This is a genomic window from Pseudomonas sp. XP2, from assembly GCF_053557975.1.
Window position 1 is genome coordinate 1 of sequence record NZ_JBNRIK010000020.1, and the last position, 57671, is coordinate 57671.

Sequence of the window (57671 nt, forward strand, 5' to 3'; positions counted from 1 at the left end):
GGATGGCACGGTCGGCACCCAGGGCCAGCGCAGTACGCAGTTGCTCCTGGGCGGTGGTCGGGCCGACGGAAACGACAACGATCTCGGTCGCAACGCCTTTTTCCTTCAGGCGTACGGCCTCTTCCACGGCGATTTCGCAGAAGGGGTTCATGGACATCTTGACGTTAGTAAGGTCGACGCCGGAGTTGTCCGCCTTGACGCGAACCTTGACGTTGTAGTCGACCACTCGTTTGACGCTTACCAGTATCCTCATAAGCTCTCCAGTCATTGATATTGCGAACGCGGGGCAGCGGGTGTCTGACAATGACGGTAACGTAGGGAATGTGCGGGTGGATCGTCCGTTTCAACTAGTTGATCGGCGATTGTGCGCCAGTGCTCAGGTTTCAGGCATACGCAGAAAGGCGCGAAGGGGCGGCCAGGTGTTGATAGGTCCGCCAGAGCAGCACGATCGGTATGACGATGGTAAGGCTGACCAGCAGCAGGGCGTAGCGCAGCGACTCGTCCACCAGCACTGGCATCAGTACATCGCTCAGTAGCCCGGTTGCCAACGGGCCGATACCGACTCCGCACAAGGTCGAGATAATGGTCTGCAGGGCGACGGCAGTCGCCCTGCGGTGGGCGGGCACCAACTGGGTCAACAACGAGAAGCAGGGGCCGACCCACCATACCGAGAAAAAGCTGCCCAGCGCACACCAGAGCATCGCGCTGGGTACCGGAACTGCACCCGCATGCAGCAGGATGTCACGTGGCCAAAGCAGGTAGATGATCAATGCGCAATTGCCGAGCACATGGCCGATGAGCGGAATGCCGATTTGCCAATGCTGGCTCCTGATCACCAGGCGGTCGGTCAGCCATCCACTGAACAACGCCCCTAGCCCGGCAAAGGTGCCGCCTACCAAGCCGGCCAGAAGGCCCGCGTAGTGCAAGGGCAGGTCATGCGATCGCACCAGGAAGCTGGCATTCCACATGGCAAAGGCATAGGCGCTGAAGGTGGTAATGCCGCAAGCCAGCACCAGGCAACGGTAGGCAGGCTGTGCCATGAGTGCCCGCGCACTGCCCAGCAGGCTTTGTATGGGCGGTGCGCCCTGGCTGGCGTGGCTATGGGGGAGGTCGAAGCGACCCCGTACCGGGTCGCGCATCACAAAGGCAAACACCGCGCTGATCAGCAGGGAAGGCAGGGCGACAGCAAAAAAAGCGCTGCGCCAGCCAAATTGGTCGACCACCCAGGCGCCGGCACTAAGGGCAACGATGGTCGAAAACGTCGGCGCGGCGGTGTAGCAACTGATGGCAAAAGAACGCCGGTGCGGTGGGTAGATATCGGCAATGATCGACATCGAGGTCGAGGTGCTTGGTGACTCGAAGACTGCTACCGCCATGCGTGCGATCACCAGCATCGCAAAGCTGGTGGACAGGCCGCAGGCCACCGTTGCCAGCGCCCACAACGAGCAGGTAATGGCCAGCAGGCGTGTGCGTGACAGGCGATCGGCCAGGCGCCCGGCTGGCAGGCCCAGCAGCACATAGACGGCAGCGAAGGCCAGGCCCGAAACCAGGCCCATGGCGGTGTCGCTGGCACCGAACTCTTGTTTGAGCGGTTCGATCATCACGGCAATGATCTGCCGCCCGACAAAGTTGTCGGCGTACATCATCGCGAGCACAAACAGCAGACCATGGCTGCGCCAGCCGATGGGTTGAGGGTGCGTACTGCTCATGGATGACTCCCGGTCAAACCGCAGAGATGGGCAATGGCCCAAGCTGTGCCTGGGCCCCGTGAAGCGGTCAGGCGCTGGCTTGGCGTTGCTTGGCCAGGGTCATCGCGGTGTCTTCGATCATGTCTTCCTGGCCGCCGACCATGCCGCGCCGGCCCATTTCGACAAGAATTTCCCGCGCCGGGACGCCGTACTTTTTTTCAGCGCGCTTGGCAAACAGCAGGAACGAGCCGTAGACACCCGCATAGCCCATGGTCAGGGCATCGCGATCGCTGCGGATCGGGAAGTCCATGATCGGCACCACCAGGTCCTCGGCAACGTCCTGGATACCAAACACACTCACGCCAGTTTCAATGCCCATGCGGTCGCAGACGGCCACCAGCACTTCCATGGGGGTATTGCCAGCACCCGCGCCCAAGCCTGCGCACGCGGCATCGATACGGGTGGCGCCAGCGGCAATGGCCGCGATCGAGTTGGATACGCCCATCGACAGGTTGTGATGGCCATGGAAGCCGATTTCAGTCTCGGGCTTGAGCGCTGCACGCAGCGCCGCGACCCGCGCGCTGACGTCGTGGGGCAGCAGGTAGCCGGCCGAGTCGGTGATGTAGATGCAATTGGCCCCGTAGCTCTCCATCAGCTTGCCCTGGGTGGCCAGGCCTTGCGGGCTGTTCATATGGGCCATCATCAGGAACCCGACGCTGTCCATGCCCAGCTTGCGGGCCGCGCCAAGGTGCTGTTCGGACACGTCTGCTTCCGTGCAGTGAGTGGCGACGCGAATCGTGTTGACGCCCAGTTCGTAGGCCATCTGCAGGTGATCGACCGTGCCGATGCCCGGTAGCAGCAGTGCGGAGACCTTGGCGTTTTTCATCAGCGGGATGACCGCCGACAAATACGCCTCGTCGCTGTGCGCCGGAAAACCATAGTTCAACGAACTGCCACCCAGGCCATCGCCATGGGTCACCTCGATCAACGGCACACCGGCGGCGTCGAGGCCACAGGCAATGTCTTTCATTTGCTGCAGGGTGATCTGGTGGCGTTTGGGGTGCATGCCGTCACGCAGGCACATGTCGTGGACGGTGATGGATTTGCCGTGAAGGTCCATGGTGCGCTCCTTAGGCGATGGCAGGTTGTGGGCTGCTGGCACGCAGGGTCAGCTCGCCTTTGAGCATCGCTTCGGCAAACATCTCGGCGGTGCGCGCGGCGGCGGCGGTCATGATGTCGAGGTTGCCGGCATATTTGGGCAGATAGTCGCCCAGGCCTTCGACTTCCATGAAAATCGACACCCGGTTACCGTCGAACACCGGGCCGTTGACCAGCTTGTAGCCGGGCACATAGCGCTGGACTTGCTTGATCATGTCGGCAATCGCGGCGGTGATGGCTGCCTGGTCAGGCTCGGTTTCGGTCAGGCAGTGCACGGTGTCACGCATGATCAGCGGCGGCTCGGCGGGGTTGACGATAATGATTGCCTTGCCCTTTTTTGCGCCGCCAACCTGTTCCACGGCCGCAGCGGTGGTACGGGTGAATTCATCGATGTTCTTGCGTGTGCCTGGGCCGACCGATTTCGAGGCCGCCGTGGCAATGATCTCGGCATAGGCCACCGGCTGCACGCTGGACACCGCGGCCACCAGCGGGATGGTCGCCTGGCCGCCACAGGTCACCATGTTGACGTTCATCGCGCCCAGGCCTAGGTTGTGCTTGAGATTGACCGGTGGCACGCAGTAGGGGCCGATGGCTGCTGGCGTCAGGTCGATCATCAGCACACCCAAGGCATTGAGCTTGCGGCTGTTTTCGGCATGCACATACGCGGAGGTAGCATCGAAGGCGATCTGGATGCCGTCTTCCATTACATGCGGTAGCAGGCCGTCGACGCCCTCGCTGGTGGTCTTCAGGCCCAGCGCGGCGGCGCGGGCCAGGCCTTCGGAGGTGGCGTCGATACCCACCATCCAGACGGGCTCCAGTACTTCACTGCGCTTGAGCTTGTACAGCAGGTCGGTACCGATGTTGCCGGGCCCGATGAGGGCGCATTTTATCTTTTTACTCATGGCATTGTTCTCGATCAGAAGAAGGAACGGCCGCAGGCTCAGGGCACGAAGTTCAGGTGCATCTCGCCCATGCCGCTCAGCGACAGGCTGACGAAGTCACCCGGTGCGACCGGTACCAGTGGCGCAAGGGCACCGGACAGAATGATTTCGCCCTTGCGAAACGGGATGCCCAGTCGGCCCAGGGTGTTGGCCAGCCAGGCCACGGCGGCGCAGGGGTGGCCTTGCACCGCCGAGCCCAGGCCGCTGCCCACCGGCAGGCCGTTTTTGAACAGGTGCAACTGGACCTCGGCCAGGTCCAGTTCACGCGGATCGACGCGCTGCTGGCCCAGGGCGAAAACACCGCATGAAGCGTTGTCGGCAACGGTGTCCTGAATGCGGATCTGCCAGTTCTCGATACGCGAGTCGACAATTTCGAAGCACGGCATAACCCACTCGCTGGCCGCCAGCACATCGTTGGCGGTGATATCGGTACCTTGCAGGTCTTCGCCCAGTACAAAGGCAATCTCGCCTTCAGCCCGTGGCTGCACAAGATGGTGGGCAGCAAAGCTGATGTCGCTGCCATCGGCAACCTGCATACGGTCGGTTAGAAAACCAAAATCGGGCTGATGCACATCGAGCATTTCTTGCACGGCGCGGCTGGTCACCCCGATTTTCTTGCCGATCACTTGCTCGCCCACCGCTTCGCGACGCGCCAGAAATCGCCGGGAGATCTGGTAGGCGTCGGCAAGGCTGATGGCCGGGTAACGTTGGGTCAGCGGGGGCAGGCTCTGGCGTGCGTTCAGGGCATGGAACAGCTCGTCGCCCAGTGTTTCAATCAGTTGCGCATCCATAGGGAGGTCGCTCTGTGGCAAGTGGATAACAGGCCGGGCCAGCTGCAGGCACGCCCGGCAAAAAGGCCTCAACCCGGCCAGACACTGGAATCGGCGCCGCCATCGACATCGATGATCTTGCCGGTGACCCAGGCCGAGGCGGGGCTTGCCAGGTAAAGGGCCGCGGCGGCGATGTCCTCTGGTTGCCCCAGGCATTTGAGCGGGGTGTTGCTTTCCATCGTTTTGCGCATGGCATCGGGCATGACCCCGGCCAGGGCGTCGGTCAGGATTGGCCCTGGCGCCACCGCATTGACCCGGATCTGCGGCGCAAACTCTTGTGCCAGCAGGCGCGTCAGGTGAGTCAGGGCAGCCTTGGCGGTGCCATAGGCGCTGAAATGGCGCTGGGCATAACGGGCGGCGACCGAGGTAATGTTGATGATGTTGCCGCCCCCGGCGTCGCGCATCAGGGGTACGCAGAGCTGTGAAAGGGCATAGGCGGCGCTGACGTTGAAGCTCAACACCTGCTCGAAGTCTTGCGGGCTCATCTTCAGCGGGTCATTGGGGCCGCCGCCCCCGGCATTGTTGACCAGATGGGTGATGCGCCCCAGCTGTTCGGCGGCGTTGGCGACCAAGGCGCAGCGCTGTTCGCTGTCGGTGACATCGCAGCTCAGGGCCAGGGCGCGCCGCCCTCGGCTGCGTACCTCTTCGGCGACGGCCTCGACATCTGCCAGCGAACGGGCGCTGCAGACTACATCAGCGCCAGCATCGGCGTAGGCCAAGGCAATGGCGCGACCGATGCCGCGGCCGCTGCCGGTGACAATGGCGACACTGCCAGTGAGGTTGAAGCGTTGCAGAATGCTCATGGCTGTCCTTATTGTTCTAATGGTTCAGGGAAGACACAGTGCTTAGCGCGGCGCCCACAGGTCCGGCAAGCCCGGGTCGGAGGTGGCGATCAGGCGCTTGAGCAACACCTTGAGTGCCTGGCTATCACCGGCGCCAAGACGGGCAGCGATATCCTCCTCGACGGCTTTGGCCAGGGCCACCTCCTGCAGCGAAGCCTCCCGCCCGTCGGCTGTGAGCACATAGCGGACCTGCTCATTATCAAGCTCACGGGCGACCAGGTTCTGGCGTTCCAGGAAGCGCATGCTGGTGGCGCTGACCACATGGCCGGTGTAGCCGACGAAGGCGTTGATCTCGTCCAGGGTCAGGTTGTCCCGAATGCACAGGGTGGAGAGAATGAAGAACGCGTGTTCATCGAGCTGCTGGTTCTTCAGCAGGCGGCGCAGTGCAAACAGCATCTGGTAGTGCGAGCGCCCGAGCAGGTAGCCGAGCAAGTCTTCGGTGTAACTGCACTCGGGCGGTGGCGGGGTAGTTGCCAGGCGCAGTTCGTTGCGCGGCTTGCGCATCGCCAGAGCGTACTGGCCACTCTGGAAGGCCAGGGGCGCGCGGTCGCTATGGTCGAAAGCGAGCACTTCGCCGACGAAGATGACATGGTCGCCGCCTTCATACTGGAAGGCTGTGCGGCATTGGAAGCGCGCCGTACAGTCTTGCAGCAGCGGTGCCTCGCTGATACCTGTGTCGAGCTGGATTTCGGAGAACTTGTCTTCACCCTGGCGGGCAAAGCGGCCGGACAGCGTTTCCTGCTCCGTCGACAAAACGTGCACGTTCCAGTGGCGACCACCGCTGAACACCGGCAGACTGCGGGCATTCTTGGACAGACTCCAGAGCACCAGAGGTGGGTTGAGCGAGACCGAGTTGAAGCTGTTGGCCGTGATGCCAACGGGCGAGCCGTCTTCGGCCTTGGTAGTGATGATGGTCACTCCCGTGGTAAAGGTGCCGAGCGCGGCGCGAAACGCTTGAGGGTCGAAACAGGCGGGCGTTGCCATGATGGGCCTCATGGAATGAGTGTGCGTGCTGGCAGTATTCCCAGCGTCACGGGGCTTTGCATCGTCTCAACGGACTAACGTTTTTGGCTCGATCGTCCACTTGGACGAGGCGGTCTCCGGGGTCTGGGGCTAGTTTGCGGGGCAGGGCGTCGTGCAACGACGGCCATGGTGGGCACAGAGGCGACATGCTGGCCCTTGTTCAGTTGAGGAGGCACCAATGAGTTGTGCAAATTCTTCCGTCGACATGCTGTCGGCCTTGCTGCGTGAACAAAAGGCTGCGTTCAACGCTCAAGGGGCTGTCACTGCCGTGGCCCGCCGCGCGCGGATCCAGCGGGTGATCGACATGCTGGTGGCGCACCACGAAGCGCTGGCCGAGGCGATGGATGCGGACTTTGGCGGCCGGCCCCAGGGTTTTTCGTTGATGAATGATGTGCTGGGTTCGCTCGGGTCCCTCAAGCACGCGCGCGACCACCTCGAAGGATGGATGCAGGATGAGCCGCGGCCCGTCTTCAGCCCTTACGATCAGCTGGGCGCCGAGGCCTGGGTGATGTATCAGCCCAAGGGTACGGTGGGCATTCTGGGCACCTGGAACGCCCCCCTGTATACCTTGCTCAGCCCCCTGGGTTCGGCGTTGGCGGCGGGTAACCGGGCGATCCTCAAGCCTTCGGAGGTGGTGCCACGCACTGCTGCGCTGGTGGCGAAGCTGTTTGCCGAGGCGTTCGATCCGCTCGAAGTGGCTGTGGTCACCGGTGGCGCGGACCTGGCCCAGGCCTTCACCGCACAGCCGTTCGACCACCTGGTGTTTACCGGCAGTACCGCGGTGGCCAGGTCCGTGATGCGTAACGCGGCCGAACACCTGGTGCCGTTGACGCTGGAACTGGGCGGAAAGTCGCCGGTCATCGTCGCCCGCAGCGCCGACCTGGGCACCGCAGCGTTTCGTATTGCGCTTTCCAAGACCACCAACAGTGGCCAGGTCTGCATCAACCCGGACCTGGTCTACGTGCCACGCGAGCAGCTGGAAACCTTTCTTGAGGCCTTTGCCAGCGCTTACCGCCAGTTCATCCCTGAGGTGAGCGACAACCCGGACGTGGTCGCGGTGGTCAATGCCCAACACCTGTCCCGTGTTGAAAACCTGGTTCAGCAGGCGCTTCAAGCCGGTGCCCGGGTAGTGAGCCTGCCCTACGCGCAAGCGGCTGATGAGCAAAACCGCCGCCGACCGCTGCAACTGGTGATCGACCCGCCGCAAGGCAGCCTGATTCTGCATGAAGAAATCTTCGGCCCGGCAATGGTGGTTCTGCCTTTTGATGAGGTTGATCAGGTCATCGCTCAGATCAACGCCCGCCCGCGGCCTTTGGCCCTTTACTACTTTGGCAGCGACGCCAAGGAGCAGCGCCAGGTGCTGGAGCACACATTGTCCGGCGGTGTCACCCTCAACGATGTGATGATGCATGCCGCCTTGCATGATGCCCCGTTCGGTGGGGTTGGCGGGTCAGGCATGGGCCACTACCACGGTCGCGAAGGCTTTATCGAGTTCAGCCACCTGCGCACAGTACTCAAGGCGCCCGAGCATGATCCGCGCGGTGAATGGGGCCTGCTACCGCCTTACAGCGAACACTTCCTGGCCGCGATGAAAGCGCAGATCACCCCGGACTGATCGGGGAAACCGGCGCGCTGAGCGAATCGAACAGACACAATAAAAAACGGAATTCTGCACATGGAAAAAAACGCATTGCCACTGGCCGACACGCTTGCCCCAGCGGGTGCCGACGCCGCTGACGGATGGCCGCGCCGGCAGGTGCTCAAGGCCGGCGCGGTGGCGCTGGGCGTCGGGCTACTGGGGCGCTTTGCCGATGCCCGGGCCGCAGGCGGCTTGTCGGCCAGCGATTACCTGGGCCTGGATGCCTGGGCCATGGCCAAGGGCTTGCAGGCCGGCCACTTCAGTGCCGAAGACTTGCTCGGCGCAGCATTCGCCCGTTGTGACCTGGTCAACCCGAAGATCAACGCAGTCAACATGCGCCATGACGATTATGCCCGCGCGTTGCTGGCGGCCAGGCAGAAGGCCGGCACCCTGACCCAGGGCTCGCTGGCGGGCGTGCCGATCCTGCTCAAGGACCTCAACACCTACTTGCAGGGCACGACCACCAGCAACGGCAGCCGGCTGTTCAAGGACGCGCCCCCTTCGAGCGTTACCAGCACCTTGATCCGCCGTTATGAATCCGCCGGGGCAGTGCCTTTTGGTAAAGCCACCAGCCCGGAGTTCGGCCTGACCACCACCACCGAGTCGTTGGCATGGGGGCAGACCCGCAACCCCTGGAATCTGGCGTTGAGCTCGGGTGGTTCGTCCGGTGGTTCCGCCGCGGCGGTTGCCGCCGGTATCGTCCCGGTCGCCCATGCCACCGACGGTGGCGGCTCGATCCGGATCCCGGCGTCCTACTGCGGGCTGGTCGGCCTCAAGCCGACACGCTACCGCACGCCGAGCGGGCCGGCCCGCCTGGAAGGCTCGTTTGGCGCCAGTGTCGCCAACATGGTCTCGCACAGCGTGCGCGATACCGCGTTGTTTCTTGATGCCGGTCAGGGTCACGAACCAGGGAGCCCGTACTGGAGCTCACCGCTGGTACGTCCCTACGTCGAGGAGCTGGGCCGTGACCCGGGCCGTTTACGGGTTGCACTGGTGCGGGAATCGCTGACCGGGGCACCGCTGGACCCGGCGATTGCCAAGGTTCTGGAGGACACCATCAAGCAACTGCTGGGCCTTGGCCACGAAGTGGAAGAACTGCGCTTGCCGATTCAGGCCCAGCAGCTGTTCGGCGCCCACGGCGTTGCCATCGGCAACTCCTTGCTGGTCACGGTCAATGACCGGGAGAAAGCCCTGGGCCGCGCGTTGGGGCCGCAGGATCTGGAAAGCATCACCTTTGGTGTGCTGGAGCGTGCAGCGAAAGCCACGGGTGAGGGGGTAGTGCGTGCCCGGCATGCGTTCGAAGACATCAGCATGGCCATGGAACAGCAGTTCGAGCGCTTTGATGTGATCCTTTCGCCGGTCACCGCCAGCCTGACGCCGGCCCTGGGCGAGCTCTCGCTCAACCAGCCTTACGAAAGTTACGCCCGCAAGGCCATGGGCAGTGCCGCGTTTACCGTGCTGGCCAACGTCAGCGGCCAGCCGGCTATTTCCTTGCCGTTGGGCATGAGTGACAGCGGCCTGCCAGTGGGCATGATGTTCACCGCTCGCCTGGGCGGGGAAGACGTGCTGCTGCGCCTGGCCTCGCAGCTGGAGCAGGACCGCCCGTGGGCCGCCAGGCGCGCCGCGATCTGAGCCTGAAAGGCGCCAGGGACGGCGCCGTACCGTGTTTCCCTAGTCCGCTTTGACGATGAATATTCGCCTGCTGCATTCGATCATCAACCAAGACTCGCGCAACCGCGCAACGAGATTGGGAGAACGAACGGATGGACAGCATGCGAGTAAGAACGCCGGAAGAAATCGAACTGCTTGAACACGCCCGGCGCCTGGTGCCCGCCCTCAAAAGCCGCACCGCGCGCGCTGACCGCGAGTTCCGGGTACCGGACGAAACCATCTTCGAATTGCAACAGGCCGGCTTGTTGCGGGCCTTGCAACCACGTGCGTTTGGCGGCTACGAGGTCGATCCGCGGACGTTTTTCGAAATCCAGATGATCCTCGCCGAGGGCTGCATGTCCACAGCGTGGATTTATGGCGTGATGGGCGTACACCCCTGGCAGCTGGCGCGCTACCCGATCGAGGCCCAGCGCGATGTATGGGGCCAGGACCATACCACCCTGATCTCGTCCACCTACATGCCCGTGGCCAAGGTAACCGTGGTCGAAGGCGGTTATCGCATCAGTGGTCGCTGGGGCTTTTCCAGCGGCAGCGAACACTGCCAATGGTGCTTCCTTGGCGGGGTGCTGCCCGCCGATGGCGACCGTGCAGCGGAGCACGGCACCTTCCTGATCCCGCGCAGCGACTACCGTATCGAGCACAACTGGGACGTGCTGGGCCTGCGCGGCACCGGCAGCCACGACATTGTGGTCGAAGATGCCTTCGTGCCGGCACACCGCGTGCAACGCACCAATAACTGCACGCTGGACGCGACGCCAGGACGCCTGGTGAACACCAATCCGATTTATGCCATTCCTTTCGCCCAGGTGTTCACGCGCGCTGTGTCCTCATCGGCCATCGGTGCCTTGCAGGGGGCGATCAACGAATTTCGTGCCAATGCCGCTGCGCACATCGGCAAGCACGGCATGAAAACCGCCGATGACCCGGTGGCGCAAACCACCGTTGCCGAGGCGACGATCATCGTCGACAGCCTGCGGCTGGTACTGGAGCGGAACTACGCGCACCTGATGGCGCTGGCCGAAGCGGGTGAGTACCCGGATGTGGAAACCCGTCTGCTGTACCGCTACCAATCCTCCTATGTCACCAATATCTGCGCCGAGAAGGTCAACGAACTGCTGCGCTGCATGGCCGCTTCCGGGCTTTATAACACCAACCCCGTGGCGCGCCTGTTCCGCGACCTGCACCAGGCACGTGGGCATATCGCCAACAACTACATGGCCTTCAGCCGCAGCCTTGGCGCCGTGCAACTGGGCCTGCCCAACCCTGATCCTTACGTATGAGCCGTGCCCGGGCCTAGCTGCAGGCCCGGGTATGCGCACCCCTGGCCGGCACGCCGGGAAATTTCCGATCACAGCCAAGGCACAACAACAATGACAGCTAAAGCTCAGCCTGTTTCACACTACGACGTGATCGTCGTCGGCTCCGGTGCCGGTGCGATGACCTCGGCGCTGTTTGCTGCCGAGCAGGGTCTATCGGTACTGGTTGTCGAGAAAAGCGACAAGTTCGGCGGTACGTCGGCGATCTCCGGCGGCGGCATCTGGATTCCCAATAACCACTACTTTGCCGCCAAAGGCGGTGGCGACAGTGTGGAGCTGGCCCTGCAGTACCTCAAAGCTGCCACCGGTGAGCATGGCGATGACAAGCGCTTGCGTGCCTACGTCAAGCACGCGCCGCAGATGATCCGGGCCCTGGTGGACAACAGCCATGTGCGTTACGCCGTGGCGGCGAAGTACCCGGACTACTATCCGCAACTGCCAGGCTCGCTGGCCGGGGGGCGCACCCTCGACCCGGAACTGTTCGATACCAGCCTGCTCGGTGATGAACTGGCCAACCTGCGCACACCGTCACCCTCGACACTGCTGATGGGGCGCATCGCCTGGACCGCCCGGCACGCGCACAAGGCCATGTCGCGCTCCTTTGGCTGGCGCCTGCTGATTCTCGGCCTGATGCTGCGCTACAAGCTCGACTTCAAATGGCGCCGCAAAAGCCGGCGCGACCGCCGCGCGGCCTTGGGCAGTGCGCTGGTTGCGTCGCTACGCCGCTCGTTGATGGACCGCAACATCCCACTGTGGTTGAACACCGACTTTCAGAACCTGATCACCGATAACGGCCGGGTCATTGGCATGCAGGTTTGTCGTGACGGGCAGACGCTGCAGCTGCATGCCCGCCATGCGGTGATCTTCGGCTCCGGGGGGTTTGAACAGAACCAGGCTTTGCGCGAGCGCTACCTACCACAGCCCACCCTGCGTGACTGGAGCGCCACGCCACCGGGCAACAACACCGGTGCTGCGTTGCAAGCCGGTATCGAACTGGGTGCGGCGACCGCCCTGATGGATTGGGCCTGGTGGGCGCCGACCATTACCGTGCCCGGCGAAGAAAAACCCCGTGGGATATTTGCCGAGCGGGCGTTCCCTGGTGCCATCGTGGTCAACAGCCTGGGCCGGCGCTTTGTCAATGAGGCAGCGCCGTACCTGGAATTTGTCGACGCCATGTACCGCGACAACCAGCACACCGGCGGCAAGTCGATCCCATCCTGGGTGATCTTCGACGGCCATTTTCGCTTCAACTACGCCATGGGGCCGTTGATGCCGGCCCAGGTCATGCCCGACAGCCGACTGCGCAAGGAATGGCTCAATACCTTGTATTTCAAGGCTGACAGCCTGGCGGCGCTGGCGGCGCAGATCGGCGTCGACCGCGCAGGGCTCGAGCAGACCGTGCAGAAGATGAACGCCTACGCCCGCAGCGGCGTCGATGCCGACTTCGGCCGTGGCGGTAACGTGTTCGACCGTTATTACGGCGACAGCAACGTCAAACCCAACCCGTGCCTGGCGCCCCTGAGCAAGGGGCCGTACTACGCGATGCGCCTGGACGCTGGCGATATCGGCACCAAAGGTGGGCTATTGACCAACGAACACGCCCAGGTTGTGAGCCAGGACGGCGAGGTCATTCCTGGCCTATATGCCATTGGCAACTGCTCGGCGTCGGTCATGGGCACCAGCTATCCCGGTGCGGGCGGCACCCTGGGGCCGGCCATGACGTTCGGCTATATCGCGGCCTATCACATTGCTGCCAACCGTTGAGGAATTGCCATGCCAGCCGCTGTCAAATCGACATGTACCGATATCCAGCCGGCATTGCAGGTGGCCGATGCCGACGCCATGCTCTGGGATGACCACTGTGATGTGCTGGTGATCGGCTGGGGGGCGGCCGGTGCCTGCGCCGCCCTTGAGGCCCGCGCCCAGGGTGCTGACGTGCTGGTCGCCGACCGTTTTACCGGCGGCGGTGCCAGTGCCAAAAGCGGTGGCGTGGTTTACGCCGGCGGTGGCACCCGCCAGCAGCAGGCCGCTGGGTTCAGCGACACGCCCGAAGCGATGTTCGCCTATCTCAAGCACGAAACCCAGGGTGTGGTCGACGATGCTACCTTGCGGCGGTTTTGCCAGGACAGTGCCAGCAACCTGGCCTGGCTGGAGGGGCATGGCGTGCCCTATGCCCACAGCATGCCGCCCGGTGGCAAAACCTCGTATCCAGCCGATGGCCAGTTTCTGTATTACTCCGGCAATGAGCTGGTGCCGTCGCACCGAAGCGAGTTGCCGCCGGCCCCGCGTGGCCATCGCACGGTAGGCAGGGGCCAATGTGGCGCGGTGCTGTACGCGCAGCTGAAGGCGGCTTGCCTGCGCAACGGTGTGCGGCCGCAAGTTCAGTCCGCTGCCCGGCGTCTGGTGAGGGATCACACGGGCAGGGTCGTCGGCGTGGAACTGTGGTGCCTGCCGGCCGGCAGTGCCCAGGCTCGGTTGCATGCCAAATTGGCTGCGCGTGCCGAACGGCTGCAGAACTTTGCCCCGCGCTACTGCGATACCTTGCGCAAACGCGTGCACCAGCTGGAACTCGACTTTGCCCGGCCGCGGCTGGTACGCGCCCGGCGTGGCGTAGTGCTGAGCACCGGTGGCTTCATCTTCAACCGCGAGATGGTCAGCGAGCATGCCCCCAAGTTTCGCCGCAACTTCAAAGTCGGCGCGACCGGCTGCGATGGCAGTGGCGTACGCCTGGGCGTGAGTGTCGGTGGGGTCAGCGACCGACTGCAGCGGGTGTCGGCCTGGCGCTTTATCAACCCACCGTTGTGCTGGCCCAAGGGCATTGTGGTCAACACCCTCGGGCAGCGCTTCGTCAACGAAGAAGTCTACGGCGCCACCCTGGGCCAGCCCCTGTGTGAAGAGCAGGGCGGCAAGGCCTGGCTGGTGCTGGACGCACGCCTGCGCAAGCAGTCGATCAAGCAAGCGCTGTTCGACGGTTACTGGTGGTTCCAGAGCTTGCCGGCATTGCTGCTGATGCTGCGCGGTGTGCGCAAAGGCCAGAGCATCGAGCAGTTGGCCCAGGCCACGGGCATGCGCGCGGATGTATTGCGCAGCGCATTGCAAGCCTACAACACAGCTGCCCGGGGGGACGCCGAGGATGCCTTTGGCAAGTCGCAAAGCAGCCGTCAGGTACTCGACCAGGGCCCTTACTATGCCTGTGACATCTCTGTCAGCAACCCCTTGTTCCCCCTTGGGGCGTTGACCCTGGGCGGCCTCAAGGTCAATGAAGACAGCGGCGCGGTGCTGGGCCCTGAAGGCCTGCCAATACCCGGTTTGTACGCCGCCGGCCGTACCGCCATCGGCATTCCCTGCCATTTGTACGTCAGCGGCCTGTCGCTGGCCGATTGTGTGTTTTCCGGGCGACGTGCCGGACGGTCGTTGACGGCGGCCACGGCTGACATCGAAATCGAACCCAGCGAGCAATTGATATGAGCCTGGATTACCTGTCAGTACGTGTAACCCGCGTGATTGAAGAGACTGCCGACAGCCGCTCCCTGGAGTTCGAGGTGCCAGAAGCGCTTGCCGAGCGCTTGCGCTATCGACCAGGGCAATTCCTGACCTTGCGTGTGCCTCACCAGGGGGGGTGGTTGCCGCGTTGTTACTCTCTGTCGAGCACGCCACTGCTCGATGAGCCATTGCGGGTCACGATCAAGCGGGTGCGCGATGGGCGCGCCTCGAACTGGCTCTGTGACGCCGTGCAGGCGGGCGATACCTTGCAGGTGCTGGCGCCGGCCGGGGTGTTTGTGCCGCGCCAGCTGGACACCGACCTGCTGCTGTTCGGCGGCGGCAGTGGCATCACCCCGGTGCTGTCCATCCTGCGCTCGGCGCTGTTGGCGGGCACTGGGCGTATTCTGCTGATCTACGCCAACCGCGACGAAGCGTCGGTGATATTCCGTGACTCGCTCAAGGCCCTGGCCAGGGCGCACCCACAGCGCCTGCAAGTGATCCACTGGCTCGACTCGGTGCAGGGCATTGCGTCGGTGAGCCAGTTGGCCGAACTGGCGCGCCCGTTCGCGAGTGCCGAGGCGTTCATCTGCGGCCCCGGACCGTTCATGGATGCTGCCGTCGCTGCCCTGCAGACGTTAGGCATGCCGAGTGCGCAGGTCCATGTCGAGCGCTTTGTCTCGCTGCCCGAAGAGGGCGAAGTCGCAGTGCCGGCAGCTGTCGATACCCGCCGCCCGAGCAGCCAGCTTTCGGTGCGCCTGGACGGTGAAGAGTTCGAGGTGCCCTGCGCCGAAGGTGAAACCCTGCTTAACGCCATGCGCCGGGCCGGCCTGAGCCCGCCAAGTTCTTGTCTGGTCGGCTCCTGTGCAACCTGCATGTGCACGGTCGAACGGGGTGAGGTGCAGATGTTGCGCAACGATGCCCTTGACCAGCAGGAGATAGACCAGGGCTGGACGCTGGCTTGCCAGTCCCTGGCCCGCAGCGAGCACCTGCGGGTGCTCTTTCCCGAATAACCCGATGGCGAGTTTGTCACTATGACTGCATGTTCAGCATTACCGGGCAGCGTGCATGCCTGGAACCTGTTGCCTTTGTCGATTCCTGCTTTGTTGTTCGCCAGTGCTGAACGCTTTGCCGGTCGGGCAGCGATCGAGGAAGACGGCATTGCGACCGATTACCGGGATTTGCCCGGGTTGGCACTGGGTGTCTGCCGCAGCCTGATGGCACTGGGGATCAAGGCGGGCGACCGCGTGGCGATCTGGGCACCCAATTGCCGCGACTGGGTGATCGCCGCCTTGGGCGTGCATTGCGCGGGGGCTGTGCTGGTACCGATCAATACCCGCATGAAAGGCGCCGAGGCGGCCGATATTCTGGCGCGCAGCCAGGCGCGGGTGCTGTTGACGCAAGGGGTATTTCTGGGGCTGGACTACCCGGCCATGCTGGCGCCGCTACGTCCGGCCAGCCTGGAACAGCTGGTGGTGTTCGGTACACAGCCGCCTCAGGCGGCCAGCGACCTGGATTGGGCCAGTTTTCTCGCCAGGGGCGAGTCTGTCAGTGAGCTGCAAGCCCGCCAGCGTGCGGTGGCGGTGGGCCCGCGGGACTTGTCCGACTTGCTGTTTACCTCCGGCACCACCGGCAAACCCAAGGGTGTGATGAGTGCCCATGGGCAGAACCTGCGGGCATACAACGAATATGTGCGGGTCATTGGCCTGCAGCCGGGTGATCGTTACCTGATCATCAACCCGTTTTTTCATGCCTTTGGCTACAAGGCCGGTTGGCTAACCTGCATGCTGGCTGGCGCGACTATCCTGCCGCATGCGGTGTTCGATGCCGAAGCGGTGTTCCAGCGCATTGCCGCCGAGCGCATCAGCGTGCTGCCAGGGCCGCCCACGCTGTACTTGTCGATGCTGGCCCACCCGCGCCTGGCCCAGACTGATCTATCCAGCTTGCGCATCGCTGTGACTGGTTCATCGACGATCCCGCCGGTGCTGATCGAGCGCATGCGGCGGGAGCTCGGAGTCGACGTGGTGACCACCGCCTATGGGCTGACTGAGTGTGGCGGCCTGGCGACCATCTGCAACCCGGATGACCCTGCCGACATCGTTGCCGGCACCAGCGGCCGGGCCATCGATGGCACTGAAGTGTGCATTCGTTCGGCAGATAATCAACCGGTGGCCACGGGCGTGTCAGGAGAAATCTGCCTGCGCGGTTTTCATGTGATGCAGGGGTATTTCAATGACCCGCAAGCGACGGCGCAGGCCATTGATGCCGAGGGCTGGCTACACACGGGCGACATCGGCAATCTGGATGTGCATGGCAACCTGCAAATTACCGACCGCCTCAAGGATATGTTCATTGTCGGCGGCTTCAACTGCTATCCGGCAGAGATCGAGGCGGGTTTGATCGAGCATCCGGCCATCGCGCAGGTGGCGGTGATCGGCGTTGCGGATGAGCGCATGGGGGAGGTGGGGTGTGCCTGCGTGGTATTGCGTGCAGGCCAGCACCTGGATGAGCCGTCTCTGATCGCCTGGGCCAGAGAGCGGATGGCCAACTACAAAGTGCCGCGACAGGTTCGGTTCTTTGAAGCGTTGCCGGTGAATGCCTCGAACAAGGTGGTCAAACCTGAGCTGCGTGCGGCGGTTCTGCAGGGCGAGGGCGGGCTGGCCTGGCGATGAGGCCCCCATTGATCAACCCCGCAGGCCGTAGGAATATCGCGTAGCGACGTAGCAGAGAGGGGGCCCGGAGTGCAGCGTAGGGCCCCTGGAGCGTTCCGTGGTGCTGGGCCGGCCCCATCAGTGCCCTTCAAACCGGGCAGGCCGCTTATCAATGAATGCCTGCATGCCTTCCTTCTGGTCACGTGAGGCAAACAACAACGCATTGGCCTTGCGCTCCAGCGCCAAACCCGCTTCCAGCGGTGCATCCATCCCCGCAAGAATCACCTCTTTGATCTGCTCGGCAGCCAACGGCGGCATTGCCGCAACCATCTGCGCCAATTTCAAGCCGTGGGCGAGCACCTGATCATCGGCCACCACCTCACTGACCAGCCCCGCAATCCAGGCCTCTTCAGCCGTGATCGGCTGGCCGGTCAGCGCCATCCGCATTGCCTTGGCCTTGCCGACCGCCCGCACCAACCGCTGGGTGCCGCCAATCCCGGGCATGATCCCGATCTTGATTTCCGGCTGGCAGAAGCGTGCACTCTGCCCGGCAACAATGATATCGGCGAGCATCGCCAGCTCGCAGCCACCGCCATAGGCGTAACCGCATACCGCCGCGATCACAGGTTTGGGGCAGTGCTGGATCGGCGCCCAGACCCGCTCGGTGTGGCGCTGATAGATATCAATGGGACCCACCCCGGCCAGGCTGTTGATATCGCCCCCGGCGGCGAACACCTTGTCGCCGCCGGTCAGCAGAATGCAGCGCACATCAGCATTGCTCCCCAGCTCAATGAAGTAGTGCGACAGCAGCGCCTGTAGCTCCAGGCTCAGGGCATTGGTGGCGTGCGGGCGGTTGAGCCGCACCAGGGCGACACCTGGGGCCGGGTACTCCAGCAGCACCGACGCGGTAACTGAATCGGACATGATCAACCTCTGGCAGTAGGCACCGCAGAGCGGGCGCCATTGCGCGGATTGTTGCCAGCGCGGCGCCACGCTTCATCGTCCGTTCAGACGACGTGGTCGAGCAGTTTTGTCCCTAGAGTGGCCCTCAACACAAGCATGAGGAGCGTGCCATGAGTGGTCACTCGGGACTGGATTACAACGGCAAGGTGGTACTGGTCACCGGCGGTACCAAAGGCATTGGCGCTGGCATTGCCCGCAGCTATCTGGCCGCCGGGGCCAAAGTGATCGTGTGTGGGCGCAACCTGCCTGAGCAATTGCCGAGCGTGGCTCAGGGCCAGGCGGACTTCATCGCCGCCGACGTGCGCGACCAGGCCTCCTTGCAAGGCCTGTTTGAGAGCATCCGCAGCAAATACGGCCGCCTCGATGTGCTGGTCAACAACGCGGGCGGCAGCCCCTCGGCCGACGCCGCTAGCGCCTCGCCGCGTTTTCATGAGGGGATTATCCGCCTCAACCTGATTGCACCGCTCAATGTCGCCCAGCAAGCCAACCTGCTGATGCAGGCCCAGGCCGACGGCGGTTGCATCGTGTTTATTGGCAGCATCAGCGGCCTGCGTGCCTCGCCCGGCACAGCGGCGTACGGCGCGGCCAAGGCCGGCGTGCTGGCCCTGGTGCAGTCGCTGGCGGCGGAGTGGGCGCCAAAGGTGCGGGTGGTGGCGGTAAGCCCAGGCCTGGTGCGCACCGAGCTTGCCCATCTGCACTATGGCGACGCGCAAGGCATCGCTGCGGTCAGCGCCGGTATCCCGGCCGGGCGCATGGCGGTGCCCGAGGACATCGGCAACGCCTGCCTCTATATCGCTTCACCGCTGGCCACTTACGCCAGCGGTTGCAACCTGTTGCTGCATGGCGGTGGTGAACGCCCGGCTTATCTCGGTGCGGCGCAGGCTACCCCGCACTGATCGACCCACGTCGGCGTTGCGTTGCGGGCGCCGCTTTGAACACGCAGGAGACGAACTTGGCTGATCCAGAATTGCTATCCAAAGTGCGCGCCCTGGTTGGGCGCCAATACGGCCGTGTAAACGCCTGGGACGATGTCAACGCGCCAATGATTCGCCAGTGGTGCGAAGTCATCGGCCTTGAAAACCCGCTCTACACCGACCCTGTGGCAGCTGCCAACAGCAGCAATGACGGCATCATCGCGCCGCCACCCATGCTGCAGATCTGGTGCATGGAAGGCTTTCACATCAATAACTACGCACCAGGCTCGACCACCGAAAACCCCTATGAAGTGCTCGGTGTGATTGAAAGCTATGGCTACCCGTCGGTGGTGGCGGTGAACTCTGAGCTGACCTTCGAGCGCAACCTGCGCCTGGGCGAAAAGCTCTACTACACCACCCGCCTGGACTCGGTCGGCGAGGAAAAGACCACCGGCCTTGGCACTGGCTTTTTTGTCACCCTGGTCATGAGCTACTTCTCGCAGCAGGCCACGGGCGACGAAAAAGTCGGCGAGCTGTTGTTCCGGGTGTTCAAGTTCCGCCCGGCCAACGCGCACAAGGTCCAGGGGCAGCCCCAGGCCGTGGCCGAGCCGGCGCAGGCGAAGCGTCCGGCGCCCGGCGTCAGCGACGACACGCGGTTTTTCTGGGACGGCTGCAAGGAAGGCAAGCTGTTGATCCAGCGCTGTACGCAGTGCCGCACCTTGCGCCATCCGCCGGCACCGGTGTGCATCGAGTGCCATGGCTTCGACTGGGATACCCAGCAGGCCAGCGGCAAGGGCCGGTTGTACTCCTTCGTAGTGATGCACTACCCGCAGGTGGCACCGTTCGATCATCCCAACCCGATCGGTCTGATCGAACTGGACGAGGGCGTACGCCTGATCGCCGGCCTGGTTGGCGTCAAACGTGAAGACATCAGCATTGACCAGCGTGTGGAGGTCGAGTTTCAGACCTTCGACGACGACCTGGCGCTGCCGATGTTCCGTCCATCGGCACAGTAGGGGGCACCATGGATTTTGAACTCAGCGAAGAGCAGCGTGCCATCGCCGAAATGGCGGGCAGCCTGATGAGCGACTACTGCACCGACGAGCGCCTGCGTGACTGGGACCTCTGCGGGCAAGCCTATATGCAAGACCTGTGGCACAGCTGCGTACAAACCGGCCTGCATGCCCTGGCTATCCCCGAAGCTGCTGGTGGCAGCGGGCTGGGCATGACCGAGCTGGTGCAGATCCTCGATGCCCAGGGCGGTGCCCTGGCGCAAGTGCCGTTGTGGCGTCACCAATTGGCCGCGACCACCCTCGCCGAGTTCGGCGACAAGGCCCTGGCACCATGGGTGGAACAGGCTGTGGCGGGCTCAGGCTTGCTGACCCTGAGCCTCGATGGCCTGAACACGGTGCGCGGCATCGAGCTCGAGGCCAGCGCCGAAGAGGGCGGGTGGCGCCTCGATGGCCGGGTTGCGGCACTCGCGTTGGCCGAGCAGTCGGTGGCAGCGCTGGTACTGGCCCGGGTGATGGGGCAGCCACGGCTGGTTCTGGTAGACCTTGGACAGTCGGGCATCAGCCGGGTAGCGGGGGTCATGACCCACGGCGAAGCCATTGCTGACCTCAGCTTCAGCGGCGTCACCCTGAACAATCTGCAGGTGCTGCCCGCCGCGGCCCTGGATTGGCTGGCACCGCGTGCAATTGCCTCCCTGGCGGCCTTGCAGTTGGGCGTCAGCGCCGAGCAGGTGCACCGCACCGTCGCCTATGTCAGCGAGCGTCAGCAATTCGGCCGCTGTATCGGGAGCTTCCAGGCCGTGCAAATGAGCATGGCCGACACCCATGTGCACCTGGAGGTGTTGCGCAGTGCCCTGTGGCAATTGTGCTACCGCCTCGACGCCGGTCTGCCGGCCCCTTCGCAGGCCTTGGCCACCGCGTACCTGGCGTGCGAAGCCGGGCACCGCATCGGCCACACCGCACAGCATGTGCATGGCGGCATCGGCGTCGACCTGACGTACCCGATCCATCGCTTTCTCTACTGGAGCCGCGCCCTGAGCAGCGCATTGGGAGGGTCGTCGATGATCCTGGAGCGTCTGGGCGACTGGTTGAGCGATAACACTACCTTGGGATGGAAATATGACCTCGATGAACACCAAGCGCTTTGAAGACGTGCGCCCTGGCGAGCAACTGCCCGAGCTGACGATCCCGATCACGGTTGGCCTGATTGCCGGTGGGGCGATAGCCACACGCGACTACTTTCCCGGTCACCATGACCTGGACGCGGCGCGCGAGCTGGGTTCGCCCCATATCTTCATGAACATCCTGACCACCAACGGCCTGGTGCAACGCTTCATCGAGCAGTGGAGCGGCCCGCAGGTTCAGTTCCGTACGCTGAAAATAAAACTGGGCGCGCCAAACTACCCCGGCGACAGCATGACCCTCAGCGGCGAAGTGACCCATCAGGATGCGGCTACGCGCAGCCTGGAAGTGACCCTCAAGGGCAAAAACTCCATGGGCAATCACGTGACCGGCACGGTCGCGCTGGTTCTGCCTTGATCCGCGGGAGACAACACAGATGACGAATTCGTCGATTTCCGGGCGCGCTGCCATTGCAGGGCTGGGCGCGACCGAGTTTTCCAAGAATTCCGGGCGCACCGAACTGCGCCTGGCCATGGAAGCGACCCTGGCAGCGCTCGAGGACGCCGGAATTGACCCTGGCGAAGTGGAGGGTTTCAGTTCCTATTCGGTCGATAAGGTACCGGAGTACGAAATTGCCCGCCTGCTGGGCTGCAAAGACGTCAAGTTCTTCTCCCAGGTGCCCCACGGTGGCGGCGCCGCCTGCGGGCCGGTGATGCATGCGGCGATGGCGGTGGCCACCGGGGTGGCCAAGGTGGTGGTGGTCTATCGGGCGATGAACGAACGCTCCTGGTACCGCTTCGGTACCGGCAGCTATGGCTTTGCCTCGACGCCGACCTTCGAGAACGTGAACTACGGCTGGTACATGCCGCACGGCTTTCACACCCCGGCGGCCTGGGTCGGCATGTTTGCCCAGCGCTACATGCACACCTACGGTGCTACCTCCGAGGACTTTGGCCGGGTGGCGGTGGCAGTGCGCGATTTTGCCGCCACCAACCCCCAGGCATTTTTCTACGGCAAGCCCATCACCCTTGAAGAACACCAGGCCTCGCGCTGGATCTGCGAGCCGTTGCACCTGCTGGACTGTTGCCAGGAGTCCGATGGCGCGGTGGCCATGGTAATCACCTCGGCCGAGCGGGCCAGAGACCTCAAGCAAAAGCCCGTGATCATCAAGGCCGGCTCCCAGGGCATCAGCGCGGGGCAACAAGTGATGACCTCCTACTACCGCGACAACATCACCGGGCTGCCGGAAATGGGTGTGGTCGCCAAAGAGCTCTACAGCCAGTCGGGCCTGGGCCCGGAGGCGTTGCAGACTGCCGTGATCTACGACCACTTCACGCCATTCGTACTGCCGCAACTGGAAGAATTCGGCTTTGCAAGGCGCGGTGAAGCCAAGGAATTCATCCGTGCCGGGCACCACGCCCGTGGCGGCAAACTGCCAATCAACACCCACGGCGGGCAGTTGGGCGAAGCCTACATCCACGGCATGAATGGCATCGCCGAAGCCGTGCGCCAGGTTCGGGGTACGGCGGCCAACCAGGTGGACAGTGTCGAAAACGTGTTGGTGACCGCCGGAACCGGCGTGCCTACCAGCGGCCTGATTCTCGGCGCGGTATAAGGAGCGTCCCATGTTCGTCGATCTCACCCCCGAACAGCATGCCCTGAGGCTAAAGGTCCGGGACTATTTCCAGAACCTGATGACCCCCGAGCTTCGCCAGCAGATGCGCGGCACCGAAGGCGGCGAGCTGTTTCGCCGCACCATCGCCCAGATTGGCCGTGACGGCTGGCTGGCGGTTGGCTGGCCGAAGGCCTATGGCGGCCAGGGTTACGCGGCCACCGAGCAATTGATCTTCTTCGAAGAAGCCAACATCGCTGGCGCACCGCTGCCGTTCGTGACCATCAGCACCGTTGGCCCGGCCCTCATGGCCCACGGCTCGGCGCTGCAAAAAGAAAAATTCCTGCCCGGTATCGCCGCCGGCGAGATCAACTTTGCCATCGGCTACTCCGAAGCCAGTGCCGGCAGCGACCTGGCCGTGCTGAAAACCACCGCGCGCGAAGACGCCGACGGCTTTTTGGTCAACGGCAGCAAACTGTGGACCTCGGGCGCCGACTCGGCCGACTACATCTGGTTGGCGGCACGTACCGACCCGGAGCAGGCGCGGCACAAGGGCATCTCGATCCTGATTCTCGATACCCAGGCCGAAGGCTTCTCCAGTACGCTGATTCCAACCTCCGGCAACCCCACGGCCGCCACGTATTACGATAACGTGCGGGTGCCGAGGGATATGCTGGTGGGCGAACTGCACGGTGGCTGGAAACTCATCACCGCACAGCTCAACCACGAGCGCCTGGGCCTGGGTGCCTGGTCGGACAAGGTCGTCAGCCTGTTCAGCCGGGTGTACCTGTGGGCACGTTGTGCCGATGAGCAAGGCCAGCGTGCTACCGACCACGCCTGGGTGCGCCGCGATCTGGCCGAGTGTTATGCCCGGCTCGAAGCCATGCGCCTGATCAACTTCCGTATTGCCGCCGACCTTGAGCGGGACCGCGTCGATGTCGCGCTGGCCTCGACCACCAAGGTCTACGGCTCGGAATCGGCGATCGAGATCCTGCGCAAGCTGTCGGCCATCGTCGGTGCCAGCGGCTTGACGCGGGCGGGCTCTGCGGCGGCTTATCTGCTCGGCGAGCTGGAGTATGAAGTGCGCGCCTCGGTGAACCTGACCTTCGGCGGTGGTACCAATGAAATCCAGCGCGAGTTGATTGCCCAGTTCGGCCTGGGCATGCCGCGCACGCAACGCTGAGTCACCGTTGTACCCTTGAAGCGAATAACAATAACGTCCCTTTCAGGTGAACGAATGAGCGCAATCGAGCAGTTCAGGCAAGCGACGCGCCAATGGCTGGAGGCCAATTGCCCGCCATCGCTGCGCACGCCCACCCCCGACGGCGAAATCGTCTGGGGTGGCCGTCAAGTAGACTTTCCCAGCGAAGACGCCCGGCTCTGGTTCGAGCGTATGCGTGACAAAGGCTGGTTCTGCCCGCAATGGCCCAGCGAATACGGCGGGGGCGGGTTGAGCGCCGAGTACAACGCGGTGCTGGAAAGCGAGCTGCGCCGGCTAAAGTGTCGGCCCGCGCAGATCAACCTGGGTATCTGGATGCTTGGCCCGGTGCTGTTGGAGTTCGGTAGCGAAGCGCAGAAACAGGCGCTGCTGCCACCGATGTGTCGTGGTGAGGTGCGCTGGTGCCAAGGCTTCTCCGAACCCAATGCTGGTTCCGACCTCGCCAGCCTGAAAACCTCGGCGGTGGCCGATGGCGATGACTTCGTGATCAACGGCACCAAGATCTGGACTTCCTATGGCGACAAGTCCGACTGGATGTACGCCTTGGTGCGCACTGATCCGAAAGCGCCCAAGCACCAGGGGATCAGCCTGATCGTGCTGGACATGAAAAGCCCTGGGGTGAGTGTTTCACCGATTGACCTGATCAGCGGCAAATCGGCTTTCTGCCAGGTATTCTTCGATAACGTGCGCGTTCCGCAAAGCCAGTTGATCGGGCCGCTCAACGGTGGCTGGAACCTGGGCAAGAGCCTGCTGCAGCACGAGCGCAAGGCCATGTCCAAGTTCGGCGAGTTCAGCCTGCCCACGCACTTTCACCTGCTGCCGTTGATCGAACGCTACCTGCCCGACAGCCAGGCGCCTGACGACCAGGCCCTGCGTGCTCGGGCCCAGGCCTGCGCGATGAATGAACAGGCCTACAACCTCACCGTGCAGCGCATGGGCGAGGAGGCCCGGGCTGGCCTGGATATCAGCGCGATCATGGCCATCATGAAACTGGTGCATACCGAGCAGGAACGCGACAAGTTCGAGATTCTCCTCGATGCCCTTGGCTACCGCGCGCTGGGCGTTGAAGGCGAGCCGTTCAGCGGCCAGGAACTGGCGATTACCCGAGGCTGGCTCAACAGCTATGCCCTGACCATTTCCGGCGGTTCGTCGGAGGTGCAGTTGAATGTCATCGCCAAGCGGGTCTTGAACCTGCCCAGTGCTTGAGGGGAGTGTGAACATGAGTCTGGTGTATAGCGAAGAGCAACGCCTGTTGGCCGACAGCGCCCGCGAATTTCTCGCGGCGCGCAGCCCGGTGGCGGCGCAGCGGCGCCTGCGCGACGAGGCAAGCGTGCCAGGGTATGACCCGCAGCTGTGGCAAGAAGCCGTGGGTCTGGGCTGGAGTGGCATTCCATTTCCCGAGGCGTTGGGCGGGCTTGAATTCGGCTGCATGGGCCTGGGGCCGATTTTCGAGGCCATGGGAAGAAACCTCTCGGCTTCACCCTTGTTGTCCAGTGTGGTACTCGGTGGCTCGCTGATCCATCTGGCTGGCGGCGCGGCGCAACACGACCAGTGGCTGACGGCGGTGATCAGTGGCGAGCGGCGCCTGGCCCTGGCACTGGATGAAAAACCGCGCCATGCCCCTGAGCACACGGCACTGACGGCGACGGCCGAGGCTGGTGGTTATCGTCTGGATGGCGAGAAATTCTTCGTCATCGATGGCCTGGGCGCCGATGCCTACCTGGTAGCGGCGCGCACCAGTGGCCGCGCGGGTGAGAAGCAGGGCATCAGTGCATTCCTGATCCCGGCGAACACCCCGGGCTTGCAGGTCAGCGCATTGACGCTGATCGACTCGCGCAATTGCGCGCGGCTGCGTCTGAGTGCCGTGCAAGTGGGCAGCGAAGCTTTGCTCGGTACGCTCGGTGGGGCTTGGTCGGTGCTGGACGAGGCGCTGGACCGGGGACGTGCTTGCCTGGCCGCCGAGTTGCTCGGCGCTGCCGAGCAACTGTTTGCCATGACCCTGGAATACCTCAAGACCCGCGTGCAGTTCGATGTCCCCATCGGTTCGTTCCAGGCCCTGCAACATCGGGCCGCGCGCTTGCATGTGGAGTTGCAGCTGGCCCGCAGCGCGGTGATGGCGGCGTTGGCCGCACTCGATGACAACGCGTTGAGCGCGGCCGAGCGCGGGCGGCTGGTGAGCCTGGGCAAATGGAAGGCCGGCGAGGTGGCCGCCCAGGTCAGCAATGAGGCGGTACAGATGCACGGTGGCATCGGTGTCACCGATGAGCTGGACGTCGGCCTTTACCTCAAGCGGATTCGCGTGGCCCAGGCGTGCCTGGGTGACAGTGACTTCCAGTGCGCGCGCTACGCCGCTTTCGCGTCTTTGGAGAGCTAAGAACATGAAGCTGGAACAGTGGCGCAACGCCTGGCAGCAATTGATTGGCCCTGGTTCGCCGTTCGAGGTGGTGTCTTCGCCCAACGACGGCCTGCGGTATTTTCGCCATGCACCTGCGAACTTGCTCGAAGCCATCGATGCGGGCCGTGCGCACGGTGACCGTGAGTTTCTGGTGTGGGAGCAGCAACGGCTGACGTTCGCCGGCTTTTTCGATCAGGTCGACCGCCTGGCTGCGCAACTGGCGCAGCGCTTCGGGGTAAAGCAGGGTGATCGAGTGGCCATTGCCATGCGCAATCAGCCTGCCTGGCTGGTGGCCTTTGTCGCGGTGCAGCGTTGTGGCGCGGTGTGCGTGCCGTTGAACAGCTGGGGCCTGCGTGACGAATTGTTCCATGGCCTGCAAGACAGCGGTGCGCAGGTGCTGGTCTGTGACGAACAACGCCTGCAATTGCTGACCAGCGATCTGCTCGCACAGCGACTGGTCAGCATTGTGGTTGGCATGCCGGCGGGGCAAGCATTATCGGCCAACTGCCAGCGTTTCGAAGATCTGATCCAGGGGCCGCTGCTGGCGCTGCCGGCCATCGAGATCAATCCGGCTGACCCGGCGCTTATCCTCTATACCTCTGGCACCACCAGCCGGGCCAAGGGCGTGCTGTCCAGCCATCGGGCCATTTGCCAGGCACTGGCCGCGCTGGAGTTCCAGTCGGCGTTCTGCGCCGTGAGTTCGCCCGAGCGTATCCAGGCGGTAATCGCCAGCGGCTTGGCGCCGACCAACCTGATGGCGGTGCCGCTGTTCCATGTCAGTGGCCTGCACGCCCAGTTTTTGCTGGGGCTGCGCAGTGGCCGGCGCTTGTTGCTGATGTACAAATGGGACGTGGACAAAGCCTTCGACCTGATTCGCGACGAGCGCTGCACCCAGTTCAACGGCGCACCGGTAATGATGCAGCAATTGCTTGGCTCGCCGCGGTTTGCCAGCACCGACAGCGACAGCCTGTACGGCCTCGGCCTGGGCGGGGCGGTGGCTTCCAGCCGGCTGCTGGCGCACATCAGCAAGCGCAAGCCCCATGCGATTGGCGGCAGTGGCTATGGCTTGACCGAAAGCAACGGCATCGGTGCCGCGGTGGGCGGCGATCAGTTCGTCTACAAGCCCGACTCGGTGGGCTGGCCGCTGCCGATCGTAGATGTATGCATCGGCCCGGACCCGTACTCACCGCTACCCGCGGGGCGCAGCGGTTTGATCTGGCTACGTTCGCCGACCCTGATGAGCGCCTACTGGCTGTTGCCCGAAGCCAGTGCCGAGACCTTGCGCGACGGTTGGCTCGACACCGGTGATATTGGCCATCTGGACGACGAGGGCTTTCTGTACATCACCGACCGTGCCAAGGACCTGATCAACCGGGCGGGCGAGAAGATATCCGCCAGTGAAGTGGAGTCGTGTATCTGCGAAATGCCTGGCGTGACCGAGGCGGCCGCCTTTGCCCTGGACGATGAGGAACTGGGCGAGCGCCTGGCCCTGGTATTGCGCAGCGAACTGCAGCCAGCGCCTACCCCGGAGCAAGTGTGCGCCTTTATCGGCCAGCGCCTGGCGGCCTACAAGGTGCCAGCCGAGGTACACCTGCGCCGCGATCCGCTGCCGCGTAATGCGTCGGGCAAGGTGATCAAGGCGCAACTGAAGGAATCATTGGTCGGCGCCTGACTGATTAGTCTTTCCGGACGATGTACTCCCCCGCAGATCAGGAACAATGGAGGTACCCCAGTAGTCCTGGTCTGCGAAGGAGCCAACCGATGAAAATAACAACAAAAGGCGTGATGTTCGTAGCTGCAGTGGCCGCCAATGTCGGCCTGCAAGGCAACGCACTTGCGCAAGTGTCGCCTGAAGAGGCTGCCAAACTCGGCAAGGAACTGACCTGTGTCGGTGCCGAGAAAGCCGGTAATGCCGAGGGTACCATTCCGCCCTACACCGGCAAGTACCTTGGCGAAGTGCCGGGCTGGAACCATGTGAAGTTCTCTGGCGATCAACCGGTCGACCCTTACGCCAACGAAAAGCCCATCCTGGTGATCACCGCGCAGAACATGGGCCAGTACGAGAGCCATTTGACCGAAGGCCAGAAGGCCCTGCTCAAGCGCTATCCCACCACCTACAAAATGAACATCTACCCGGGCCATCGGGACTTTCGTTACCCGGACTACGTCTGCGAGCGGGCGATGAAGAACGCCTTGAGCGCCAAGCTGGTCGACGACGGCATGGGCATCGAGGGGATTGGCCAAGTCCCGTTCCCGATTCCGAAAAACGGCATGGAACTGCTGTGGAATCACCAGTTGCCGGCACGGGCCTACACCGAAGAAAAGGTCAGCGACCTGGCTTCGGTGTTGCCAAACGGCAGCATCGGCTGGGGCCGCGCCTATGCGCGCAACCTCTCGCAAGCCAACTCACCGACCGTCGAGCCAAAAACCGAAGGCCAGATACAAGCCATGAGCTGGAACACCACCTTGAAGCCGGTGCGCGACAACGGTGTGGTGAGTATTTCGCAAGAGCCCTATAACTTCCTCGCCAACCCTCGCCAGGCCTGGAGCTACAGCCCGTCTACCCGGCGTGTGCGGCAACTGCCTGGCTACGGGTACGATCAGCCGATGATCGGCACCAACGGGACCATGACGGTTGACGAAGACCGTCTTTACAACGGTTCGCCCGAGCGCTTCAACTGGACGCTGATCGGCAAGCGCGAAGTCTACGTGCCGGCCAACGCCTTCAAACCCAATACCGGTGACATCAAGTACGCCGACATGCTTACCCCCAACCACCCCAACCCCGACTACATGCGCTACGAGCTGCGCCGTGTGTGGGTGCTTGAGGCCAAGCTGAAAGAAGGCTACCGCCATGTATACGGCAAGCGTGTGCTGTTTATTGACGAAGACACGTGGAACGCGGTGGTTTCGGACAACTATGACAGCCGTGGTGCGTTGTGGAAGCACGCGATGATCAACTACTACTACCACCCGGACATGAGCGCCTGGCAGGCCGGTTCGCAGTTCTTCATGGACCTGAACTCGGGCCAGTACACCGGCTACGCCATGACCAACGAATCGAAGAAAGGACCGATTCTCAACGAAGCCAAATTCACCCCGGACATGTACACCGCCGATGCGGCGAGGGCGATGGGGCGGTAACGACAAAGCCAAAAAAACCCCAGGTAGAACCTGGGGTTTTTTTGGCTTCAGGCTTCTCGCCCAGCGCGATTGCCGGCGGCGATGGCGCCTTCGATGTAACCCAGGCTCTGACAGTCACCAATGCTGACGACCTTCAACCCGGCACTGCTCAGTGCATCGCTCAGGCGGGTATCAGGCGTCGCACCACTGGCCAGCACCATCGAATCACCGCGCACCTCGGCAGCTTCACCTTCGGCTGTCTGATAGCGCACGCGGTTACCGTCGATGGCGGTAACGCTCACCCCGGTCAGCAGCTGCCCACCGTGCACACGGATGCCATGCAGCACCCGCCAACGCCGCACAATCGCCAGTTCCCGGCCCAGGTGGCCGCTGTTTTCCAGCACACACACCTGACGCCCACGTGCAATCAGGAACTCCGCCAGTTCCAGCCCCACCAGCCCACCGCCGACAATGATCACGCGTTTGCCCAGGGGCATCCACACGCGTGACAGCTTTTGCATGGCGTCGGTGCTGTCGGTGACGCCGATCAGGTTGCCGGCCTTCATCAGGGTGCGTTGCGTCAGCGACAGCTTGCGCCGGGCGATCTCTTCGGCACGGTCGCCGGTCATCAGCCGGCGCAGTTCATCACCACTCCAGACATGATCCTGCTCGGCGCCTGGGATGCCCGGTGCGGCGCGCTGTGCGCCGGTGGCCACAATCACTTGATCGACGCCCAGGTCGCGCAGCAAGGCTGCATCCACCGTACTGCCCATGCGTACATCGATGGGCAGTTGCCGCACCTGGTACAGCAGGTTGTCGAGCAGGCGTCCGTTTTCGGGGTAGGCGAGGGCAGCAAAGAACAGGGTGCCGCCCAGGCGGTCACTGCGCTCGAGCAGCGTCACGCGATGGCCGCGCAAGGCCGCCACGCGCGCGGCTTCCAGGCCCGCCGGGCCACCGCCGATCACCGCCACATGTTGCGGGGCTGCAACCGGAGTGATGACGCGCTCGCTTTCATGCCCGGTTTGCGGGTTGACCGCGCATTTGACCCGCTCGTTGATAAAGATCTGGCTGACACACACGTAGCAGTAAATGCACGGTCGAATGGCCTGCAGCTCACCGGCCTGCAGTTTGTTGGGCAATTGTGGGTCGGCCAGCAACTTGCGGCCCATGGCGATGAAATCACACTGGCCGGCGGCAATCGCGGCGTCGCCGGTTTCTGGTTCGATACGCCCGACGGCAATCACCGGAATGCTTACGCATTGCTTGATGGCCGCTGTCCATTGGAGAAAAGCCCCGGGCTTTTGCACCAGCGGCGCTTCGGTAAAGGCCACGCCGCTACTGGTCATGGCGTAGGCCGAGACACTGACTGCATCGGCGCCGGCGCCCTCAGCCAGGCGAGCAACCGCCTTGGCATCGTCGAGGGTGATGCCACCGGGGGTCAGCAGTTCTTCGGCATCCAGCCGCAGCCAGACGCCAAAGCCGGTGCCAACCCGCGCGCGTATGGCGGCCAGGACCTCAAGCAGCAAGCGCGCACGGTTTTCCACTGTGCCACCGTATGCGTCTTCACGGCGGTTGTAATACGGCGATAAAAAGCCGGCGATGATGTAGTTGTGCGCGGCATGGATTTCCACACCGTCGAACCCGGCGCGATGTGCACGCTCGGCAGCGGCTGCGAACCATTCGACCATCTGTGCGATGTCGTCCTGGTCCATCACCCGCATCTCGATCCTGCCTTTGCGACCGCGTACGGCGCTGACAAAGGAGGCGAGTTCTTCCGGGGTCAAGGCCTGCATCATGTCGGAGGTACTGGCCGGGGGCAACGACGGCACCCACAGTGGCCGGCCCGCAGCCATGTCCCGTATGGCGTTCTTGCCGGCGTGCTGCAGCTGCATGGCGATCTTTGTACCGTGCCTGTGCACGCGTTCAGCCAGTTGGGCAAGGCCCGGGATGAATTCATCAGAAGAGACACCGACCTGGTACGGCTCGGCGGTACCGGCCGGGAAGGCGACGGCGCACACCCCCATGATCAATAGCCCGGCACCGCCTTCGGCACGTGCTTCGTAGTAGGCCTGGATACGTTCGCCACAGTGCCCGTCGGATTCGGCGAAGTTGGAGCCCATGGGCGCCATGATGATGCGATTACGCAGTTGAAGGGGGCCGATGCGGCCAGGCGCAAGCAAGTGGGAGAGTTTTGTCATTGTTATGTCAGCCCTTGGTAGAAGCCAGTCGATACGACAGCGGCCAGGTTGCTGCTGTCGCAAGGTACGTTGCGTACGACGACTAGGCTTGGCGCAGGAACTCGAGGCAGGAACGGTTGAACAACTCACGGTGCTCCACCTGAACCCAATGTCCACAGCGATTGAGCAGAATAAAGCGGGCGTCAGGGGCGTTGTCGAGCACTTTCATCGCGCCACCGACCGGGTTGAAGTTGTCGTTGGTGCCCCAGAACCCCAGAATCGGTACCCGCAGCTCCTCGAGGCGCTCGGTCATGTTCGGCACCATCATGGTCGAGAACAGGCAGTGCGGCTGGTATTTGGCCACGGCAACGCGTTCGGCCAGCAGGCTGTCGGGCAGTTGCGAGGCATCGAACAGCTGCAGGCTCATGATCTGGCGCATTTTGTCGATGTCGAGCGGGCCGGCATTGAACAGCTCGACCATGCGCTGAATACCGATCTTCTTGAAGTAGGTTTCGCGCTCTTCGACACCGCCCGGGGCCATCAGGATCAGCTTGTCGAGCAATTGCGGTTCGGCCAGCCCCAGGCCAATGGCGATGGCGCCACCCAGGGAATTGCCGAGCAGGGTACAACGTTGCACTTCAAGGGCCTTGAGCAAGCCGGACACGGCGTTGACGAAGAAATCCAGGTTGTACTGGACGTTGTCGGGCTTGTCCGAACGGCCGAAGCCGGGCAGGTCGATCACCAGGTTACGAAAGCCGGCCGCAACGAAGTCGGGGTAGTTGCCCTTGAAGTTGCTGTAGCCACTGGCGCCCGGGCCACTGCCATGCAACCACACCACGACGGGGCCGCTCCCTTCGTCGAGGTAATGCAGGCGCAGGCCGTTGTCGAGGGTGACGAAGTGGCCGATAGGCAACGGTAGGTCTTGTTCTGACATCTTCGAATCTCCATTGATCAGGCAGTTACGGCATTTTCAGGGGTGGCAGTCGGTGCAGCCGATCGCTGCAGTTGGGCGCGGTAGCGGGGCAGGGCCATGCCCAGGAATACGGTCGAGAGCATCAGCATCGAAATGGAGGCGGCCAGGGCGTAGCGCAGCGCTTCGGTGCCGAGGGACGGGGCGAGCAGATCGCTGAGTACGCCGATCAACAGCGGGCCAACGCCGACACCCAGCAGGGTCATGGCCATGACGAAGATTGAAGTTGCCTGGGCCAGGCGCGCAGCCGGGAACAAATGTGTGACGGCGCCCAGGCACGGGGTCGCCCACCAGGTACCAAAGAAGGCAAAGCCTGCATAGAAGAGGAATGCGGTCGGCACCGGGGTGCTGCCCAGATGGAACAGAATGCCGGTTGGCCAAAGGAAGTACGCCAATGCGAACGGGATACTGACCAGGGTGGCTAGCAGCGGGACGCCGATCTGCCAGCCGGCATCACGGCGAGCCATGCGGTCGGAGATTATGCCGCAGGCCAGAGTGCCGAAGGTGGCACCGCTGCCGCCCACTACGCCGACCAGAAAACCTGCATCCTGCAGGTTCAAACCGTGGGAGCGGATCAGGAAACTCGGGCTCCAGGTGCCAATCGCATAGCCGGCGATGGCGCTGGACGCGCCGGTCAGCACCAGCCAAAGGAACGATGGGGTTTCCATCAGCTTGGCCACCGTCTTCGCCCAGCCTTCTTGAATGACTTCGACCTTGGTCTGCACTTCGCTGGCAATTTTCGGCGCACGGACCGTGAGCCACAGCAGCAGCCCCAGCAGGATGCCCGGTAGACCAATGATCACAAACGCCGAGCGCCAGCCATAATGCTGGGCGATCCAGCCACCAAAACCGAGGCCGAATATGGCGCCGAAGCTTGAGCCAAGCATCAGGATGGACAGCGCAGTGGAGCGATTTTTTGCTGGGTAAAGCTGCGAAATCATCGCCACCGAAGGCGCCGTGCCGCCCGCTTCACCAACGGCTACGCCGATCCGCGCCAACACCAGCAGCCAGAAGCTGGTGGCCAGGCCACAGGCCATGGTCATCACACTCCAGGCAATGCAGCAGGCGGCGATAACCGGTTTCGGCCCGATACGGTCGGAAAGCCGGCCCAGGGGGAAGCCGAACAGGGTATAGAACACCGCAAATGTCACCCCCGAGAGCAGGCCGATGCCCGTGTCGGAAATGCCGAACTCCGCCTTGACCGGCTCGATCAGGATCGCCATCAACTGCCGGTCGATGTAGTTGAAGATGTAAATCACGGCCAGCACGAACAGTGCGTAGTGGCTACGCCAGGTAACGCGGTTGGAAGAGTTCACGACGGGTGCTCCCGGTTTTGTTCTAGTGAGCAGGAGCGTGGCGCCGATCACGCTCGGGCACATCGTCCATTCAGACCACTTGCTTGCGGCACAGCGGGCAAGCGCGGCTGCGTAGTCTTATCGGACGATGTTGCGGTTTTGTACAGGGTTAATGATTTGTCCCGTGCTCGATCATCCAGCGCGTTGCGCCGGTGATCGGGGAAGCCAAGGCTTGCGGGAGATCAACGATGAAGTTAGCGAACAAAGTGGCCCTGATCACGGGCGCCGGGCAAGGCATGGGGCGGGCGATTGCCCAGCGCTTTGCCGAGGCCGGCGCGCGGGTGGTGGCGGTCGACATCAACCTGCAGGCTGCCGAGCAGACGATCGAAGGGCTCGGTGAGCACGCCCTGGCGCTGGCGTGCAACGTCGCCGACAGCGACTCGGTGGCGGCGGCGATGCACAGGCTGGAAGCCCGTTTCGGCGCCCTCGACATCCTGGTGAATAACGCCGGTGTCGGTTCAGTCGACAGCTTTGTCGACACCCCGGACGCGCATTGGCAGCGGGTCATTGGGGTCAACCTCACGGGCACCTTCCTGTGCAGCCGTGAAGCGGTGCGGCTGATGCAAAAGCACGCCATTCAGGGCGTGGTGATCAATATTTCCAGCACCGCCGCGATGACTGGCGAAGGTCCAAGCCATTACTGCGCGGCCAAAGCCGGCGTCATGGGGCTGACCCGCAGCATGGCGCGGGAGCTGGCCGCCAGCGGCATCCGCGTCAACACCTTGGTGCCCGGCCCGACCAACACACCGATGATGGCCGACATCCCCGATGAGTGGCTGCAGGGCATGCTCAAGGCAATCCCCTTAGGCCGTATGGGCGAGGTCGATGAGATCGCCCGCGCCGCCGTGTTTCTGGCCAGTTCCGACGCCAGCTTCATCACCGGTCAGAACCTCGCCGTCAACGGCGGCATGGCCTTCATTTGAACCGGGAGCAGGCAATGAGCACACGACTTCAAGGCAAGATCGCCTTCATTACCGGCGCCAGCTCCGGGATTGGTGCCGCCACCGCCCGACGCTTTGCCCAGGAGGGCGCCACCGTGGTGCTCTGCGGGCGTAATCAGGCGCCATTGGAAGCTGTGGCCAGCACCATTCGCGAAGCAGGTGGCAAGGCCCATTGGCAGGTCGTCGATGTCAGCGACGAGCAAGCCTTTGTCGGCGCAATCGAGGCCGCAGCGCAGCAGCATGGCCGCCTGGACATCCTGGTCAACAACGCCATGGCCTACACCTGGGGTGCCATCGACAGCACCAGCACGGGCGACTGGCACGCCAACTTCCGCACCACCGTGGACGGCACGTTCTGGGGCACGCGCACGGCCATGGCGCTGATGAAAGCCCAAGGCGGCGGCGCCATCGTCAACATCGCCTCGATCTGCGGGTTGTTTGGTACGCCCTGGATGGCCGGCTACTCGGCAGCCAAGGCCGCAGTGATCAACTTCAGCCGAGCTGCAGCCAGCGAAGGGGCGGCCAACAGGATTCGCTGCAACGTGGTGGTCCCGGGCGTCATCGAAACCCCGGCAACCGCGAGCATGCTGGCCGACGCCAAGGCCCGTGGCAACACCGAGAAACTGATCCCGCTGCGCCGTATCGGCCAGGCGCAGGAGGTAGCCAACGCGATTCTGTTCCTGGCAAGCGACGAAGCGTCCTATATCACCGGCGCGTGTGTGCCGGTGGATGGCGGGCGCAGCTCGGAACTCTACACGGTGCTGGAGTGATGAGCATGGAACCGAACACGTTGTTGGCACGCATCGACCGGCTTGAGTCGATTGAGGAAATTCGTCAATTGGCGGCCAAGTACTCGCTGTCGCTGGACATGCGCGACCTCGATGCCCATGTCAATCTGTTTGCCGAAGACATCCGCGTTGGCCGCGAAAAGACTGGCCGTGCGCATCTGAAAGCGTGGGTCGATGCCACCTTGCGCGATCAGTTCAGCGGTACCTCGCATCACCTGGGCCAGCACATCATCGAACTGCTTGACGCCGACAATGCTGTTGGCGTGGTGTATTCCAAGAACGAGCATGAGACCGGCCCCGAGTGGGTGACCATGCAAATGCTTTATTGGGATGACTACCAGCGCATCGATGGCCGCTGGTACTTCCGTCGCCGCCTGCCGTGCTACTGGTACGCCAGCGACCTCAACAAGCCGCCGATCGGCGAGCGAAAGATGCGCTGGCCAGGGCGTGAACCCTATGCCGGCAGCTTCCACGACCTGTTCCCGTCGTGGGCCGAGTTCTGGGCCCGGCGCCCGGACAAGGAGCAACTGCCTGATGTTGCCCCGGCCGCGCCCCTTGAGCACTTTCTAGCCACCCTGCGACGCGGTGCTGCGGCACCGAAGATTCGTGTGCGCTGAGGACTCGCGATGAGCATATTGTTTGAACCCCTGCGCCTGGGTGAGCTGGAGCTGAGCAACCGCATTGTCATGGCGCCGATGACCCGCAGCCGCGCCAGCGTACAGGCCGTGCCGACAGCTGAAATGGTCGACTATTACCGCCAGCGCGCCAGTGCCGGGCTGATCATTGCCGAAGGCACCGCACCGTCAGCCGAGGGGCTGGGCTATTGCCGCACACCGGCCATTTACGACAGCGCGCAGATCGAGGGTTGGCGCCAGATCACCCGCGCGGTGAGCAATGCCGGCGGGCGCATGGTGTTGCAGTTGATGCACGTGGGCCGCGCCGCCAGTTGGCAAAACAAACCGGCGGGGGCACGGACCGTCGCCCCATCGGCGATACGCGCCCGCACCCAGGTGTTCTGCGATGGGGCCGGCCTGGTCGATACCGATGAGCCTCAGGCGTTGAGCCTTGAGGACATTGACCGCGTGATCGAGCAATACCGGCGCGCAGCCCTGAACGCCCGCGAAGCCGGCTTCGAAGGGGTCGAGCTGCATTGCACCAGTGGTTACCTGCCGATGCAGTTCATGGCGTCCGGCAGCAACCAGCGCAGTGATGGCTATGGTGGCGCAGCAGCCAACCGTGTGCGTTTCCCGGCCCAGGTGTTGGCCGCGATGGCGGCGGCAATCGGCTCGGGGCGCGTAGGTTTTCGCTTGTGCCCGGGTAACCCTTACAACGACATCAGCGACGCTGACCCGGCCGGCACTGCACAAGCCTTGTGTGAGCAAGTCGAGCCGCTTGGCCTGGCTTACCTGCACATCATGCGCTCGCCGCTGGCCACACTGGATGCCTTTGCCTTGGCGCGCAGCCATAGCAGCAGCGGGTTGATCCTCAATGACGGTTTCGACGGGCCTTCGGCCGCTGCGGCAATAGAAGCTGGGCAGGGCGCCGCAGTGTCGTTCGCCCGCCACTTTATCGGCAACCCGGACCTGGTCGAACGCCTGCGTGCCGGCCTGCCCCTAGCCGGTTTCGACCGCAAGACACTCTATACGAAAGGATCGCCTGGCTATTCGGATTATCCGACCCACGCCCAGGCGACTGCATGAACAGCCGGTTTTATCGGAGGTAGGGATGAACAATTTCAATAACAACGCAAGCCTGCTGTCCAGTGTTGATCGCGGGGTTGTGCCCCGCGAACAAACCCAGGCCATCCTTGATCGCCGGGCCGAAGCTGCCGCGCGGATCAAACCTGCGGATCGCTATACCCTGGCGGATCGCCTCGAAGAACAGGCGCAACGCCACGGCGAGCGGCCTTTCGTCATTTATGGCGATCAGCGCTTGAGCTACGCCCAGGTCAACGCCCGGGCCGACCAACTGGCTCACGTATTTCATTCCCGTGGCCTGCGCCCCGGCGATGTCTGCGCGCTGGCCATGGAGAACCGCCCGGCGTTTTTCTGCTGCTGGTTTGGCCTGGTCAAGCTCGGTGTGGTGGTGGGCTTCGTCAATACCCAGGTCAGTGGCCGGCCGCTGGTGCACGCGCTGGAGGCAATCGACGCCAAAGCGATGCTCGTCGGCGAGGAAGTGCTGGGCAACGTTCTGGCAACCGAAGGCCTGCCGCCGCTGCCGCTGTTGCTGGTCGAAGAAGCCGAGCAAGCGTGGGCCGGGGCAATGCCTGCACAGGTTGACACCGGCCTGGCCGAAGCATTGGCCAATGCCCCGTGCACGCCATTCCCGCGTGACCTGCGTGCCGACCTGCGCGCCGAGTCGCCGAGCCTGCTGATCTTTACCTCGGGCACCACCGGTTTGCCGAAAGCCGCGCGTTACAGCCATATGCGCTGGATGTCGACGGGCGACATCATGGAAGTCACTCTGCAGACCACGCCCGGCGATGTGTTCTATTGCTGCCTGCCGCTGTACCACGGCGCAGCGGCCACTTCAGTGACGTCAACCGCGCTGAAAACAGGTGCGGCGATCGTGGTGCGGCGCAAGTTCAGCGTCCGCGAATTCTGGAAGGACGTGCGCGAGCACCGCATCAGCGTGTTCCAGTACATCGGCGAGATCTGCCGCTACCTGCTCAACCAGCCCAAGGCGGCCGGCGAACGCGACCATGGCCTGCGCTGCATGCTCGGCGCCGGGTTGACGCGCGAGACCTGGCAGAACTGGGTGCAGCGTTTCGGGCCGATCCAGGTGTTCGAGGGCTGGGGTTCTACCGAGTCCAATACCAACGTGGTCAACGTCGACAACTATGTGGGCGCCTGCGGGCGCATACCGTTCTGGGACAAGAGCAACCTGCGCCTGGTGCGCTATGACGTTGAAACCGACAGCCATCCACGCGACGAGCACGGTTTTTACCAGCTCTGCGAAGTGGGTGAAGTGGGTGAAGCCCTGGGCTTGATCATCGACCACCCGCAGATCGGCGGCGGCCGCTTCGAGGGTTACACCTCGGCCGAGGCAACCGACAGCAAGATCCGCCGCAATGTCTTGCGCCCAGGGGATGCCTATTGGAGTTCGGGCGACCTGCTGCGTTATGACGAAGACGGCTACCTGTACTTCATCGACCGCATCGGTGACACCTTTCGCTGGAAGAGCGAGAACGTCTCCACCCTGGAGGTGGCGGCTGCGCTGGGGGATTTTGCCGGGCTCGAGCTGATCAACATCTACGGTGTGCAGGTGCCCGGGCAAGAGGGGCGCGCCGGCATGGCGGCGGTGCTGATGCAGCCTGGCCAGCCATTTGACCCTGAAGCGTTCTATGCGCTGACCGAGGTGCGTTTGCCACGCTATGCGGCGCCGGTGTTCGTGCGGGTGTCAGCGGCGGCTGACCTGACCAGCACCTTCAAATTGCGCAAGGTCGACCTGCAGCGCCAGGGCTACGCGCCGACGGCGTTCAGCGACCCGCTGTTCATCCGTGACGAAAGCAGCCGCAGCTATGTGCCGTACAGCACCCACGTGCTAAGGCGCATTGGCCTGGCCGCTTTTGCGGGTGACGTCAGTGAGTAGCCTGGATGCCCAGGGGCACGAATGGCGCGCAGGCCTGCGCTTCCCCTGGCCGCAGCCACCAGCCAATGGCGAGGTTCAGCAGGTTGCCGAAGGGCTGTTGTGGCTGCGCATGCCGCTGCCGTTCGGGCTTGACCACATCAACCTGTACCTGCTGCGCCACGGCGAGGGCTGGGTGGCGGTCGATACCGGGCTCAACAACACGCAGACCCGCGACATCTGGGAAGCGCTGTTTGTGACGGTGTTGGGTGGTTTGCCGCTGCTGGCGGTGATCTGCACGCACTTTCACTCGGACCATGTCGGGGTGCTCGGCTGGTTGACCGAGCGCTTCCGCTGCCCGGTGTTCATGAGCGCCAGTGAATATCAGGCGATGCACCAGCTGCGCGCGCCAGGTGACACCAGCACTAGCTGGGCGTTTTACCAGCATTACCAGCGCGCAGGCTTCAACCAGGAACAGACCGCAGCATTGTTCCCGTTGCTGGGCTCCGCGCACTTTCGGCCAGAGGTGCCCACCAGTTTCCGGCGCCTGAGTGAAGGCACACAACTGGTGATAGGCGGGCGCCGTTGGCAGGTCCTGATCGGCCGCGGCCATTCGCCCGAACATGCCTGCCTGTACTGCGCCGAGGACGGCCTGTTGATTTCCGGTGACCAGGTGCTGCCGCGCATCACCTCCAGTGTCTGCGTGCAGGTCACCGAGCCCGATGCCGACCCATTGCGCGACTGGCTGGATTCGGTCGAGCGCTTGCGGGAGGTGCCCGATAGCGTGCTGGTGCTACCGGCGCATGAACGGCCGTTTTACAACCTGCATCTGCGCCTTGATCAACTGCGCGCGCACCACCTGGGGCACTTGCAGCAACTGTTGGCCGCCTGCACCGCGCCGCGCAGTGCCGTGGAGCTGATGGCCGAGCTGTTTCCGAAGGTGAAGGGGCGCTTCGATGAATTGATGGCGATTGGCGAGACCCTGGCGCATGTCAATTACCTGATTGCGCAGGGGCAACTGGTGCGTGAAGAAACAGCCGGCGTGTTCCGCTACGGGCGCACGCCCGAGGGTGTCAACGTTCAGTCGGTGCTAGGGCAGCTGTGAGTGGGCTGAGGCTAACGAGTGGTGTTCTTGCACTTTTGCGCGACCGTCAGGTCGTTAATCGGAGAGGCAGTGTGACTAATAAAAACAACAAATATGGTGCTGGCCCAGCTGTATCGGGTTTCGAATTATCGGGTCTGGTGGTGGCAACCGCATTGGTTTGCACACCCGCATGGTCTGGTGAAACGATCGAGTTCGACAACGGCACGACAATCGACTGGACGGTGACCACCAGCTACGGCCTGGGGGTTCGCCTGTCGAACCCGTCAAGCAAACTGTTGACACCCAACGCCGATGATGGCGATCGCAACTTCGACAAGGGCAGCCTGGTGACCAACCGGATCGGCGCCCTGGCCGAGATGATCGTGCGCAAGGACAACTACGGCGGGGTGCTGCGCGCCAGTACCTTCTACGATGATGTTTACCATCGTTCCAACGACAACGACTCACCGGGCACGGTCAACAAGGCTGGCGACCATAACGAGTTCACCAGCGACACCAAATATTACAGCGGCGGGCGCAGCAAGTTCCTCGATGCTTATGTGTTCAGCGGCTGGCGCTTTGACAATGGTTCGATGCTCGATGTGAAGGCCGGGCGCCATATCGAGTCGTGGGGCGAAAGCTTGTTCTACCCCGGCGTCAGTGGTGTACAGAACCCGTCCGATGCGGTCAAGGCCGCGCAGCCCGGGGTCGAGGTCAAGGAAGTGCTGTTGCCGGTCGGCCAGGTGTCGGCGTCGTATCGCTTGAACCCGCAGTGGACCTTGGGCGCTTACGTGCAATACGAATGGATGGGCACGGAATTGCCGCCGGTGGGCAGCTACCTGTCCACCAGCGATGTGGTCGGGCCAGGACGAGAATTTCTCATCGGGGCCAATGGTACGCGCATCAACTACCAGGGCACCGATGAACCGCGTGACAGCGGTCAGTGGGGGGCTCAGATACGCTTTCGACCCGTGCCCGCCCTGGAACTGTCATTGTTTCATGTCAATTATCATGACAAGAACCCAGCCACTGCCCTGGTGGGTTACCGGGCCGTCCCGGCCGGGCCAGGCGTGTTCTTCGGCACGCCAGATGGCTACCGCATTACCTACTTTGAAGACATTAAGCTGACCGGGATCAGTGCCTCGACCAAAATCGGCGAGACCCAGATCGGTGGCGAGTGGTCGTATCGCGACGGTGCTCCAGTGATGGTCAACACCGGCCTTGGCCCCACGCCTGCGCGTGGCAAGGGCCAGCAAATGCAATTGTCGGCGATCCGTATTCTGGGTGACCGGCCTTGGGCGAGCCAGACCTCGCTTACCGCCGAGATCGTGCATGTGCGTGTCGACAGCGTGGACGAAGCCTCGGCCGCGCCGAACCTGCTGGGTTTAGGCAACAGCCTGATTCCGTCCATGCGGCCGCTGGTGCAACCGTCCGACGACTACACCTACAAGACCTCGACTGGCTGGCGCAGCAAGACTGCCAGTGCCTACACCCTGGGTGCGTCTTTCAGCTACCCGGGCGTGTTCGAAGGCTGGGACCTGGAAGTGCCGGTGAACTTCTCCAACGTGTTCAGTGGTGCCACGCCGATGGCCGGGACCATCTCCGGGTTGCAGGGTGATCGCCGGTTGAGCCTGGGCGCCACCTTCAAGTACCTGGGCAACCTGGAAGTCGCCCTGCGGGTTACCGGCTACCTGGGCGACGCTGACCCGGTCAAGCGCCTGCTGGCAGACCGCGACTACGGTACATTCTCGGTCAAATACAGCTTCTGATTAGCGCGCCGGCGTCAGGTGTGAGTCAACCCTGACGCTGGCCGCTGTTCTAGTCAAAATGGACGATCACTCGCCACGGCACCTGTGGCATGGTCGCAAGACAAAAACCTCAAGCACACAGCCTTCGAGTGGGGGATACATGGGTCTTAAAGGTCATGCGGCGATTGTCGGCGCCGCGCAATACAAACCCGAGAAGTACGCCACAGCGCCGCGAATGTTCCATCTTGAGCAAGTGGCCGACCTGGCAGCGCAGGCGCTGCACGACGCCGGCTTGCGTGCCGACGACCTCGATGGCCTGGTGATCAATGGCCCGCACTTCCACGAAGCTTCGGTGTTCGTGCCGGCCATGGCCGCTGAATACCTGGGTTTGTCTGTTAATTTCGCCGAAGTGGTCGACCTTGGTGGTTGTACCGCAGTGGGTATGGTCTGGCGCGCGGCCGCGGCGATCGAGCTGGGCCTGTGCCAGGCGGTGCTGTGTGTGATGCCGGCGCGCCTGGCGCCGATGGGCCCCGACGAAGATCCCGGGGCAATGGCCCGCGCCATGCGTTACGGCGGTCACAGTACCGCCTTTGGCGCGCCAGAGGCGGAGTTCGATCTGCCTTACGGCCACATGGGCCAGAACACCGGCTACGCCATGATCGCCCAGCGCTACGCCGCGCAGTACGGTTACGACCCGGTGGCCATGGCCAAGATTGCCGTTGATCAACGTACCAATGCCTTGGCCAACCCCCAGGCGATGTTCCATGGCCAGCCGTTGACGATCGAGCAGGTGCTGGCGAGCAAGCGTGTGGCTGATCCTTTGCACGTACTCGAGATTGTCATGCCGGTGGCCGGTGGCGCGGCATTGATCATTGCCTCCAAAGAAGTGGCCGCACGTGCACGCAAGCGCCCGGCATTCATCACAGGCTTCGGTGAGCACCTGGCGTTCAAGTCACCTTCGTATGCCCAGAACATGCTCAACACCCCGATTGGGCCTGCTTCGCGCCGCGCCTTCGAGATGGCCAGGCTCAAACCGGGCGATGTCGATGCGGCGCAGATCTATGACTGTTACACCATTACCGCGTTGCTGACCCTGGAGGACGCCGGCTTCTGTGCCAAGGGTGAGGGCATGCAGTTTGTTCGCGAGCATGACCTGACCTGGCGCGGCGATTTCCCCATGAACACCCACGGTGGCCAGTTGAGTTTCGGCCAGGCCGGCGCTGCCGGGGGCATGTCACAGGTGATCGAGGCTGTCACGCAGATCACCGGTGAGGCGGGGGAGCGCCAGCTTGAACGCTGCGACGCTGTCTACGTGTCCGGCACCGGTGGCGTGATGAGTGAGCAGGCCGCGTTGATACTTCAGGGAGCATGACCCGCATGTCGAACAATAAGCCAATGCCGGTGCCGACTGAAATTTCCGCGCCGTTCTGGGAAGGCCTGAAGGCACAGCGCCTGTTGATACAACAGTGTAATGCTTGTGAACACTGGGTCTTCTACCCGCGCAGGCACTGCCCGCAGTGCCTGGCCCATGACCTGAGCTGGCGCGAAGTCAGTGGTAGCGCCACCCTGTACAGCTTCACCGTGGCACGCATTGCCACGTTGCCGGATTTTGCCGATGAGATGCCACAAAAGCTGGCCGTCATCGAACTGGACGAAGGCGTGCGAATCAACACCACCCTGGTGGGGCTTGAAGAGGATCAGATCCGCATCGGCATGCGGCTCAAACCGGTGTTTGCCGAAGTCGACGCCAAGGGTACGCGTTTACTGCGCTTTACCGGTCCGGACCAGGACAGCACGGCGCTACAGCGCTACAACGGCGTGCCTCAGGCGCAACCGCCGGAGCAGGGTGAAGCAGCATCTGTGCGCTTGGTCGCCATGGATGATGAGGTGGCACTGCAGAGCCTGGTCAATGAAACCTTCAGCCCCTGGAGCAACCAGATTGTCATCGATCAGGCACTGATCGATGCCTTCGCCGCGCTGTCGGGTGATGACTACTGGATTCACACCGATCCGCAGCGTGCACGCAAGGACAGCCCGTTTGGCGGCACCATTGCCCACGGCGCGCTGGTACAGGTGTTGCAGTCGCGGCTCAAGCTGGCGCTGGGTTATGAGATCACCGGTTTCAGCACCATGGTCAACTACGGCTCCGACCGCCTGCGCTTCCCGGCGCCGGTGCCGGCGGGCTCGCGGGTTCATGCACGGGCCAGGGTCAAGCAGGTGGCGCGGGTCAAGCGCGGCACCCAGTTGACCCTGGAGGTGAATACCCACGTCGTCGGCAGTGATCGGCCCTCGGTCATCAACGACCTGGTAATCCTGTACATGTAACCCCTCCGAAGGCGCGAGATTGCCCTGCGATGCGATGCGTTGTGCCTGCGCATCACTGTCGCGGGGCAAGCCTGTTTCCACCGCCTGCATTTCAGTACTCCCGATAGATCAACTGCTTAGTCTCAACGGACGATGAGCACCAGGCCTGCCCTCAGCACAATGAAGACCAACAACGGTCCAGTCATTGAGGAGCAGGGCATGATGGATATCCGGGGGCTGAGCTACTTTGTCGCTCAAATCGAAAACCTCAGTCAGTGGCAACGTTATGCCGAAGACGTGCTGGGCATGATGGTGGTGCCCGCGCCCAGTGGCGGACTGTACGTGAAGATGGACGATCGGCCGTTTCGCATGCTCATCGTCGAAGGCGCCAAGGCAGGGTACCTGGCCTCAGGCTGGGAGCTGGCCAGCGAGCGGGCATTCAACGCCGCATTGCAGGCACTGGAGCAAAACGGTGTGCGCTGGCAAGCAGGTTCTGCCGCCGAGATCGAGCAGCGTGGCGTACAGGCACTGGTGAGTGTCCTGGACCCCTCCGGCAACCGCCACGAGTTGAGCTGGGGGCACCGTTCCGATTGCCTGCCGTTCATTTCGCCGCAAGGCGTACCGGGTTTTGTCACCGGCGACATGGGCCTGGGCCATACCGTGCTGCCGGCCCCGGACTTTGACGCGACCCTGGCCTTCGTCAAGGACGTGCTGGGCTTCGAGCTGTCGGACATCTTCAACTTTCGCCCCGACCCGGCAGCACCGCCAATCCGCATTCACTTCCTGCATTGCCGCAACAGCCGCCATCACTCGCTGGCGCTGGCGGAGTACGCGGTGCCTTCAGGCTGCGTGCACGTGATGGTGGAAGTGGGTTCGATGACTGAAGTGGGCCGCGCCCATGACCGGCGCCTGGCCCATCACGTGCAGCTGTCGGCGACCCTCGGTCAGCACCTCAATGACCGGATGACCTCGTTTTACATGAAGACCCCGTCCGGCTTCGACCTGGAGTACGGCTATGGCGGCCTGCAAGTGGACTGGGCTGAGCACTCGGCCTTCGAATTTACCCGGGTAAGCCTGTGGGGGCATGACTTTTCCGTCGGCCAACAGCAAGGAGATGTGCAATGAACAAGCAAATGACGGCGGCCGATGCCGTGGCGCACCTGCGCGATGGCATGACCATCGGCTTCGGCGGCTGGGGGCCACGGCGCAAGCCGATGGCGGTTGTGCGCGAGATTCTGCGGTCCCCCGTCAAGGACCTGACCGTGGTCGCCTACGGTGGCCCGGAAGTGGGCATGCTGTGTGCGGCGGGCAAGGTCAAGAAGCTGGTGTTCGGCTTTGCCACCCTCGATGCCATTCCGCTGGAACCCTATTACCGCAAAGCCCGCGAAGCCGGTGGGCTGGAGTTGCTAGAGGTGGATGAAGGCATGTTCCAGTGGGGCCTGCGTGCAGCGGCCATGCGTTTGCCGTTTCTACCGACCCGCTGCGGCCTGGCCACCGATGTCACACGGTTGAACCCTGAACTTAAAACCATCCAGTCGCCGTATGACGACGGTGAAGTGCTGCTGGCCATGCCCGCCCTGAACCTGGACGTGGCGTTTGTCCACGTCAACGTCGCCGACCGCCTGGGCAACACCCTGGTGACCGGCCCAGACCCGTATTTCGACCACCTGTTCGCTCGCGCGGCCCAGCAGTGCTTCGTGTCTTGCGAGCAATTGCACGAACGACTGGAACTGACCACCGAACAGGCACGCTGCAACACCTTTGAGCGGTACCTGGTCAGTGGCGTGATCCATGCACCGTTCGGCGCCCACCCGACCGCCTGCCAGCCCGAGTATGGCTGGGACCTGAGCCACCTCAAACGCTATGCCGCCAGTGCCGGTGAAGAGGGCGGCTGGCAGGCCTATGTTGCGCAGTATGTGGCGGCCGGTGAGCGGGCTTATCAAGAGCAGAACGGCGGTGCCGAACGCATGGGCTCCCTGGCCCTGCCAGTATTCTGAGGAGGATGAAAATGTCGACTACCTGTGAATTCACCCTCGCGGAACTGATGATTGTCGCGGCCAGCGAAGCCTGGCGTGACAACGGCGAGCTGATCGCCTCGGGCTCGGTATGCCGCAGTCCATGGGGTTCATGTCCCTGATGGTGGCTAACGTCTGCGCGATTTTTGGCGCGCTGGCTGGCGGGTACCTCAGTGACCGGTGGGGACGCAAGAAAGCGCTCGCCTTCGGCTCATGCATGACCCTCGGGATTCTGCTGGTGTACTTCCCAATGCTGAACACGCAGCAACCCGCCATGATCATGGCCGCCATGGGACTGTTCCTTGGATTCACCCAGTTCCAGAGCGGGATCCAACCCGTTGCATTCGCCGAAGCATTCCCAACCAACGTGCGCTACACCGGCTCGGCCCTGGCTTATACCGGCGCCAACCTGCTGATTGGCGGCCCGATGCCTATCCTCGCCGTGTGGCTGATGAGTCAGACCGGCAATTCGCCATGGTTGCTCGTCGCGATATGCGCTGCGATCAACCTGGTGTCGCTTGCGATGATCCTGATAGGGCCAGAAACCCGCGGAATCGATCTCAGCAAGTCCGAACCAGCAGAGAACGTAACCTTCAGCAACTCCCCTCAATACCTCAAGTGAAAGCGGAGCCATACCATGAGTCGCGCAGTTTTTGTCCTGAATGGCCCCAACCTGAACATGTTGGGTCGCCGCGAGCCGGAAATTTACGGCACAACGACCCTGCAGCAGGTTCAGCAAAGCTGTGAGCAGCTTGCAAACGAGCTGGATCTGGTTTGCGAGTTTCGTCAAACGAACAGCGAAGCGGTGATGGTTGACTGGATCCAGGAGGCATTCGACAAGAACGCCGCAGTGATCATCAATCCGGCTGGCCTTTCGTTTAATTCAATCCCGGTGCTCGATGCGCTGAAATTGATCAAGGCGCCACTGGTGGAAGTCCACATTTCGAACATTCATGCCCGCGATGAGCTCCATCGACACTCGATCATGTCCACCGTGGCTAATGGCGTGATTGCAGGATTGGGGGTGGAGGGATATCTGCTGGCGCTTAGAGCAGTGTGTACACGGCTATACGAACGATGGCCAACAAGCCTTGCTGCCTCGGCCTCGCGCTGAAATCAAGCGTGTGACTGAAGCGCAAGACATCCATAGGAGCTCTTGAAATAACCGTTGTTAAATCAGAGCTCCTTTCGGTCATCAGCGGGACATCCAGCCTATCGTAGCCGCGAGGTCTTCGTCGCTACAGTCACTGCAGAGTCCACGTGGTGGCATGACACTCAATCCATTCACTACGTTTTTGAGCAGTACGTCTTGCCCTTGAGCCAGGCGTGGTTGCCATGCAGCGACATCACCTTTCTTAGGCGCGTTGGGGAGTTGACTGTTGTGGCACATGGCGCAGGTTTTCGCGAATACGGCCTCAGGCTCTTGGCCTGCCTGGGCAGAAGCAATCATGAAGGCTGTAGCGGCAATCAGCAGTGTTTTTCTCATGGATGATCTTCTTCTTGTTGTTCAAAAATTGTCTTTCCACTTGCGCATGGCAGCAAAGCATTCTTCGGCGGTTGTGATGGCCAGGCCCGCTTGGCGTTGGACAACCTCAACGATCTTCGCTTCCCGCACACGGAGGAACGGGTTAATTGCGCGTTCAACGCTAATGTAGGTAGGCAAAGTGCACTGCCCGCGATTGCGGATTTCGCTGACCTCAGCCAAGCGCTCGGCGATTTGCTGATTGCCTGGGTCGACAGCCAAAGCAAAGGGCAGGTTGGAGAGAGTGTACTCATGTGCGCAATACACCCGCGTCTGCTCTGGGAGCACGGCAAGGCGTTCGAGCGACGTCAGCATCTGCAGCGGCGTACCCTCGAAGAGGCGCCCACAGCCGGCGCTGAACAGCGTGTCCCCGCTAAACAGCACATCCTCATCAACCAGGTGGTAGGCCAAGTGCCCGCAAGTATGGCCAGGCACCCCGATCACGCGAATGGTTCGCCCCAGTACCTGGATTGAATCACCGTCCTTCAGTGGCCGATCCCTGGCAGGGATCGGCTCGTTTGCAGGGCCATGCACGCGCAGATCGAACGCAGACTTCAGTTTCTCGACACCGCCCACATGGTCGCTATGATGGTGAGTGATCAGCACATCGGTGAGCGCCCAGCCGGGATGCTCAGCCAACCAGGCTTGAACTGGCCCGGCATCACCTGGATCTACAACCGCACAGGCCTGGTTTGAGTGATCGAGCAGAAGCCAGATGTAGTTGTCGGTAAACGCCGTGATTGCGCAAATCTCCAGGCGGTTGTCGGCGATGGTATTCATGCCGCATGCGTCCTCAGAGCATCGGCAATGTACTCCGCCTGACGAATCGCCAGGCTGACGATCGTCAGGGTAGGGTTCTCGGCTGCGCTGGTGGTGAACTGACTGCCATCTGAAATGAACAGATTTGGAACTTCATGGCTTTGCCCGTATTTGTTGCAAACACCATCGGCTTCCTTGTGGCTCATACGACAAGTGCCCATGTTATGAGTCGAGGGGTAGGGTGGTACGCGGTGGGTCTTCAGTGCACCGACGGCCTCATAGACCGCGCTACCTTGCTGATAGGCGTGCTCGCGCATTGCAATATCGTTGGGGTGGTCGTCGTAGTGCACGTTGGCCACAGGAATGCCAAAGCGGTCTTTGACGTTGTCGCTCAGGGTAATGCGATTGGATTCCCGGGGCATGTCCTCACCGACCAGCCACATGCCAGCCAGATGCGTGTAGTTGTCCATGACGCGGGTGAAGTCGCGTCCCCAGGCGCCGGGGTTGAAGAACGCAGCCATGAAGGAAGGGCCAAGCGAGATGGTTTCCATTTCGTAGCCTCCGACAAAGCCCCTGTCGGGATTGAAGTGCACCTCGTCACCGATCAGGCCGGCCATGATGGTGCCGCGATAGAAATGCACAGGGTCCTTGAACTCTGCGAACACAGATCCGGTGGTATGGCGCATGTAGTGTTTACCGACCATCCCGGAGCCGTTGCCAATACCATGAGGGAACAATGTGCTGGTCGAATTAAGCAGTAGGCGAGGGGTTTCAATGGCATTGCCTGCGACCGCAACAAGTCGCGCTTTTTGGCGTTGCAGACGCCCTTGCGCATCTGCGTAGACCACACCGGTGGCTCGCCCTTTTGCATCGTGCTCGATCTTTACTGCGTGCGCCTGCGTACGGAGCTCGAGCTTGCCTGTGGCCTCCGCTGCCGGGATCTCGGTGTACAGCGTTGACCACTTTGCCCCCATCTTGCAGCCCTGGAAGCAAAAGCCAAGTTGCATGCACTGAGCGCGTCCTGCGCGGACACGGCTGTTGATCGCCATGTGGCCGGTACTGCACTTTTTGTAGCCAAGCTTGCGAGCACCGTTGTACATCACCTGAAAATTGTTGTTCCCCGGTAGCCCAGGAATGTCGTTGGTGCGCGTCACGCCCATCTTGTCTTCGGCCCTTGCATAGAAGGGCTCCAGTTCAGCGAGCGTCAATGGCCAGTCGAGCAGGTTCGCATCCTTGATGTCGCCATAGGTCTGCCGCGCTCGGAATTCATGCTCCTGGAATCGAAGGCTGGCACCTGCCCAGTGAGTGGTAGTTCCACCCACCGTTTTGCAGATCCAGGCGGGGAGGTTCGGGAAGTCCTTGGCGATCTGCCAAGAGCCCGAGGTAGTACGGGTATCGCCCCAGGACAATTGCTCGAACGAGGGCCATTCGTCATTGATGAAAGTGGCAGAGGACTGGCGCTGGCCAGCCTCCAGCAGGACGACTGGAATACCCTTCTGGCACAGTTCATTGGCCAGTGTTCCACCACCCGCACCAGAGCCGATGATCACCACTACCGAGTCATCGTCGAAATTGAATGTGGTCATGTACGCATCCTCAGGAAAAGGCGGATGGGCTGGCTTCGGTAGGGGCGGCAGGTAGCCACTTCAAGTCGTTGAAGCCGCGCATCAGGTAACCGCCTTTGGGGAAAGAGGCACCTTCGTAGCCGAAGTGCTGGTAGGCGAGTTCGTTGCTGTACAGGGCATTGACCGAGACTGACCTGACCAAAGTGAAAAACGGGGTGGTCTGGATGGACTCGAGCACGGCCAATTGGCGCGGCTCATCCAGATTCAGCCAGGCGCCATCAGCTGACTTGTCCAGCTCGTTCAGACCTTGTTCAAGCAGGGGAAGAATGGATGGGTCTGTCACGGCGCGGTCGTCCAAGGCTTTGATCGCAAAGGCGTACACAGCGTCTTCCATCTGATCGTGAGGGTAGATCCGGCGCACTATAACCATCAGTCGTGCGGCTTGATCGTTGTTCAGCATTTTCATCTCAAGCGCCCAGGTTGTACTGGGGGCGAGCAGGGCGATGGGGCCGGAGGTGAAAAGCAACGTGCCCAAGAGAATTCCGCCGCTGCCTTTCAGAAAGCTACGGCGGCTGGCTTGTATATCCTGCATGCTGTTCTCCTTGTTGTTTTTATTAGGAGCCTGACATCACGGGTGCTGCTTTGTTGGGGATTGGCGTTTGCCGCGCAATATTGATAGACGACGCCCAGGCGTCTGATGCGTGTGGCTGCGTTACTGATAGTGGCCGGCGCGCTGCAACACCTCGATCTTGTAGCCATCCGGGTCCTGGATGAAGAAGAAGCGAGCGAGCAGCGCTTCACCACGCTTGAATTCCTTGATGGCGGCAGGAGAGAGCCCCATTTCGCTCAAGCGAGCGTGATGGTGATCGAGATCTTCTACTGCGAAGGCGACATGGCCATACCCACTGCCGTGGGTGTAGCCGTCTTGGCCCTTGTTCCAGGTCAGTTCGATTTCGGCGCCGCTTTGCCGGTCGCGTAGGTAGACGAGCGAGAAGTCGTCGAACTCAAGGCGGTGGGATTCCTGCAGATCGAATGCTTGTCCGTAGAAACGCATGGAGGCATCCAGGTCACCTACACGGATCATGGTGTGAAGGAATTTCGGCATGATCAGGCTTTCCTGTGGTGTTGTTATGCACTCAGGATGGCAGTATGAGAAATTGATGGGTAATAAGTGGCTATTACGTGCGCCCCAAAAGCACAATGGACATGTGTAATAGCGGTGTATTACCCATATGCTGCTTTGGGGCGGTACCTTCAGGCGTGGGCGTATGCCCTCGACGTGACTTAGCCAGGTAAAGCCAGCGGAGGCACCATGTGTGAGCTGTATGTGAAGGCAGACCCGATCCTTTATGAATCGCGCTCGCGCTCCTTGCGCATCCGGGGCGTGGTCACCACCCTGCGTCTGGAAAACCAGTTCTGGGACATCCTGACCGAGATTGCTGCAGCGGACAGTGTCAGCACCAATCAGCTCATCGCCAAGCTGTACGAGGAGGTCATGGACTACCGCGGAGAAGTGGTGAATTTTGCCTCGTTCCTGAGGGTAAGCTGCACCCGCTACCTCAGCCAAAGGCAGGTGACCAATAGGGTGGTGCCACTGTCAATCGCAGCGGGGTAAGCCTGTTGCCCTGTGGAGCTGTGCTGCCATGTTTCCATCGCCGGTAACCGAATGGCCACAGCACATAAACTGATATTGAAATCGGTAGGCTGATCTACCTATCCGCAACGGCGTCTTCGGGCGCCGTTTTCTTCGCCCTCATTCTTGGTTCCTCAATTCAGGCCTAGCTCATAGGATCCATCCTTTCTGGTTGCATTTGCAACTAGCTTGGATTATCCCTATTGCACACCGCATGAGGAGTTTCATGGATGGACAACCTTCGCTTACAGCGTACCCCTGACACCATATCGGCCGCACAGGCCTGCATTCGCCACATCGAACGAGGCTACAAAGAAAGGGAAGGGGCGCCGGGCTCACCCCTGGGAACTGCTGTCGATATTCTCAAGCGACTTGAGACCGGCTCCAGCACCCGCGGGCAGTTTGGTTTGATCAATGATCGGATAAGCGAGCAGTTGAGCACCACGGCGATCAGCGCCTGGCCCCTTTGGTTTAGCGAGCAGTCACGTGCCGCCGAGCGCCCGCTGTTTTACATGACTCAGTCACCGACATCCGCCCAAATGTCGATGCTAACCGCCCAGGTTGCTGAGCGAGGCATCATCCTCAACGACATCGAGTCTTCGCAGTCCCGTTGGGCGAAAGGAGCGCATCCCTGGTTACCCTTGTGGTTGGCATCCAATCGCCGATGCATACCTTTCGACCCCGCGTGTGGAGATGAAGTCAAAGCTATTTGTATTGGGGCGTTGCAAGCGTTGTACGTGGAGGGAGCTCCTGGTTTTTGCTACATGACTTTGCATGACGAACCAGGGGAAGGGCGGGTATGTGATCGCTCGCAGGCTTACCTGGGAATGTATCGTTTGTCTGAGGGTGTCGACGAAGAAGTATCTGTTCGGCTGCTAGGTGCTGGGTCGATGCTTAGCGAGGTATGTGCAGCCGCCGAGCTGCTGCGAGCGGAGTGGGGGATCAAAGCCGAGGTATGGAGTTGCCCGAGCTATACCAGACTTGCCCGGGACGCAGAAAGGCGAGCTCGTCTTCAACGGTTGCGTAGAGAAGAGAACCTGCCCAACTGCCATCTTCAACTCTGTCTTGGCACGGCAGACACGCCTGTCATCGCGGTGACGGGGTACGATGAATTCGTGGCTGCGCAACTTGCTGCACATGTCACTGCGCCGTTCACGGCTTTGGGTGCGGATAGCCTGGAGCCTAGCCAACGCCTCAATCGTCATTGGGTAGTGTTGACCGCACTGCGCGCCTTGGTTCGCCGGGGCGTAGCCGACAGTTCTTGGGTAAGCGGGGCAGTCAGGCGTTACCGACTGGACTAATTAGCACGCCTGTTAGTGCGGGCGTTACGGCTCGCACTTTCCAGGGCTAGCGCAAACGACCTCTGTTGCTCATCACTGAACTCCGCCAGAAAAAGCTCCTCGACGGACTGTTTGTAAACCGTCCACATCCGCTTGCGAAGATCGCGACCGCTGTCGGTGATGCGAGCGATCGCACCTCGGCCGTCATCTGCCGCTTTTTTCCGCACTACCAGTCCATCCTTTTCCAGGCGATCAACCAGGCGGGTAAGGTTGTAACGCTCGATGGCCATCACGTCGGCCAGTTCATGCATGCGACGGGCACCATCCTCCCCACTTTCGATTCCCCACAGCGCGTCGTACCAGGCATAGGGCGGCAGGTTCTCTTCAGCCAGGCGACGTTCGATTTCCCGGATGAGGCAGCGATGCGCACGAATGAAGTTGTACCAGAGGTCTGGCGTGGGGGTGGTCATGACGTCTCCAGAACGAGGTTGTTATTGCAGTTGCAATCATAGCTCGATTGACGATAGATTCAATTGCAAATGCAACAAGGTGCTGGTTGAACAACGACCAGCCGAGCCACACAAGGAGAGTTATCGATGGCGCACAGCTACCCGCTTCGCGATGAAGATCCACAAGAGACCCGCGAATGGATTGACTCGATTGCTTCGGTCGTTGAAGTGGAGGGGCGGCCCCGGGCGCACTTCCTGATCGACCAGCTTCTCGACTTTGACGTTTCTGTACACGGAGATTTCCATGGTCGAGTGACCACGCCTTACGTGAATAGCATTGCACCGGAGCGCGAGTTGCCCTACCCGGGAGATCTCGACATTGAGAAGCGCCTCAATGCCTATATCCGCTGGAACGCACTCACCATGGTGCTCCGCGCAGGCAAGCATTCAGGCGTGGGTGGGCACATCGCGACCTATGCCTCGGCGGCGGTACTCTACGACGTTGGCTTTGACCATTTCTTCCGAGGGCGTACCGAGCGCTTCGCGGGCGATATGGTGTACATCCAGGGGCATTCGGCGCCCGGCATTTATGGCCGTGCTTACACCGAGGGCCGGCTGACCGAAGAACAGCTGGACAACTTCCGTCGTGAAACTGATCGTGACGGCGTCTCTTCTTACCCTCATCCGCGCCTGATGCCAGAGTTCTGGCAGTTCCCCACGGTCTCTATGGGCCTGGGGCCCATTACGGCCGCCTATCAGGCGCGCTTTATGCGATACCTTGAAAACCGTGGACTGAAGGAACATCAGGGCCGTAAAGTCTGGGCGTTCCTGGGCGATGGCGAGATGGATCAACCCGAATCGCTGGCGGCGATCTCCCTGGCCGGGCGGGAGAAGCTCGACAACATTATCTTCGTGGTCAACTGCAACCTGCAGCGTCTGGATGGGCCTGTTCGCGGTAACGGAAAGGTGATCCAGGAGTTTGAGAGCCTTTATCGCGCCGCTGGATGGAACGTCATCAAGGTGATCTGGGGAAGTGGCTGGGACGCCTTGCTGGCCAAGGACAAGACCGGGCTGCTTCGTCAGCGCATGATGGAGTGCGTCGACGGTGAGTATCAGACCTACAAGTCCCAGAACGGTGCCTATGTGCGTGAGCACTTTTTCGGCAAGTACCCGGAGCTGCTGGACCTGGTCAGCGACATCAGCGACGAGCAGATCTGGAAGCTTGCACGTGGTGGCCATGATCCAGTCAAGGTCTATAACGCTTACGCAGCAGCAACCCGCCAAAAGGGTCGTCCCACTGTCATCCTGGCCAAAACGGTCAAAGGCTTCGGGATGGGTGAAGCGGGTGAAGGGCAGAACATCAATCATCAACTCAAGAAGATGGGCGCAGAGGCAGTGAAAGCCTTCAGTGATCGCTTCGGCCTGGCGTTGAGTGACGATCAGCTCGGCGAGTTGCCCTACTTGCGGCCCGACGAAGCAAGTGCGGAAGCGCGGTATCTGAAAGGGCGCCGCGAAAGTTTGGGTGGTTATGTTCCGGCTCGTTATGCACAGGTTGAGTCGTTGCAGATTCCGCCGCTGTCCGCATTAGAAGGACAGCTCAAAGGCACCGGCGACCGTTCCATTTCAACGACCATGGCGTTCGTGCGGATCCTCAGCACGCTGCTGAAAGATCCGAACATCGGCAAGCTAGTCGTCCCCATCGTGCCCGACGAATCACGCACCTTCGGTATGGAGAGTCTGTTCCGGCAGATTGGTATCCACTCCCATGTCGGTCAGCTCTACATACCTCAGGATGCCGGCACGTTGTCCTACTACAAGGAGAGTGCGGACGGGCAGATCATGCAGGAGGGCTTGAACGAATCCGGTGCCACTTCATCCTGGATAGCGGCTAGTACCTCGTACGCCAACCACGGTGTGATGACCCTACCGTTCTATATCTTCTACTCGATGTTCGGCTTCCAGCGCGTGGGCGACTTGCTGTGGGCGGCCGGCGATGCCCGTGCACGAGGTTTCTTGCTTGGTGCAACTTCAGGGCGCACCACGCTGATGGGCGAGGGCCTTCAACACGACGATGGCCACAGCCATGTGATGTCGGCTACTGTGCCGTGCTGTATTTCCTACGACCCGACATACGCCTACGAGCTGGCTGTGATCGTGCATGACGGCATGCGCCGCATGTATGTCGAGCAGGAAGACATCTATTACTACATCACCGTACTCAACGAGAACTACCCTCATCCCGACATGCCGGAAGGTGTGGAGGAGGGGATTCTCAAAGGGCTGTATCGACTGCCACTTGAGCGAGAGGTCAAGAAGGATCTGCATGTCCAGCTCATGGGCAGCGGTGCTCTCTTGCCGGAGGTCATCGCCGCTGCGCAGATCCTGGAGCGTGATTATGGCGTGAGCAGCGAAGTCTGGAGTGCCACCAGCCTGACCGAAGTGCGTCGTGAGGCACAGCAGGTTGAGCGTTGGAATCTTCTGCACCCCTTGGAAGTTCCGAAAGTTCCTTACCTGACCCAATTGCTGGACGGTCACGCTGGGCCGGTAGTGGTCTCCACCGACTATATGAAAATCCACGCCGACCAAATCCGCCCCTGGGTCGGAAATCGCCGCTTCGTCGCACTGGGCACCGATGGCTTCGGACAATCAGATACCCGCGAGGCGCTGCGTCGACATTTTGAAGTTGATCGGCAGTTCGTCGTGTTGGCTGCATTGAAGGCCCTGGCCGACGACGGTGTGCTTGGTCGTGATGTCGTGGCTAAAGCGCTAGCTGAGATGCAGATTGATGGTGAGAAGGTAGATCCAATCAGCGTCTGATCCGAGCGGACAAGGAGGTGATTGGCATCAGCTCCTTGTCTAGTTTTTTAACGAAGATGTGATAGCGAATTGAGTGGAAAGCCCCAAAGCCCCGTATTTCCTAGGCAAAACCGAGAGGGTTAAATAGCCTGGGCTAATCCTACAGCCGCTTCTCCATTATGATGGTGCGCTCCGCCACATGAAACGCGTCGCGGATTTTCTGATAACCCAACGCGGTATAAAACTTTTCAGCTGTAATCGACGATGGCACACGTACAGCTTCAATTCCGGCGCTGGCAGCGGTTGTATGAATTACATCCATCAAGTGCCGCCCGATACCGCCTTTCTGGTGAGCTGGGTCAACAAAAACACTTCTGACGACATCACCGTCGAGACCGGCAGTGCCAATAATGTTTTCGCCCAATAAGGCAACGAAGACCCTACGCTTCGTAAGCTGCGTGGTGATGGCTTCAGGAGAAAAGCTCTGCTCAACCTGAGCGATCACGTCAAGTGCATAGTCCTTTGAATTTGACTCACGCAGGGCGGCTATAACTACGCGGCTTATTGCTGCGGCATCTCTGCTCGTAGCGGGACGAACGTGGCATTCCATGCTGAGACCTCGATCCTGAAATGGATTACAGCTTAGCGCATCGCAATGTGCCTTTCCCGGACGCTTACTGATAAAGGCTTGCTGCACCGTCAGTGGAGCAATAAGGCACACGCATCAATGAGGTATGAGTGATTTAACATAATATGCATTATCCGAACATTCGTATTTCGTCACTGCGCCGTGAGTGCCCAGATGTTGAGCTGCACGAATCCCTGATTCATCGAAACCGGTCCTTCCGTTGATCCAGGTTAAGGTTGGTTCAAGTCGCCTTGGTTAAAATGCGGGCTCTGCACCCTCACGGGGAATCTGGCATGACCATCATCGTAACCGGTGCTGCAGGATTCATCGGCAGCAATCTCGTTCAAGCGCTCAACCAGCGCAACGAAACCGACATCATCGCCGTCGACGACCTGACCGATGGCGACAAATTTCGTAACCTGGCCGACAGTGAAATTGCCGATTACCTGGACAAAGACGATTTTCTCGATCGCTTTGCTCGCGGTGAGTTTGG

General features: G+C 61.9%; 52 protein-coding genes and 1 pseudogene (1 of these 53 running past the window's edge). 35 read left to right on the forward strand and 18 right to left on the reverse strand.

The annotated features are described in order from the left end of the window. From ACK1VC_RS19880 to ACK1VC_RS19910, 7 genes are all read right to left on the reverse strand, one after another. A partial coding sequence (locus ACK1VC_RS19880) for an electron transfer flavoprotein subunit beta/FixA family protein (RefSeq protein WP_449118024.1) occupies positions 1–253 on the reverse strand: 253 nt, incomplete at its 3' end. Between the two features lie 130 nt (positions 254–383). Continuing rightward, a complete protein-coding gene (locus tag ACK1VC_RS19885; protein WP_191087711.1) occupies positions 384–1709 on the reverse strand; it encodes a spinster family MFS transporter in 1326 nt (441 codons plus the stop codon). Between the two features lie 67 nt (positions 1710–1776). Further along, positions 1777–2808, reverse strand: a complete 1032-nt coding sequence (dmpG, locus tag ACK1VC_RS19890; RefSeq protein WP_191087712.1) for a 4-hydroxy-2-oxovalerate aldolase — start codon at positions 2806–2808, stop codon at positions 1777–1779. Positions 2809–2818: 10 nt separating this feature from the next. Further along, positions 2819–3748: an acetaldehyde dehydrogenase (acetylating) gene (locus ACK1VC_RS19895; protein ID WP_016486812.1), complete on the reverse strand. Its 930-nt coding sequence runs from the start codon at positions 3746–3748 to the stop codon at positions 2819–2821. A 38-nt stretch (positions 3749–3786) separates the two neighbouring features. Continuing rightward, positions 3787–4578: a fumarylacetoacetate hydrolase family protein gene (locus ACK1VC_RS19900; protein WP_191087713.1), complete on the reverse strand. Its 792-nt coding sequence runs from the start codon at positions 4576–4578 to the stop codon at positions 3787–3789. A 68-nt stretch (positions 4579–4646) separates the two neighbouring features. Next, positions 4647–5420 (reverse strand): glucose 1-dehydrogenase, encoded by a 774-nt coding sequence (locus tag ACK1VC_RS19905; RefSeq protein WP_016486814.1) that lies wholly within the window; start codon positions 5418–5420, stop codon positions 4647–4649. 42 nt (positions 5421–5462) lie between these two features. After that, positions 5463–6443 carry a flavin reductase gene (locus ACK1VC_RS19910; RefSeq protein WP_016486815.1) on the reverse strand — a complete coding sequence of 327 codons (981 nt, stop codon included), beginning with the start codon at positions 6441–6443 and terminating at the stop codon, positions 5463–5465. A 217-nt stretch (positions 6444–6660) separates the two neighbouring features. Here ACK1VC_RS19910 and ACK1VC_RS19915 point away from each other — a divergent pair, with 217 nt between their 5' ends. The 7 genes from ACK1VC_RS19915 (at position 6661) to ACK1VC_RS19945 (ending at position 17260) form a co-directional block, all read left to right on the forward strand. Further along, complete coding sequence (locus tag ACK1VC_RS19915; RefSeq protein ID WP_031312446.1) at positions 6661–8097, forward strand: aldehyde dehydrogenase family protein; 1437 nt, start codon at positions 6661–6663, stop codon at positions 8095–8097. Positions 8098–8157: 60 nt separating this feature from the next. Continuing rightward, a complete protein-coding gene (locus tag ACK1VC_RS19920; protein WP_016486817.1) occupies positions 8158–9753 on the forward strand; it encodes an amidase in 1596 nt (531 codons plus the stop codon). A gap of 131 nt (positions 9754–9884) precedes the next feature. After that, positions 9885–11072, forward strand: coding sequence for an acyl-CoA dehydrogenase family protein (locus tag ACK1VC_RS19925; RefSeq protein ID WP_016486818.1), 1188 nt, complete (start codon positions 9885–9887; stop codon positions 11070–11072). A gap of 90 nt (positions 11073–11162) precedes the next feature. Further along, positions 11163–12872, forward strand: coding sequence for an FAD-dependent oxidoreductase (locus ACK1VC_RS19930; protein WP_016486819.1), 1710 nt, complete (start codon positions 11163–11165; stop codon positions 12870–12872). Between the two features lie 9 nt (positions 12873–12881). Further along, the gene (locus ACK1VC_RS19935) at positions 12882–14576 is read left to right on the forward strand and encodes an FAD-binding protein (RefSeq protein WP_016486820.1); all 1695 of its coding nucleotides are present in this window, start codon (positions 12882–12884) and stop codon (positions 14574–14576) included. After that, positions 14573–15601 carry a ferredoxin--NADP reductase gene (locus ACK1VC_RS19940; RefSeq protein ID WP_016486821.1) on the forward strand — a complete coding sequence of 343 codons (1029 nt, stop codon included), beginning with the start codon at positions 14573–14575 and terminating at the stop codon, positions 15599–15601. The genes ACK1VC_RS19935 and ACK1VC_RS19940 overlap by 4 nt, the downstream gene beginning before the upstream one ends. Before the next feature lie 21 nt (positions 15602–15622). Then, positions 15623–17260, forward strand: a complete 1638-nt coding sequence (locus ACK1VC_RS19945; protein WP_031312600.1) for a FadD3 family acyl-CoA ligase — start codon at positions 15623–15625, stop codon at positions 17258–17260. 117 nt (positions 17261–17377) lie between these two features. Here the strand turns inward: ACK1VC_RS19945 and ACK1VC_RS19950 are convergent, their stop codons facing one another. Continuing rightward, positions 17378–18163 (reverse strand): enoyl-CoA hydratase, encoded by a 786-nt coding sequence (locus ACK1VC_RS19950; RefSeq protein WP_016486823.1) that lies wholly within the window; start codon positions 18161–18163, stop codon positions 17378–17380. A 149-nt stretch (positions 18164–18312) separates the two neighbouring features. Here ACK1VC_RS19950 and ACK1VC_RS19955 point away from each other — a divergent pair, with 149 nt between their 5' ends. From ACK1VC_RS19955 to ACK1VC_RS20000, 10 genes are all read left to right on the forward strand, one after another. Beyond that, entirely contained in the window at positions 18313–19098 is a 786-nt protein-coding gene (locus ACK1VC_RS19955) for an SDR family oxidoreductase (protein ID WP_016486824.1), read from the forward strand. A gap of 56 nt (positions 19099–19154) precedes the next feature. Continuing rightward, a complete protein-coding gene (locus tag ACK1VC_RS19960) occupies positions 19155–20132 on the forward strand; it encodes a bifunctional MaoC family dehydratase N-terminal/OB-fold nucleic acid binding domain-containing protein (RefSeq protein WP_191087714.1) in 978 nt (325 codons plus the stop codon). A gap of 8 nt (positions 20133–20140) precedes the next feature. Further along, positions 20141–21274, forward strand: coding sequence for an acyl-CoA dehydrogenase family protein (locus ACK1VC_RS19965; RefSeq protein ID WP_016486826.1), 1134 nt, complete (start codon positions 20141–20143; stop codon positions 21272–21274). Further along, entirely contained in the window at positions 21246–21665 is a 420-nt protein-coding gene (locus ACK1VC_RS19970) for a MaoC family dehydratase (RefSeq protein WP_024717895.1), read from the forward strand. Before ACK1VC_RS19965 ends, ACK1VC_RS19970 begins: the two co-directional genes overlap by 29 nt. Before the next feature lie 19 nt (positions 21666–21684). After that, on the forward strand, positions 21685–22863 hold the full coding sequence (locus tag ACK1VC_RS19975) for a lipid-transfer protein (RefSeq protein ID WP_016486828.1): 1179 nt from the start codon (positions 21685–21687) through the stop codon (positions 22861–22863). 10 nt (positions 22864–22873) lie between these two features. Then, the gene (locus tag ACK1VC_RS19980; RefSeq protein ID WP_016486829.1) at positions 22874–24043 is read left to right on the forward strand and encodes an acyl-CoA dehydrogenase family protein; all 1170 of its coding nucleotides are present in this window, start codon (positions 22874–22876) and stop codon (positions 24041–24043) included. A 54-nt stretch (positions 24044–24097) separates the two neighbouring features. Further along, entirely contained in the window at positions 24098–25285 is a 1188-nt protein-coding gene (locus tag ACK1VC_RS19985; RefSeq protein ID WP_016486830.1) for an acyl-CoA dehydrogenase family protein, read from the forward strand. Positions 25286–25298: 13 nt separating this feature from the next. Then, positions 25299–26453, forward strand: a complete 1155-nt coding sequence (locus tag ACK1VC_RS19990) for an acyl-CoA dehydrogenase family protein (protein ID WP_016486831.1) — start codon at positions 25299–25301, stop codon at positions 26451–26453. Positions 26454–26457: 4 nt separating this feature from the next. Next, positions 26458–28146, forward strand: a complete 1689-nt coding sequence (locus tag ACK1VC_RS19995; protein WP_016486832.1) for a class I adenylate-forming enzyme family protein — start codon at positions 26458–26460, stop codon at positions 28144–28146. 89 nt (positions 28147–28235) lie between these two features. Then, positions 28236–29618, forward strand: coding sequence for a DUF1329 domain-containing protein (locus tag ACK1VC_RS20000; protein WP_024717894.1), 1383 nt, complete (start codon positions 28236–28238; stop codon positions 29616–29618). Positions 29619–29665: 47 nt separating this feature from the next. Here the strand turns inward: ACK1VC_RS20000 and ACK1VC_RS20005 are convergent, their stop codons facing one another. From ACK1VC_RS20005 to ACK1VC_RS20015, 3 genes are all read right to left on the reverse strand, one after another. Next, entirely contained in the window at positions 29666–31795 is a 2130-nt protein-coding gene (locus tag ACK1VC_RS20005; RefSeq protein WP_060517724.1) for an oxidoreductase, read from the reverse strand. Positions 31796–31877: 82 nt separating this feature from the next. Further along, positions 31878–32708: an alpha/beta fold hydrolase gene (locus tag ACK1VC_RS20010; RefSeq protein ID WP_016486835.1), complete on the reverse strand. Its 831-nt coding sequence runs from the start codon at positions 32706–32708 to the stop codon at positions 31878–31880. A gap of 17 nt (positions 32709–32725) precedes the next feature. Further along, positions 32726–34060: a spinster family MFS transporter gene (locus tag ACK1VC_RS20015; protein ID WP_016486836.1), complete on the reverse strand. Its 1335-nt coding sequence runs from the start codon at positions 34058–34060 to the stop codon at positions 32726–32728. Between the two features lie 227 nt (positions 34061–34287). Here ACK1VC_RS20015 and ACK1VC_RS20020 point away from each other — a divergent pair, with 227 nt between their 5' ends. The 14 genes and pseudogenes from ACK1VC_RS20020 to aroQ all read left to right on the forward strand — a co-directional run bounded on the left by ACK1VC_RS20020 (position 34288) and on the right by aroQ (position 47660). After that, positions 34288–35022 carry an SDR family NAD(P)-dependent oxidoreductase gene (locus ACK1VC_RS20020; RefSeq protein WP_016486837.1) on the forward strand — a complete coding sequence of 245 codons (735 nt, stop codon included), beginning with the start codon at positions 34288–34290 and terminating at the stop codon, positions 35020–35022. A 14-nt stretch (positions 35023–35036) separates the two neighbouring features. After that, on the forward strand, positions 35037–35810 hold the full coding sequence (locus ACK1VC_RS20025) for an SDR family NAD(P)-dependent oxidoreductase (RefSeq protein WP_023049051.1): 774 nt from the start codon (positions 35037–35039) through the stop codon (positions 35808–35810). A 5-nt stretch (positions 35811–35815) separates the two neighbouring features. Continuing rightward, a complete protein-coding gene (locus ACK1VC_RS20030; RefSeq protein WP_016486839.1) occupies positions 35816–36445 on the forward strand; it encodes a nuclear transport factor 2 family protein in 630 nt (209 codons plus the stop codon). A gap of 9 nt (positions 36446–36454) precedes the next feature. Further along, complete coding sequence (locus ACK1VC_RS20035) at positions 36455–37528, forward strand: alkene reductase (RefSeq protein ID WP_016486840.1); 1074 nt, start codon at positions 36455–36457, stop codon at positions 37526–37528. A 25-nt stretch (positions 37529–37553) separates the two neighbouring features. Beyond that, complete coding sequence (locus ACK1VC_RS20040; protein WP_016486841.1) at positions 37554–39419, forward strand: long-chain-acyl-CoA synthetase; 1866 nt, start codon at positions 37554–37556, stop codon at positions 39417–39419. Next, entirely contained in the window at positions 39412–40500 is a 1089-nt protein-coding gene (locus ACK1VC_RS20045) for an MBL fold metallo-hydrolase (RefSeq protein ID WP_016486842.1), read from the forward strand. The genes ACK1VC_RS20040 and ACK1VC_RS20045 overlap by 8 nt, the downstream gene beginning before the upstream one ends. Before the next feature lie 71 nt (positions 40501–40571). Further along, positions 40572–42248: a DUF1302 domain-containing protein gene (locus tag ACK1VC_RS20050; RefSeq protein ID WP_016486843.1), complete on the forward strand. Its 1677-nt coding sequence runs from the start codon at positions 40572–40574 to the stop codon at positions 42246–42248. Positions 42249–42387: 139 nt separating this feature from the next. Further along, positions 42388–43599, forward strand: a complete 1212-nt coding sequence (locus ACK1VC_RS20055) for a thiolase family protein (RefSeq protein ID WP_024717891.1) — start codon at positions 42388–42390, stop codon at positions 43597–43599. 5 nt (positions 43600–43604) lie between these two features. Continuing rightward, positions 43605–44552 carry a bifunctional OB-fold nucleic acid binding domain-containing protein/MaoC family dehydratase gene (locus tag ACK1VC_RS20060; RefSeq protein WP_095115429.1) on the forward strand — a complete coding sequence of 316 codons (948 nt, stop codon included), beginning with the start codon at positions 43605–43607 and terminating at the stop codon, positions 44550–44552. A 198-nt stretch (positions 44553–44750) separates the two neighbouring features. Further along, positions 44751–45656, forward strand: coding sequence for a VOC family protein (locus ACK1VC_RS20065; RefSeq protein ID WP_191087715.1), 906 nt, complete (start codon positions 44751–44753; stop codon positions 45654–45656). Further along, positions 45653–46528, forward strand: a complete 876-nt coding sequence (locus tag ACK1VC_RS20070) for a CoA transferase subunit A (protein ID WP_023049054.1) — start codon at positions 45653–45655, stop codon at positions 46526–46528. Before ACK1VC_RS20065 ends, ACK1VC_RS20070 begins: the two co-directional genes overlap by 4 nt. Positions 46529–46539: 11 nt before the next feature. After that, positions 46540–46632: pseudogene (locus ACK1VC_RS20075) on the forward strand (ketoacid CoA transferase); the annotation flags it as partial. 26 nt (positions 46633–46658) lie between these two features. Further along, positions 46659–47168: an MFS transporter gene (locus tag ACK1VC_RS20080; protein WP_449118025.1), complete on the forward strand. Its 510-nt coding sequence runs from the start codon at positions 46659–46661 to the stop codon at positions 47166–47168. A 15-nt stretch (positions 47169–47183) separates the two neighbouring features. After that, on the forward strand, positions 47184–47660 hold the full coding sequence (gene aroQ / locus ACK1VC_RS20085; RefSeq protein WP_191087737.1) for a type II 3-dehydroquinate dehydratase: 477 nt from the start codon (positions 47184–47186) through the stop codon (positions 47658–47660). A gap of 81 nt (positions 47661–47741) precedes the next feature. On the opposite strand, the gene ACK1VC_RS20090 is transcribed toward aroQ, so the two are convergent. The 5 genes from ACK1VC_RS20090 to ACK1VC_RS20110 form a co-directional block, all read right to left on the reverse strand. After that, positions 47742–48032 (reverse strand): c-type cytochrome, encoded by a 291-nt coding sequence (locus ACK1VC_RS20090; protein ID WP_191087738.1) that lies wholly within the window; start codon positions 48030–48032, stop codon positions 47742–47744. A gap of 21 nt (positions 48033–48053) precedes the next feature. Beyond that, the gene (gloB, locus tag ACK1VC_RS20095; RefSeq protein WP_191087739.1) at positions 48054–48848 is read right to left on the reverse strand and encodes a hydroxyacylglutathione hydrolase; all 795 of its coding nucleotides are present in this window, start codon (positions 48846–48848) and stop codon (positions 48054–48056) included. Then, entirely contained in the window at positions 48845–50413 is a 1569-nt protein-coding gene (locus tag ACK1VC_RS20100; protein WP_191087740.1) for a GMC family oxidoreductase, read from the reverse strand. Before ACK1VC_RS20100 ends, gloB begins: the two co-directional genes overlap by 4 nt. Positions 50414–50423: 10 nt before the next feature. Then, positions 50424–50984 carry a tat pathway signal sequence gene (locus ACK1VC_RS20105; protein WP_016486879.1) on the reverse strand — a complete coding sequence of 187 codons (561 nt, stop codon included), beginning with the start codon at positions 50982–50984 and terminating at the stop codon, positions 50424–50426. A 120-nt stretch (positions 50985–51104) separates the two neighbouring features. Beyond that, positions 51105–51497 (reverse strand): VOC family protein, encoded by a 393-nt coding sequence (locus tag ACK1VC_RS20110; RefSeq protein ID WP_016486880.1) that lies wholly within the window; start codon positions 51495–51497, stop codon positions 51105–51107. A gap of 207 nt (positions 51498–51704) precedes the next feature. On the opposite strand from ACK1VC_RS20110, the gene ACK1VC_RS20115 reads away from it, so the two are divergent. Together ACK1VC_RS20115 and ACK1VC_RS20120 are read left to right on the forward strand one after the other, a co-directional pair. After that, complete coding sequence (locus ACK1VC_RS20115) at positions 51705–52007, forward strand: ribbon-helix-helix domain-containing protein (protein WP_016486881.1); 303 nt, start codon at positions 51705–51707, stop codon at positions 52005–52007. Positions 52008–52255: 248 nt separating this feature from the next. Beyond that, positions 52256–53326, forward strand: a complete 1071-nt coding sequence (locus tag ACK1VC_RS20120) for a transketolase-like TK C-terminal-containing protein (protein ID WP_096426067.1) — start codon at positions 52256–52258, stop codon at positions 53324–53326. On the opposite strand, the gene ACK1VC_RS20125 is transcribed toward ACK1VC_RS20120, so the two are convergent. Beyond that, positions 53323–53775, reverse strand: coding sequence for a MarR family winged helix-turn-helix transcriptional regulator (locus tag ACK1VC_RS20125; protein ID WP_016486883.1), 453 nt, complete (start codon positions 53773–53775; stop codon positions 53323–53325). The genes ACK1VC_RS20120 and ACK1VC_RS20125 overlap by 4 nt on opposite strands. A 126-nt stretch (positions 53776–53901) precedes the next feature. On the opposite strand from ACK1VC_RS20125, the gene aceE reads away from it, so the two are divergent. After that, on the forward strand, positions 53902–56571 hold the full coding sequence (gene aceE / locus ACK1VC_RS20130; protein ID WP_191087741.1) for a pyruvate dehydrogenase (acetyl-transferring), homodimeric type: 2670 nt from the start codon (positions 53902–53904) through the stop codon (positions 56569–56571). A 139-nt stretch (positions 56572–56710) separates the two neighbouring features. Here the strand turns inward: aceE and ACK1VC_RS20135 are convergent, their stop codons facing one another. Beyond that, positions 56711–57160: a GNAT family N-acetyltransferase gene (locus ACK1VC_RS20135; protein WP_016486885.1), complete on the reverse strand. Its 450-nt coding sequence runs from the start codon at positions 57158–57160 to the stop codon at positions 56711–56713. 311 nt (positions 57161–57471) lie between these two features. Here ACK1VC_RS20135 and rfaD point away from each other — a divergent pair, with 311 nt between their 5' ends. Then, positions 57472–57671, forward strand: partial view of an ADP-glyceromanno-heptose 6-epimerase gene (gene rfaD / locus ACK1VC_RS20140; RefSeq protein ID WP_060517760.1) — the 5' end (the start) only. 832 nt of this gene lie beyond the right edge of the window; 200 of the gene's 1032 nt are visible here — the first part of the coding sequence; it begins with the start codon at positions 57472–57474; its stop codon lies beyond the right edge, outside the window.

Bases quoted from the DNA above. Each gene is read 5' to 3' on its own strand.
- ACK1VC_RS19975 (WP_016486828.1), top strand. From the start codon at position 21,685: ATGACGAATTCGTCGATTTCCGGGCGCGCTGCCATTGCAGGGCTGGGC.
- gloB (WP_191087739.1), bottom strand. From the start codon at position 48,848: ATGAATACCATCGCCGACAACCGCCTGGAGATTTGCGCAATCACGGCG.
- ACK1VC_RS20090 (WP_191087738.1), bottom strand. From the start codon at position 48,032: ATGAGAAAAACACTGCTGATTGCCGCTACAGCCTTCATGATTGCTTCT.
- ACK1VC_RS20055 (WP_024717891.1), top strand. From the start codon at position 42,388: ATGGGTCTTAAAGGTCATGCGGCGATTGTCGGCGCCGCGCAATACAAA.
- ACK1VC_RS20035 (WP_016486840.1), top strand. From the start codon at position 36,455: ATGAGCATATTGTTTGAACCCCTGCGCCTGGGTGAGCTGGAGCTGAGC.
- ACK1VC_RS20080 (WP_449118025.1), top strand. From the start codon at position 46,659: ATGTCCCTGATGGTGGCTAACGTCTGCGCGATTTTTGGCGCGCTGGCT.
- ACK1VC_RS20100 (WP_191087740.1), bottom strand. From the start codon at position 50,413: ATGACCACATTCAATTTCGACGATGACTCGGTAGTGGTGATCATCGGC.
- ACK1VC_RS19995 (WP_016486832.1), top strand. From the start codon at position 26,458: ATGAAGCTGGAACAGTGGCGCAACGCCTGGCAGCAATTGATTGGCCCT.
- ACK1VC_RS20020 (WP_016486837.1), top strand. From the start codon at position 34,288: ATGAAGTTAGCGAACAAAGTGGCCCTGATCACGGGCGCCGGGCAAGGC.
- ACK1VC_RS20025 (WP_023049051.1), top strand. From the start codon at position 35,037: ATGAGCACACGACTTCAAGGCAAGATCGCCTTCATTACCGGCGCCAGC.
- ACK1VC_RS19990 (WP_016486831.1), top strand. From the start codon at position 25,299: ATGAGTCTGGTGTATAGCGAAGAGCAACGCCTGTTGGCCGACAGCGCC.
- ACK1VC_RS19955 (WP_016486824.1), top strand. From the start codon at position 18,313: ATGAGTGGTCACTCGGGACTGGATTACAACGGCAAGGTGGTACTGGTC.
- ACK1VC_RS19930 (WP_016486819.1), top strand. From the start codon at position 11,163: ATGACAGCTAAAGCTCAGCCTGTTTCACACTACGACGTGATCGTCGTC.
- ACK1VC_RS19895 (WP_016486812.1), bottom strand. From the start codon at position 3,748: ATGAGTAAAAAGATAAAATGCGCCCTCATCGGGCCCGGCAACATCGGT.
- ACK1VC_RS19935 (WP_016486820.1), top strand. From the start codon at position 12,882: ATGCCAGCCGCTGTCAAATCGACATGTACCGATATCCAGCCGGCATTG.
- ACK1VC_RS20120 (WP_096426067.1), top strand. From the start codon at position 52,256: ATGGACAACCTTCGCTTACAGCGTACCCCTGACACCATATCGGCCGCA.
- ACK1VC_RS19910 (WP_016486815.1), bottom strand. From the start codon at position 6,443: ATGGCAACGCCCGCCTGTTTCGACCCTCAAGCGTTTCGCGCCGCGCTC.
- ACK1VC_RS19925 (WP_016486818.1), top strand. From the start codon at position 9,885: ATGGACAGCATGCGAGTAAGAACGCCGGAAGAAATCGAACTGCTTGAA.
- ACK1VC_RS19920 (WP_016486817.1), top strand. From the start codon at position 8,158: ATGGAAAAAAACGCATTGCCACTGGCCGACACGCTTGCCCCAGCGGGT.
- ACK1VC_RS19915 (WP_031312446.1), top strand. From the start codon at position 6,661: ATGAGTTGTGCAAATTCTTCCGTCGACATGCTGTCGGCCTTGCTGCGT.
- aroQ (WP_191087737.1), top strand. From the start codon at position 47,184: ATGAGTCGCGCAGTTTTTGTCCTGAATGGCCCCAACCTGAACATGTTG.
- ACK1VC_RS20010 (WP_016486835.1), bottom strand. From the start codon at position 32,708: ATGTCAGAACAAGACCTACCGTTGCCTATCGGCCACTTCGTCACCCTC.
- aceE (WP_191087741.1), top strand. From the start codon at position 53,902: ATGGCGCACAGCTACCCGCTTCGCGATGAAGATCCACAAGAGACCCGC.
- ACK1VC_RS19985 (WP_016486830.1), top strand. From the start codon at position 24,098: ATGAGCGCAATCGAGCAGTTCAGGCAAGCGACGCGCCAATGGCTGGAG.
- ACK1VC_RS19950 (WP_016486823.1), bottom strand. From the start codon at position 18,163: ATGTCCGATTCAGTTACCGCGTCGGTGCTGCTGGAGTACCCGGCCCCA.
- ACK1VC_RS19900 (WP_191087713.1), bottom strand. From the start codon at position 4,578: ATGGATGCGCAACTGATTGAAACACTGGGCGACGAGCTGTTCCATGCC.
- ACK1VC_RS20135 (WP_016486885.1), bottom strand. From the start codon at position 57,160: ATGGAATGCCACGTTCGTCCCGCTACGAGCAGAGATGCCGCAGCAATA.
- ACK1VC_RS19965 (WP_016486826.1), top strand. From the start codon at position 20,141: ATGGATTTTGAACTCAGCGAAGAGCAGCGTGCCATCGCCGAAATGGCG.
- ACK1VC_RS19970 (WP_024717895.1), top strand. From the start codon at position 21,246: ATGACCTCGATGAACACCAAGCGCTTTGAAGACGTGCGCCCTGGCGAG.
- ACK1VC_RS20030 (WP_016486839.1), top strand. From the start codon at position 35,816: ATGGAACCGAACACGTTGTTGGCACGCATCGACCGGCTTGAGTCGATT.
- ACK1VC_RS19945 (WP_031312600.1), top strand. From the start codon at position 15,623: ATGACTGCATGTTCAGCATTACCGGGCAGCGTGCATGCCTGGAACCTG.
- ACK1VC_RS20105 (WP_016486879.1), bottom strand. From the start codon at position 50,984: ATGCAGGATATACAAGCCAGCCGCCGTAGCTTTCTGAAAGGCAGCGGC.
- ACK1VC_RS20115 (WP_016486881.1), top strand. From the start codon at position 51,705: ATGTGTGAGCTGTATGTGAAGGCAGACCCGATCCTTTATGAATCGCGC.
- ACK1VC_RS20065 (WP_191087715.1), top strand. From the start codon at position 44,751: ATGATGGATATCCGGGGGCTGAGCTACTTTGTCGCTCAAATCGAAAAC.
- ACK1VC_RS20005 (WP_060517724.1), bottom strand. From the start codon at position 31,795: ATGACAAAACTCTCCCACTTGCTTGCGCCTGGCCGCATCGGCCCCCTT.
- ACK1VC_RS20070 (WP_023049054.1), top strand. From the start codon at position 45,653: ATGAACAAGCAAATGACGGCGGCCGATGCCGTGGCGCACCTGCGCGAT.
- ACK1VC_RS19905 (WP_016486814.1), bottom strand. From the start codon at position 5,420: ATGAGCATTCTGCAACGCTTCAACCTCACTGGCAGTGTCGCCATTGTC.
- ACK1VC_RS19885 (WP_191087711.1), bottom strand. From the start codon at position 1,709: ATGAGCAGTACGCACCCTCAACCCATCGGCTGGCGCAGCCATGGTCTG.
- dmpG (WP_191087712.1), bottom strand. From the start codon at position 2,808: ATGGACCTTCACGGCAAATCCATCACCGTCCACGACATGTGCCTGCGT.
- ACK1VC_RS20000 (WP_024717894.1), top strand. From the start codon at position 28,236: ATGAAAATAACAACAAAAGGCGTGATGTTCGTAGCTGCAGTGGCCGCC.
- ACK1VC_RS19980 (WP_016486829.1), top strand. From the start codon at position 22,874: ATGTTCGTCGATCTCACCCCCGAACAGCATGCCCTGAGGCTAAAGGTC.
- ACK1VC_RS20060 (WP_095115429.1), top strand. From the start codon at position 43,605: ATGTCGAACAATAAGCCAATGCCGGTGCCGACTGAAATTTCCGCGCCG.
- ACK1VC_RS20040 (WP_016486841.1), top strand. From the start codon at position 37,554: ATGAACAATTTCAATAACAACGCAAGCCTGCTGTCCAGTGTTGATCGC.
- ACK1VC_RS19940 (WP_016486821.1), top strand. From the start codon at position 14,573: ATGAGCCTGGATTACCTGTCAGTACGTGTAACCCGCGTGATTGAAGAG.
- ACK1VC_RS20110 (WP_016486880.1), bottom strand. From the start codon at position 51,497: ATGCCGAAATTCCTTCACACCATGATCCGTGTAGGTGACCTGGATGCC.
- ACK1VC_RS20125 (WP_016486883.1), bottom strand. From the start codon at position 53,775: ATGACCACCCCCACGCCAGACCTCTGGTACAACTTCATTCGTGCGCAT.